Here is a 56,064-nt window from a genome sequence, read left to right as displayed (position 1 = left end):
GACGCCCCGTCCGTGGCGGCCCAGGCGACCCTCGGCCGGCACTTCCCCGGCGGTGCCGGAAACCCGGCCGTCGTCATCACCGACGCCGCGTCGGCCGCCGGAGTGCGGTCGGCCGCCGAGACGGTCCGCGGGGTCGACTCCGCCGACGTCGTCACCGTCTCAGGGCGTCCCGGGACGGGTGAGGCGCTCGTCGCCGACGGACGGGTCAGGATCGACGTGACCCTCGCCGACGCCGCGGACTCGGACGCCGCCAAGGACACCGTCGCCCGCCTGCGGACGGCACTGCACAAGGTTCCGGACGCGGACGTCATGGTCGGCGGGTACACCGCCCAGCAGTACGACACCCAGCGCACCGCCGAGCGCGACCGCAACCTCATCGTGCCGGTCGTCCTCGCGATCATCCTCGTGATCCTCGTCGGACTGCTCCGCTCGCTCCTGCTGCCCGTGCTCCTCGTCGCCACCGTCGCGCTCAACTTCGCGGCCACCCTCGGCGTTTCGGCCCTGGTGTTCGAGAACGTCTTCGGCTTCAGCGGCACCGACTCCTCCGTCCCCCTCTACGGATTCGTCTTCCTCGTGGCGCTGGGCGTCGACTACAACATCTTCCTGATGTCCCGGGTGCGCGAGGAGGCGCTCGGGCACGGCACCCGGGAAGGCGTGCGCCGCGGGCTCGTCGCGACCGGCGGGGTGATCACCTCGGCGGGTGTCGTTCTCGCCGCGACCTTCGCCGCCCTCGGCGTCATCCCGCTGGCCTTCCTGGCGCAGATCGCGTTCATCGTGGCCTTCGGCGTACTGCTGGACACCCTGGTGGTGCGCTCACTGCTGGTCCCCGCGCTCGTGCGCGACATCGGCCGCACCGCCTGGTGGCCGGGCGCCCTCAGCCGCCGGTAGGCCCCTCGAACGGGGAAGCGGCTCAGGGCCCCGTCCGCCGGGGCGCAGGGAAGTGGCGTGGGCGTCTGTGCGAGACCCACGCCACTCGCGCTTCGGCGGCGGGCACGCGGGGGCAGGGCCCCTCAGCCCGGGAAGCGGCCCGTGGAACGCAGCTGCCAGCGGCGTTCGGCGTAGGCGAGGTCGTCGCGCCACAGCCGGCCGGCCGCGGTGCGCATCAGCGGACGCATGAGCGGTGCGGCCCGGCGGGCGAGGGCGAAGCCCCGCCGGCCCGAGGTCGCCACCACGGCCTCGACGACGGCCGTGCGCGGACGGCCCCGCTCGTCGCAGCCCAGGGGAGTGGCGTGGGTCTCCACCACGGTGCCCACGCCCTCCCCTTCGGTGATGCGCATGACGACCGTGCGCGGCTCGGGCGCGGTGAACACCGCCCGGACCGGGACCACCAGCCGCCCCGCGACCTTGAACGAGACATCGACGGTGAAACGGTCGTCGGACGCGTCCGGCGAGCCGACCACGGTCAGATCGACGAACGAGTACGGGTGGAACCACGCCCCGTGCCAGGGATCGAGGCGGTTGGCCACCACGTCCTCGGGCTCGCAGGTCCCGAAGCCCGTGTAGACGGCCGTCAGCCCTGCCGCGGCGGCCGGGCGCTCCGGTACGACGGGTGCGTCCAGGGCCGGTTCCCCGCCGGCCTCGTCCAGCCGTACCCAGACCAGGACCCCGTCGTCGAAGGCCGGCAGCGGCTGCCAGCCCGCGAACGGCTCCCCGTCCAGGGCCAGTCCGTGCCAGTGGCACACGAGGGTGCCGCAGCGGACGGGGCTGTCGGCCAGCGGCGCCCCGAGGTGCGGGCAGATGCCGGGACCGGCGAGGGGCCGGCCGTCGCGGCCGCGCCAGACGACGACCTCCCGGCCGGCCACGTCCAGCGCCAGCGGCCGGTCGCGGCGCAGCGCCTCGGAGGCGCCGACGACGTACCAGTTCCCCGACGGCCGGGCCTGTGCCTGTTTCAGGGCTCGCGCGATCACCGCGGGCCTGGCCTCCCGCCAGGTGGGCTCCTGCCGGTGCCAGGGGACGGGGCGGTGGCGCAGGGACAGAGGAACGCGCCGGTCGCGGCGCCGGGGGTTCACGCGGCCTCCTCGGAGACGTGCCGGTCAGGACGCGATGACGGTGAGTCGTCCGCGGTCCGCGGCCGGTAGCGGTGACGCAGCCGCGCGGCGACCACCCGGGCGAGCCCGTCCGCCGCCACCACGGCACGGTCGGCACGCGGCACCACCGCACGGCGGTGCAGCGCCGAGTAGCCGTCCCGGGCGACGGCGTCGAGGATGCCTCCGTAGAGCACGAACGCCGTACGGATGCAGGGCCGGGCGACCGGATCGAGCATCGCGATGCCCGGCTGGGCCTGCTGGTAGACGCCGCGTGTCAGCGCCTCGAACGCGCGCAGCGCGGCGGTGACCCGCCGGTCGTGGCGGCCCGTGTCCCGGCACCAGCGCAGCAGCGGGCGGTCGACGCCGTGCGCGGCGAGCAGATCGGCGGGCAGGTACACCCGGCCGCGGTCGAGGTCCTCGCCCGTGTCCCGCAGGAAGTTGGTGAGCTGGAAGGCCACACCGAGGGACGCCGCGTACGGGGCGGCCTCCTCGCGGGGCACGACCGTGCCGAGGACCGGGAGCATCTGGAGCCCGATCACCGCGGCCGAGCCGTGCATGTAGCCGCGCAGGTCGGCGTAGGTGGGGTAGTCGGTCACCTCCAGATCCGACCTCATCGCGGTCATGAAGTCGTGGAAATGCGTGTGGTCGATGGCGTAGCGGCGTGCCGTGTCGGCGAGGGCGAGCACCACGGGTTCGTCGGTGACGCCGCCCCGCAGTCCCTCGTCCAGCCGCTGCTGGAGCGCGCTCAGTTCCGTGGCCCGCCGGCCGTTGTCGAGGCAGGGGTCGAGGGAGTCGACGATGTCGTCGGCCCACCGTGCGAACCCGTACAGCGCGTGCACGGCCGGCCGGCGGTCGGCGGGCAGCAGCCGAGTGGCCAGGAAGTAGGTCCTGCCGTGCGCGCGATTGAGGGCACGGCAGCGCAGGTACGCCGACCGCAGCACCGGGTCGGTGATGCCCGCCGCGTCGAGTTCACGCTCGGTCATACGGCCTTCTCCTTCGCTGGGGCCTCGGCGGTGGCGGTCGCGCCGGCGCGCGACGGGCGGCGCCGGGTGCCGCCGGTGACGCGGGCCGCCGCGAGCTTCCCGGAGACCAGCGCGGTCGGCACTCCGACACCGGGCGTGGTGCCGCAGCCGGCGAGTACGGCGTTCTCGGTGCTCCGGACCAGGTTGCGCGGCCGGAACGGCCCGGTCTGCGCGAGGGTGTGCGCCGCCGAGAACGGCGTTCCCGCCGCGTGGCCCTGGCCGTGCCAGTCGGCCGGGGTGACGAGGAACTCCTCCTCGACGGAGGCCTCGAAACCGTCGAGTCCGCGTGCCTCCAACTCGCGCAGCAGTCCGTCCCGGTAGCGCGGTCCGAGGTCCTGCCAGGCGGAACTGCCGGGCCCGATCTCGGTGTTGGGGCAGGGGGCGAGGACGTAGTGCAGATGGCGGCCCGGCGGGGCGAGCGAGGGGTCGGTGGTCGTGGGGCGGGTGATGAGGAGGGAGGGATCGCTCATCAGCCGTCCGTCGCGGGTGAGTTCGTCGAACGTCGTCCGCCAGGCGGCGCCGAACGAGATGGTGTGGTGGGCGAGTTGCGGCCAGGTCCGGGACGTGCCTGCGTGCAGGACGACCGCCGACGGCGAGTGCCGCAGCCGTACCGGGCGGCGCGGCCTGCGGCCGAGGAGTCCGTAGGTGACGGGCAGGTCGGGAGTGAGCACGACCGCGTCGCAGGGGATGCGCTCCTGCGCGGTGACCACGGCGGTGATCCGTTCGCCCGACCGCTCCAGCCGTGTCACCTCCTGCCCGAACCGCAGGGTGGCTCCCGCGTCGGCCGCCGCGTCCGCCATGGCCCGTGGCAGGGCGTGCACGCCGCCGCGCGGGAAGTGCACACCGGCGACCGTGTCCATGTAGGCGATCACCGCGTATGCGGCCAGGGCCCGCGACGGCGGTACCCCGGCGTAGAGCGCCTGGAAGGAGAACACACGCTGCAGCCGTTCGTCCCGCAGGAACCGGCCGATGCGGCGGTCGAGCCGGCCGAAGCCGCCGAGCGCCACCAGACGGGCGAGATCGCCGGTCAGCAGATCCAGGGGCGAGTCGAAGTTGGCGTCGATGAAGTGCCGCATCTGCACCCGGTACAGCCGCTCCAGCCACTCCCGCAGCCGCAGGTAGCCCGCCGCCTCACGGGCTCCGGCGAACCGCTCCACCTCCGCGGCCATACGGTCGCCGTCGGTGTGCACGTCCAGGGCGCTCCCGTCGGCGAAACAGGCCCGGTAGGCCGGGTGCAGCGGCAGCAGCTCGACCCGCCGGTACAGACTGTCGCCGACGGCGGAGAAGGCCTCGTCGGCGAGGTCGGGCATGGTCAGCACCGTGGGCCCGGTGTCGATCCGGTAGCCGCCGCGCTCGATCCGGCCGGCCCGGCCGCCCGGCAGCGCGTCGCGCTCGACGACGGTCACCCGCCGTCCGGCACCGAGCAGATGCAGGGCCGCGGACAGGCCGGCGAGCCCCGCACCGACGACCACGACATGGTCGGTGCGGCCGGGCAGGACGCGGCTCATCGCCGGACCTCCGGCACACCCGGGGCAGCCATGTGAGGGCTGACGGACGCCACATCGGCGGACCGAGCGGAACCCGCCGTGCCCAGCAGCGCGCGCAGTCGCCCCGCCGCGTCCGTGGCGGGCAGGGCACGGTCGAAATGCCGCAGCCCCTGCGCGGTCAGCCGGTCGATCTTGGACTCGACCGCGGCCCGGGCCCCCGTATGCACGAGAACGTCCCGTACGTCGTCCAGGCCCGCCGCGGTCAGACCGTCATCGCCCAGGGCCCCCTCCAGCACGGCCAGGGAGCGACGGTCGCGGGCCGCTTCGGCGCGTGCCACGGCGACGGCGACGAGGTAGGTCGGCTTGCCCTCGCGGATGTCCCCGCCGACGGCCTTGCCGGTGCGACGCGGGTCGCCGAAGACGTCGTTCAGGTCGTCGCGCAGTTGGAACGCCATCCCCGCGCAGCGCCCGGCCGAGCACAGCGCCTCCAAGGTGACGGCGTCCGCGCCCGCCACGGCCGCCCCCAGCGCCAGAGGCCGCTCGACCGAGTACAGCGCGCTCTTGAGACAGGCGGAGCGCAGTGCGCGGGGCAGCGAGCGAGCGGCGGTGATCTGGCCCGCCAGTTCGAGGTACTGGCCCGCCACCATCTCCATGCGCATGTCGCTCCACAGCCGGCGCACCACCGTCGCCGTCCACGGACCGAGCACGGTCTCGGCCACCGCGTCGTCCGCCCAGGCCAGCGCCAGGTCCCCGGCGAGCACCGCGGCCGCCTCCCCGAACCGGGCGACACGCTCGGGCGAGGCGGATCCCGCGTAGCGGCCGCCCAGCTCGGTGTGCAGCGACGGACGGCCGCGCCGCATCGCCGAGCCGTCCATCACGTCGTCGTGGACCAGGGCGCAGGTCTGGAGCAGCTCCAGTGCCGCCCCGATCCGCAGCGCCGCGTCGGCCGAATGCTCCTCGTTACCGCCGCAGGCCCGCATCGACCACCACACCAGTTGCGAGCGGGTGCGCTTGCCGCCCTCCTGCGTGAAGCGCCCGACCCGCTCGGCCAGTTCCCGTGCGAACAGCCTGTCCGTGGCGCCCGCCCGGGCCAGCCGGTCGGCGAGTATCCCGTCGAGCACCCGGCCGACCGCGGCGGGCACGTCCGCGTCCACGGACGTCACGTCGAAGGCGGGTGCGGCCGCGCCGACGTCCCCGCAGGTCCCGTCGGTGTCCTTCGGAGCCGGCCGCCCGCGCCGGGAGGACCCCGACAGAGGGACCAGGCGCGGAACAGGCGGCCCCGCGGCCGCACTGTGGTCCTTCGCCTGAATGGCGCGCATCCCGGTTCCTCTCGTCGTGGGGTGGATCGCTCGTCGTGGTGATGCATTCGACGGATACGGCTCGGACGGATGCGGCGAATGGCGGGTGCGGCGAATGGCGGGTGCCTGGTGAACGGGCCCCGCCGCGCCCGGACGGCTGTGCGAGCAGGTAGACCCCGCCCGCCCCACCCCTCGCAAGCTGCATCCGCCGACGCCCCCCGACGGGAACACCACCCAGCGCGCGCACTGACACGCGGAACCCTGCGCGTACAGACACGGGTACCCCTGCGCGTACAGACTCGCGGAACCGGAAGGAGCGGACGTGATCGAGGCGGACGTGGCAGTCGTCGGGGCGGGTGCCGCCGGGCTGTCCCTGGCCCACCGCCTGAGCGGGCACGTCACGGGCACCCGGACGCCGACCGTGGTCCTGGTGAACGCCCCCGCGGGCCCGCTGCGACCGCCGCCCCGCACCTGGTGCTTCTGGGAGCCAGGGAGCGGCCCCTTCGACGCCGCGGTGCGCAAGGACTGGCGGCGCCTTCGCGTACGTCCCCCGGCCGGCCCGCCGATCGAGGACGGCATCGCCCCGCTGCGGTACAAGATGATCCGCTCCGACGACTTCGAGACACTGATCGGCCACGACCTCGAGCGCAGCCCCAACGTGCGGCGCGTGGAGGCGATCGTGCGGTCGGTGGACGAGACACCCGGCGGGGCCCGCGTGCGGATGTTCCTGCCCGACGGCCGCAGGGCGACCCTGGACGCGCGCTGGGTGTTCGACTCGCGGCCCCTCGGCAGCCTCCCCGCCGCCCGGACCACGCTGCTCCAGCACTTCCACGGCTGGTTCGTGCGCACCTCGCGCCCCGTCTTCGACGTCGCGACCGCCGACCTGATGGACTTCCGTACCCCCCAGCCCGCCGACGGGCTGTCCTTCGGCTACGTCCTGCCCACCGGCAGGCACGAAGCCCTCGTGGAGTACACGGAGTTCTCACCACGCCTGCGCACGGCGAACAGCTACGACGAGGCGGTGCGCCACTACGTCGACGACGTACTGCGCCTCGGCGACACCGAGATCGTCGCCACCGAGACCGGCGTGATCCCGATGACCGACGCCCCCATACCGCGCCGGGTCGGCGCCTCCGTCTTCAGGATCGGTGCCGCGGGCGGCGCCACCCGACCCTCCACCGGCTACACGTTCGCCGGTCTTCAGCGCCAGACCCGGGCGGTCGCAGCCGCCCTGCGGCAGGGCCGTACGCCGGTGCCGCCGGCCGCCCACTCCGCGCGCGCCCGTGCCATGGACGCCGTACTGCTGCGCGCCCTGGACAGCGGCCGGGTCGACGGACCCGCCCTGTTCTCCCGCCTGTTCGCCCGTGTCCCCATGCGGCGGCTGCTGTGCTTCCTCGACGGGCGCACCAGCCTGCTCGAGGACCTGTCGATCGGCCTGCACACTCCCGTCGGCCCGATGCTGCGCAGCGCCGCCGAGCTGCCCGGCCTGCCCCGCCGCCCCTTCGACTGACCCGCCCGCCCGCTACGCCCACCTTGGAGATCGAATGACGCTGCTGCGCGACGAGGACCTCGCCGCCGCTTTCGACCACGCGTCCCGCAGCTACGACACGCTGGTCGCGGCCAACCCCGGCTACCACTCCCATCTGCGGCGCTCGGCGCGCCGCCTGGGGCTGCCCGGACACGGGGAGGGACTGCGGCTGCTGGACCTCGGCTGCGGCACCGGCGCCTCGACGGCCGCCCTGCGCTCCGTCTACCCGGCGGCCGCGATCACCGCCGTCGACGCCTCCGCCGGCATGCTCGCCCGGGCCGCGGCGAAACCCTGGGCGCGGGAGGTGAACTTCGTGCACGCGCCCGCCGAACGGCTCACGGAGGCGGGCGTGACAGGACCGTTCGACGCGGTCTTCGCCGCCTACCTCTTCCGCAACGTCTCCGACCCCCACACCGTCCTCGCCGCGGTGCGCGACCTGCTGCGCCCGGGCGGACGGCTCGGGGTGCACGAGTACACCCTGAGCGGCCGCCGCACCGACCGGGCGGTGTGGACGCTGGTGTGCCGGGGCATCGTCCAGCCCGCCGCCACACTCCTCGGCGACGGCCCGCTGTACCGGCATCTGTGGCGCAGCGTCGTCGAGTTCGACACGGCCGACCGGTTCCGTGACCGCATCGGCGCCGCAGGGTTCGACCAGGTGCGCGCACTGCCCCTGCCGGGCTGGCAGACCGGCATCACGCACACCTTCGTCGCCCGCAGGCAGGAGAACCGCCGATGACCGCCCGCGAGTGGCAGGAGAACCGCCGATGACCGCCCGCGTCCAGCGGCAGGAGGCGCGCCGGTGAGCGCCCCCGCCCGCCGGGGCCGGGACCGGCGCGCCCGCACACTTCCGGCGCACCCGGGCGCTCCTTACGCGGACGGCCGGCCCACCGTCGCCGTGGTCGGCGGCGGTATCGCCGGGCTGGCCGCTGCCACCGCGCTGGCCGAACGCGGCGTGTCCGTGACCCTGTACGAGCGCGAGCCGTACGTCGGGGGCCGGGTGGGCGGCTGGCCCACGCGGCTGCGGGACGGCAGCACGGTGACGATGAGCCGCGGCTTCCACGCCTTCTTCCGCCAGTACTACAACCTGCGGGGCCTGCTGCGCCGCACCGATCCCGCTCTGGCCCGGCTGACCGCGCTGCCCGACTACCCGCTGCTGCACGCCGACGGTCTGCGCGACAGCTTCCGGCACGTCCCGCGCACCCCGCCCTGGAGCGCCGTCGGCTTCGTCGCGCTCAGCCGTTCCTTCCGGCTGCGCGACCTGCCGGCCATGGACCCGGTCGCGGCCCTTCCTCTGCTCGACGTCCGCGTACCCGAGGTGTACGAGCGTCTCGACGGCGTCAGCGCGTACGACTTCCTCGACCTGGTCGGCTTCCCCGGGCGAGCCCGTCATCTCGCGTTCGAGGTGTTCTCCCGGAGTTTCTTCGCCGACCCGAGGGAGCTGTCGGCGGCGGAGATGGCGCTGATGTTCCACATCTACTTCCTCGGTTCGGCCGAGGGCCTGCTCTTCGACGTGCCCCGCTCACCGTTCCCGGACGCGCTGTGGGAACCGCTGGTGGGATATCTGCGGCGGCACGACGCCGACGTCCGCACCGGGACGGCCGTCGAGCACATGGCTCCCGCGCGGGGCGGCGGCTTCCAGGTGGCCTGCGACCGTGACGAGCGGTGGTACGACGCCGTCGTCCTGGCCCTCGACACCGCCGGGCTGCGCGACCTGGTGGCCCGCTCGGAGGGCATCGGGGACACACCGTGGCGCGAGCGGGTGGCCCGTCTGGGCACCGCTCCGTCCTTCCTGGTCACCCGGCTGTGGCTGGACCGGCCCGTCGCCCCGGACCGGCCGGGCTTTCTCGGCACCAGCGGGTTCGGCGGCCTCGACAACATCAGCGTGCTGGACCGCTGGGAGGACGAGTCGGCCCGCTGGGCGGCACGCACCGGCGGATCCGTCGTGGAGCTCCACGCGTACGCCGTACCTTCCGCGGCATCCCGTGACGTCGAGGAGAAACGCCTCGTCGAGCAGCTGCGGCACGTCTACCCGGAGACCCGTGCCGCCACGGTCGTCGACGTGCGCCACGAATGGCGCGAGGACTGCCCGATGTTCCCGGTGGGCGGCCACGCCGACCGCCCCGCCACCCGCACCTCGCACCCCGGCCTCGTCGTGGCGGGCGACCTGGTGCGCACCGATCTGCCCGTGGCGCTGATGGAACGCGCGGCGACGACCGGATTCCTGGCCGCCAACGCCCTGCTGGAGCGATGGGGGGTGCGCGGCCAGACCCTGTGGACCGTGCCGGACCGCGGACGCAACGCCCTGCTGCGACGGCTCGCGGCACGGGCGGAACGCTGAGCGGAACCCTGGACCGGAACGGGTGCAACCGTTTCGCAGGTATGGGGAGAAACAAGGGCGAAAGGCACACGTGATCCGCACCGCCGCGGATCCCCCGAGCGTGGGAGAGGACAGGCCCATGAGGCTCAGCGAGGAACTTCCCGTCGACCACCGGCTCGCCCAGGTGTACCGCTACGGCGCCGGCCTGTGCGGAGTCGTCCTGCTGGTGTTCGGCTGCCTCGGCTTCGCCGACCGGCTCAGCCCCTTCAGCACGGACGGCACACAGGTGGCGGGCATGACGACCAACGGGCTGCTCAGCCTCGTCTCGGTCGTCGTCGGCCTGGTGCTGATCGCGGGCGCCGTGGTCGGCGGCAACTTCGCGTCGACGCTCAACATGACCGTCGGGACGCTGTTCATGATCAGCGGCTTCTTCCACCTCTTCGCCCTGGACCGCTCCGCCAACATCCTGGACTTCGGCATGACCAACGTCATGTTCAGCTTCCTCATGGGCCTGCTCATCGCCTGCTTCGGCATGTACGGCCGGGTGTCGAGCAAGCTGCCCCACGACAACCCCTACTGGCGCCGCCGCCACCCCCGCGAAGCCGCCCGGGAGTCCCTCGCCGCGCGTCGCCGGGCCCGCCAGGCCGACTTGGCGCCGGGCGCCTCGACACCGGCGATCACCTCCGCGCGGGACTGAGCGCGCGGAACCAGCGCTCCGCGCCCGCCCGGCCGGCGGCACCGGACCACCGGCCGTTCAGCGGGCGCGGACCGCTTCGCCCATGGTGGCGAGCAGCCGTGCCGCCGCGAAGTCCGGCCCGCGCCTGGCGAGTTCGCGCGTCCACCGCCCCATGCGGGGGCGGCCGGCGACGAGCAGAGCGTCCAGCGCCGCCGGTACGTCGAGAGGCGACAGGGTGTTGGGGTCCCGTACGAGCGCCACGCCGGCGCGTTCGCCGTCGTACGCGACGGCGAACTGGTCGCTGGAGAACGGAAGGATCAGCGCGGGGACCCCGAAGCGCAGACACTCGGTGAAGGAGTTGGCGCCGCCGTGATGGACCATCGCGTCCACATGCGGGAGCAGGGACTGCTGCGGCACGGACGGCGCGACGACGACACGGTCACCCGCGAGGTCCGCCAGGGCAGCCGTCCGCTGCCCCGCCGCCACGACGACGCCCGTGCTGTCGGTGCCCTCGAGCACCCCGGACACGACGGTCCGCAGCACGTCGTCGCGAGCCGAGAGAAACGTGCCGAGGGCCACCAGCACGACCCGGCGGGCCCGGTTCCTCAGCCGCCGAAGCAGCTGCGACCAGTCGTCTTCCAAGGGCTGCGCCGGACCTACCATGTGTCCCGCGTGGACATGGTCCGGACCCGTGGGCGGCCCGGGCAGCCACGGCAGGCGCGGGTACGCGTACAGGACCGTGTGCGGCGACGTCAGCGCGAACGCCCGCCCCGGACCGGGCGTGTTCGGTGCCCTGCCCCGTGCGAAAGCGTCGAACCGCGCGGTGAAGGCGCGGTCGTTCTCCCGCGCCACGCCGAGGAGTTGGGCGAGTCGCCCCGCGTCCGGCCGCAGGGCGCCGGGCCAGTCGTACGGGACACCGAACCAGCTGTCCGGACCCGCGAGGACATAGGTCGGATGCCCCGGGCAGAACGTCGCGTACCGCAGCCCCAGGCAGTGCAGGGCCAACGTGGCCGCGTAACTGAGCTGGTCGACGACGTACCAGTCGGGGCGCAACCGTTCGTCCAGGGACCGCAGATCCTCGAACACGGTGTCCGGGTCGGCCAGCATGTCCGCCCGGCGATGGCGGGCCTGCGTGATCAGGGTGGGGATCGCGCCGAGCCGGGTGGCCTCGAGGAACTCCGTCAGCCGGGCCGCCTCCGCGGCCTCCTGCCGGGTGCCTTCGGCCACCCCGGTGTTCTGGTTGCGGCTCACGCTCAGCGGTACGAAACGGACACCGGCCCGGTTGGCGAGGGGCTCGAACGCCTCCGTGCACGCGAAGTGCACGTCCGCCCCACGGTCCCGCAGCGCGGCCGCCAGTACGGACAGGGGCCCGGCGTGGGAGAGGAACGGAGGGCTGATGATCACAACGCGTGGCACAACCCCCCTTCGCCACGGCGACCCTCCTCGGATGCGGTGGGTCCGGCCCGGTGCGCCGTCGACACACCCTGGCGGACACGGCTGCATCCGGTCGACGCCTCCCCGGCGAAGACACAGTGTCGTCCGCTCCTGCACGAACGCGTCGTTCGAGCCCGCACGAAGGTGTCGTCCGTTCCCGCACGAAGGAGACCATGTGTCCGCCTCTTCAGCGCCCTCGTGGGACACCGTGCCGACGACGCCGTCCCACGCGGATCCGGACCCGCTCGTCGCCGCGCGGCACTCCTTCTTCCGGTACCGGCACACGGACACTCCGGGCGCCGCACGGCACCACCGTCCCACCGGCGACCTGGCGATGCTGCTGGAGGCCGAGTACGGAATCGGGCCCCGCGCGGTGCAGCCCGACGCGGAACCCGGGCTCGGACGGGAGGACAGGGCCGTCGCCTCACTGCGCCGGGCCTGCCGCCTCGCCGTACTGCTCACCCCCGAAGCGCTCCTCGCGCACGCGGGCGGCGGGAGCAGGCTCGGCGCGGTCCTGACCGAGATGTGGCCCGGCACCGTACGCCGTCACGGCGCGCGCTACGCCGAGGAGACCCTGCGCCGAGCGCTCCTGCACGGCGCTCCCGACGCCGCACGCACCGCGTTCCTGCTGGACTGCGCCCAGGCGACGGATCTCAGTCCGCTGTCCGCGGCCGAGGCGGCGGGACTCGCGGCACGAACCGGCCGGACCGCCCGCCACGCCCTCTGGCGCTACCTGCACCAACTCCCCGACGGCGCAGTCCTGCTCCCCGCCCTCGACACCGCGTCGGACCCGTACGAACGACTGCTCCTCGCCCCTCCCGACACCCTCACCGAGGAGTACTGGCCCGCGACCGGGATCCTCGTCGCGCAGACCATGCTCCAGGGCGACCTGGACACGCCGGGACAAGGGCCGAGCGGAGGGCTGTCCGTGCTGCTGGGCGGACTCGGCGACCGGCTCGCCCGCGTCGACGGCATCGCCGGCGTGGTGACCGTGGTGACCGCGGGCCCCGGCGACCTGGCGCGCGACCCCCGACTCCTGCGGCAGCGCGCCCCCGGTCACTGGGTGCTGCGCCTGCCGGTCGACACCCCCGGGACACCGCGGCAGCACGCGCGGCCCGGGCATCACCCCGCGCTCACCTGGTGGGCCGTCCGCCTGCTGCGATCCCTGCCGCGAAGCCCCGACGTCCTGCATGTGCGGTACGCGGACGACGACAGCCTGGCCCTCGCGCACGCCGCCGCCCGCACGGGAGCGCGGCTGCTCTTCACCGCGGCCCCCGATCCCCACCGCACCCTCGTCGGGAAGCACGCCGACGCCCACGACCCCCAGCGTGCCGAGTCGCTGCGCGCCGACCTCCACCACGTCTTCTGCGCCGACCGTCTGGTGGCCCGCGCCGACACCGTGATCGGCATCCCCGGACACCCCGGCAGCCGGGATCTGCTACGCCATTTCCCGGTGCTGGCCGACCGTTACGGCCCCACGGGACCCGCTGCCCCACCCGAGGGAATCGCCCCCTACGTGCCGGCGGCCGACGAACCGTCACTGCGGCAGCGGATGCTCGACGACCTCTTCGCCGACGGCGGCCGCCCCGACGCTCTCGCCCCCGCCGACCGCGCCCTGCCGCTGCTGCTGTGCGTCGGCCGGCTCCACCCCGTCAAACAGCAGGATCTGCTCGTACGCACCTGGCTCGCCACAGGCCTGTGGCGGCTGACCACACTGGTCGTGGTGGGCGGCAGCAGCGGACTTTCCACGGCGCCCGAGCGGCAGATGCGCGACGCGCTCGACTCGCTGCTGGCCGGACAGGACGCGGCGGCGCGCCGCCTGGCGATGCTGTCCGCGCTGCCCAACGACGAGGTGCGTCGCCTCGAGCGAGCCCTGGCCGACCCCCAGGACGGAGTTCCCGCCTGGTACGTGTGCCCGAGCGCCAAGGAGGAGTTCGGGATCGCCGTACTGGAAGCGATGGAGGCGGGACTGCCGGCGGCGGGCCCGCTGCGCGGGGGAGTCACGCACTACCTGCGCGACGGAGTGAACGGCATCCTGCTGGACACCTCGACCGCGTCCGGCCTCGCACGCGGTCTGCACCGGCTCGCGTCCCTCCCGGAGCACCGGCGCACACGCCTCGCTCGAGCCGGGCAGCAGACGGTGGCAACCCGGTACTCGGTGACGGACATGGCAAAGGCGCTGGCGGGGGAGTACGCGGCAACTGTGGTGGGGCCGGATTCCGCCGCAATGTGACGCGTCCGGCCCTCAGTTCACGCGGACCGCGGTGCGTAGCCCTCGGCCGGGAGAGGTGCGTCGTCGCCGAGCCGGCTCGCGGCGAGCAGGATGCGGACCGCCTCGCCCAGACCGCGCGGTCGCAGCAGTCCTGGATCCCAGTGCCGGCCCCAGCCCGGGCCGCACAACAGCACGTGACTGCGGGTTCGGGCGCCGTGGATACCCCAGCGGATGGACATGAGGTGACGGCAGAGCGGAAGGTCGGCGGTGCCGCGGGACTGTGACCACAGGGCCACGGCGGCGGGAGCGGTCCGCCGTACGGTCGCCTCCAGGGACTCGACCGGTACCGAACCGCCGAGCATCAGCACGCGCTGGCCTCGTTCCGCGAGCGCGGCGGTGAGCGCCTCCAGCGGGAGGGTGTGCTGTTCGCTCGGCAGGCATGCCAGGAGAACCGGACGCCCGTCCCCGGTTCTGTTCAGCGCGACGCCGCGGGCGTAGGCGGACCGCAGGGCGGCGGACACCTGCCAGGACAGCAGGTGCTCCACCTCCACGTACCGGTCCTCGGAGGACTCCCATTTGCGGCCTACGGACCGCAGGGTCGGGGTGAGCACCTCCTCCCAGGCGGTGACCAGGCCGTACGACTCGATGGCCGCCGTGATCTGTTCGTGCACGGCCTCGGCGTCCATGCGAACTGCCGCCCGGGCCAGTCCTCTGCATCGGCGCCGCCAGTCCGTGAGGGGCGGGACGTCCGCCGAGGGCGGGTCGGGGCCCGGCGACGGTGTGGGCGGCTCCGGGAGCGGGCCGGGCGAGGCGGCGGCCGGTCGGGGCGCGGCGGTGCGGAACTCCGCCGCCCAGGTCTTCGCGGCGCGGGCCGCCTCGGCCGGGGGCAGCCCCTGCGCTGTCAGCCGGCACATCTCCTGCACCATCGCGACGTCCTCGGCCGTCCAGCGCCGGTGATGCCCTTCGACCCTCGCGGCAGGCCCCAGCCCGTAGCGGCGGTCCCATGAACGCAGAGTGGTGGGGGAGATGCCGAGCTTGCGCGCGAGAGCACCGGTCGTGACGCCCGCCCCCGCGCGGCCTTCCTCGTCCACATCCATGCTTCCTCCACCACCGCGACGGACCTGCCCGGCCTCGGGCCACGAGTGGTGTTCCCGATTCACGCGCCGCAGGGATGCGCCCGGCAGCAGCCGTGATCGCGCGGGCCCGGAGTCACCGATGGCGCTCTACGCTGGCCCTATGACGGATGCGGGGGACTTCCGGGTCGGTGACGTGCTGTCGGTCGCCTGCCCGTTCACACCGACCCGCGTCGAGCGGGGTCTGACGGGGGACCACGTGGCGGTGCGATGGCCCTGGTGGACCGTCGACACCGACGGTGACCTCGTGCACTGGAACGGCGTCGTGGCCCTCGGCGTGGACAACCGCGAGGGTGAGCTGTTCCGGACCGACCCGCCGCCCGAGCGGCTGAAGGCGGGCGACAGCTGCCGGGTCGGCATACCGCCGACCGTGGTCCATGTGACGGACGTCGGCCGTCACGATCCTCCGCTGGAGACGGGCTGGCTGCCGCGCCCCCGGCTGACCGTGATCGTGCTGCCCCGAGGCATGTCCGTTCGCGGGCTTCCGGACGTGGGCCATGTCGACGACACGGGATGCACCCTCCACCCGGGTGACGGGACGCCCTTCACCTTCGAACCGCTGATGCGGCCCTACGCGTTTCTCCGGCCGGGCGACGAGGTCGCCGACGCCTCTGCCCGGGCGTGGCGATTCGACGGTCCCTGGACCTGGACCGCGTTCGACGGGGAACCGGCCGCGCCGGGCCCCGAGTGGCCGCTCACCCTGCTGACCCGCGCGGGGACGCCATGCTCCGCCGAGGATGCGGAGGTGGTGGCCGCGAGCACGGCGACCGGTTCGCATCAGGAGACCGTCCGAGCCTGGATGTCACTCACCCAGGTCTCACCATCTCGAAGAGAGGATCGTAGGGCTCGCCCTCCGGTGTGAAGACGAGGACGAAGTCCTTCCCCACATCCAGCGCCACGTCCCGCAGCCGCGCCAAGGCTTCTCCTTCGGTGGGAAGGGCGAGGCCGAGGGCCGCGGCGGCACGCTCTCGTCGGGCGACGAGGTCCGGCATGTCCTCCATGTACTCCGCCGCGAGCTCGCGGCTTTCCTCCGCGGTGAACGTCTGACAGTCACGCCACCACGGGACGACCAGCAAGAGCCGCAGAAGTTCGGGCAGACCCACAGCGATGAGTGCCGCACACCCCTCGGAGTCCGCGAACAGAACGGGCCGTTCCTCGCCACCCTCGCCGCAGAAGAAGAAGGTGCCCCCGGCCCCGTCACCGGCGAATCCCTCCAGCGCGGCGCCCGAGGCCAGATGGACCTCCTCGCCGTGATCGCCGCGGTCCAGGTCGAAATCGCCCGGCCAGGCGAGGAAGCGCGCGGTCTCCTCATCGGCACGGACGGCGGTGATCAACGACTTCATGCGAGGGACCCTACGGCCCGCCGGTGAGCTCAGCCCTCCCCGCCCCCCGGCCGGTAGCTGCCGAAGCTCCACTCGCGGCCCTCCGGGTCGAGGACACGGGCACGGCGGGTGCCCCATTCGGTGTCGGCGGGCGGGATGACGCCCTGGCCGCCGGCCCGCAGCGCACGTTCGTAGAGCTCGTCCACGGCCGCGGTCGCCAGATAGACCCCGGCTCCCGTCGAGATGCCCTTCAGAGGCGGCACGGTGTAGGCGTCGTCCGAACTGGCGACCATCAGCACCGCGTCCCCGAGCCGGAGTTCGGCATGGGCGACATGACCGTCCTCGCGCTCCTGTCGCGCCGTCGTGACGAACCCCAGGGCCTGGAGCCAGGCGATGGCGCCGGGGGCGTCCACATAGCTCAGATACGCGTGGAGGGAGGTCTCGGGCGGTTCCATCGTGCTCTCCTTGCAGAGGGTGTGCTCAGGCAGGGGGATCCATCACCCGGCGCAGCGAGTGCAGTGCCCTGCGGATGTGACTCTTCACCGTGCCCAGGGGCAGACCCGTCTGCTCGGCGATCTGCACCTGTGTCATATCGCCGTAGATGGCCATGCCCAGCAGGCGGCGCTGGACCGAGGTCAGTCGCTCAAACTTCTGGAGGACCAGTACCCGGTTGACGGCGGCCTCGCTCTCGTCGACGCCCCAGTTGCGGACCGCCTCCTCCCGCTGGGCCGCGGACGCGTTCTCGATGTCCGTGCGCCGCGCCCGGGCCGCGTGCGCGTCCGCGATCGAGTGCCGGGCGATGCCGACGAGCCAGCCGCCCAGCGCCCCGCGCTCCGGCCGGTACCCCGCGCGGCCGCGCCACGCGGCCAGGAACACCTGCTGGGTGACATCCTCGGCGTCGTGGGTGTCGCCCAGGGACCGCCGGGCGAGCGTGTACACGAGGGCGCCCCACTGCTGGTAGGCCTGGGCGAGCGCCTGGTCCTCGCCCGCACGGAACCGCCGGGCGAGCTCGGCGTCCTCGTACTCCTCGCGGGGCGTACCGGTCTCGCTCGCAGGCGTGTGTCCGGCGTCGGCCCCCAGATGCAGGACTGGCCAAGCAGTAGCCATCATCAGCTCCCGGGTCGTCGAACAGCGTCTAGACGACCGTCCTCCAAAACGATGCGGTGCGGCAATTCGCATCGTTCATGCATCGATATGGCCGGATGCCGTTCTCGTAGCGCGCCAGGAACTGCATCCTCGACCGGCGTAGCAGCGGAACATGCAGTGCGCTCGCTCGCCGGGAGCGAGCGCGCCGAAGGGAAACCGGTCAAGCCTGGCCTTCTCCGCTCCCACGTCCCCGCACTCCGCCCGGCACACGTGGAGGTGGAGCATGGCCGAGCACCTGGACGCGCAGCAGCTGAACGACCTCGCGCTCCGCTCCGATGCCCGCCCCACGCAGCGGCAGGGCGACCACCTCGAGCGGTGCGCAGAGTGCCGCGGCGAGCTGGAACAGCTGCAGCGAGTCGTGCGTACGGCGCGAGCCGTGACGACGGAGGACCTTCTTGTCGCCCCGCCCGAGCGCGTATGGCACTCGATTCAGGCGGAACTGGGGCCGGGACCCGACTCGACGACGGCACTCCGACCGCGTACGTGAGCCAGGCTCGTCCTGACCGTCGTAGAGCCCCCCGCTGTACGACGACGGCGGAGGGCGTGATCAGGGCCGCCATCAGCGAAGCAACAAATTCCGACGTGTTTTCACAACATCTTTGAACAATAGGACGCGCCTTCTCGTACCTTCCCGCGAACGCAGGCGCCGCGTTCGTCAGCACAGGAAGCAGAGGTCCGGGCACGCCCCACCACGGGCAGTGATCCCGGCCTCCCCGACCGAGTGAGGCATCCGCATGTCCAGGGCACTTCCGAAGTACAACAAGCGCCGGATCACTGTCATAGGCGGTGCGGCAGCGGTCGTGCTGTCCGGCGCGGTCATCGCCGGGTCGGCGCTCGCCGGGCAGAACCCCGGCAAGAAGGCCGCCGACACCGGCGCGTCCCAGGGGACCATCACCTGCCCCGAGGTCGGGTCGAGACTCCCGGCCGTCCCCGCATCGGCTCAGGCGGAGGTGACCAGGAACCTCCAACTGCTGGACACCCAGGTCCGGGAGGCCAATCAGCGCCTGATCGACACGGTCGGCCAGGGTGGTCCGAACTTCGTGCAGAACGCCATCCTCGGCCCGCTCGAGAGCAAGCGTGTCGCCACCCTGAACCGCATCGAGACCGCGATCGGCCGCGCCGCCGCCAAGCCGGAAGGCCTGGAACGGCTGGCTCCCTGCGCGCTCGGCGCCGGCGGCGCCGCCGGGGGAGGGGCCGTGGAGGCCCCGGGCGACGCGGCGGGCGACGAGGACGAGGCGGGCCAGCAGCCCGGTGGCGGCCAGGATGCCGGGGAGGACCAACAGGCCGGGGGCGGTCAGGAGGCTGGCGCCGCGGGCACCATCACCTGCCCCGAGGTCGAATCGAGTCTCCCCGCGATCCCCGCCTCCGCCCAGGCGGAGGTGACGCGCAACCTCCAACTGCTGGACACCCAGGTCCGGGAGGCCAACCAGCGCCTGATCGACACGGTCGGCCAGGGTGGTCCGAACTTCGTGCAGAACGCCATCCTCGGCCCGCTCGAGGACAAGCGTGTCGCCACCCTGAACCGCATCGAGACCGCGATCGGCCGCGCCGCCGCGAAGCCCGAGGGCCTGGAGAAGCTGGCCCCCTGCGCACTCAACTCCTGACCCGGGCCTCCGGTACGGCACGAGTCGTACCGGAGGCACAACGGACCTCCGCACTCCAGCCGGGGTGCGGCTCGGTCACCGGGTCAGACGGAAGCCCGCGCCACGAACTCGGCCTTCACATGCACCGTCTTGTGGACCTCGCGGCCGTTGAGGCGCTCGGTCAGCAGGCGGGCGGCCGCCCGGCCGACCTCGGCCGCCGGGTACCGGATGGTGGTCAGCTTGGGGCGGACCAGAGAGGCGAAGGACGCGTCGTCGTGACCGATCAGGGCCACGTCGCCGGGGATGTCGATCCCGAGGTCGTGTGCCTTGTCCATCGCGCCGACGGCGATCACGTCGTTGCCGCAGAAGACCGCGTCGGGACGGTAGCGGCGGCTCATCAGCTCACCGAAGCCGGCCGCTCCAGCCTCCCGGGTGTGCTCACCCCTGACCACCAGCTCGTGCGGCAGTGACATGCCGAACTGCAGGGCGAGGGCGCGGAGGTGCTCGAGCCGGGGATCTCCGCCCGTGGCGTCACGGGGACCCGCGATCATGGCGATACGCCGTCGCTGTGCCGCGGCCACCTGCTCCAGCGCACGCCGGGTGGCCGCCCGCGCATCGGGTGTTACCAGGTCGATCGGGCCGAAGGACACGTCGGCGCTGACGACGACGGGCAGTCCGGCGTCCGCGAGCGGCTGGAAGTCCCGGGGCTTGAGGCGGAACGGGGTGATCACGACACCGGCGAAGCGCTGCTCGACGGCCTCGGCCAGCAGAGCCCGCTCCTCGTCCCGGCGCGCGCGGGTGCTGCACACGACGACATGCAGCCCGAGGCCCCGCAGTTCCTCCTGGAGGGCTCCCGCGAGCTGGGCGAAGAAGGGGTTGGCGATGTCCGGCACGATCAGCGCCACCAGGCTGGACCGGCCGGTGCGCAGACTGCGCGCGGTGGCGTTGACGGTGAAGGACAGTTCCTCGATCGCGGCCTCCACCGCCGCCCGTGTGTCGGGGGCCACCGGCCGCTTGCCCGAGAGCACATAGGAGACCGTTGCGGAGGACACCCCGGCCTTCCGCGCAACATCGGCCATGGTGACCCGCTCTCGCACTGCTCACGCTCCCTTCGACGGCCACCCTACTTCAGGTTCCTACGGTCCCGTAGGCACGGAGAACGGCAGGCCCACGGCACCGTGCGAGGGTGTCCGGCACCGGCATCTAGCCCGCCCCTCCCGGGAGTACGGCCGAAGCGGAAGGCTCGCCGACAGGTGCGCCCGCGCCGGGCTCGACGCGGCGCAGCCGGATCAGCGCGCTCGCGCAGTCCCCCGGCGGCAACGCGGGCAGCGGCAGGCCGAAGCCGGTCAGCGTGGCCCCGGACCGCTCCAGGCCGGTGTCCTCGTCGCGGTACCGCGCCTCGGGCGGCAGCCCGCGCAGCCGCAGCGGAGGCGGCTCGAGCCCGAAGCCCGTGCTGGGCCGCCACACCAGTACGACCACACGGTCCCCGTCCTCGGCGACGTACTGCACCGCGGTCAGCGGCCCCTCCTCCGGCGCGAGAAGACGGAACTGCCGGCCGTGCTGCACGACGGGCCGGATGTCCTTGTAGACGCGGATCAGCTCGGCGGCCTCCGAGCGCTCGGAGGCGGTCCAGCGCGTCAGGTCACCGCCGAGCCCGAGCACCCCGGCCATGGCGCTGTGGAAGCGGAAGCGCAGGGGAACGGCGCGGCCGGTCAGCGGATTGGGACTGTCGGTCACCCAGGCCGACATCACACAGGCCGGGTACACCTGGCTGAAGCCGTGCTGGATGGTGAGCCGGTCCACCGCGTCGGTGTTGTCGGAAGTCCACACCTGGTCGGTACGGCGCAGTATGCCGGGGTCGACGCGACCGCCGCCGCCCGCGCACGCCTCGATGCGCAACTGCGGGAAGGACGACCGCAGTTGGTCCAGTACGTGGTAGAGCCCACGGGCGTGTTCCACATGGACGCGTCTGGCGTCCGGCCCAGGCCCCCGCGTTCCGGCTTCGGTGAACGACCGGTTGAAGTCCCACTTGAGGAAGTCGGCCGAGGACTCGTCCACGAGCCGGCGCAGGGTCTCGAGGGCCCACGTGGTGACCTCCGGCCGCGAGAAGTCGAGGACGAGCTGGTTCCGCAGTTCCGTGGCGGTGCGGTCCGGTGCGTGCAGGACCCAGTCGGGGTGCCGGCGGTACAGGTCGCTGTCGGCGTTGACCATCTCGGGTTCCACCCAGAGACCGAACGCCATGCCCAGGCTGCGGACTTCGTCGGCGAGGGGGCGCAGCCCCCGGGGGAAGCGGCCGGGGTGCGGTGTCCAGTCGCCGAGTCCCGACCGGTCGTCCTCTCGGCCGCCGAACCAGCCGTCGTCGAGGACGAAGAGTTCCGCGCCGAGCTCGGCGGCATGACGCGCGAGAGCGATCTGGTTGTCCTCGCTCACCTGGAAGGAGGTCGCCTCCCAGGAGTTGTACAGCACGGGCCGCAGCTCACGCGGGTGCGGGAGGACGTGCTCGCGCAGGTGACGGTGGAAGGCTCGGCCGGCGCCTCCGAAGCCGTGGGCGGTGTGCAGCCCCAGGCTGATCGCCGTGCGGTGCGACTGGCCCGGGGCTAGGCGCAGTTCGGTGCCCTCGTGGCCCTCGCCGACGGCGACCGAGACCTGGCCCGCGGCGGTGCGCTGTGCGGTGATGCGCCAACTGCCGCTCGCGGCGAGCGCGACGGTCCAGACGTCGCCGTGTTCCTCGCCCGCGTCGCCGGGGTCCAGTGACACCCAGGGGTTGGCGTGGTGGGACGTGTGGCCGCGACGGCTGCCCAGCACCGTCTCGCCGACGGCCAGCCTCGAGCGTTCGAGCCGGCCCTCCGCGGACCAGCCGCCGTGCACCGCGCCGAGCCGCCAGCCCGTCCGCCGGGGCATCGGCCAGTGGGCGCAGGCGTGGCGGAGCAGCAGGATGTCACCGTCGTCGCGGGTGCCGGTGTGCGTGAACTCCGCCCACCGCTCGATCATGTCGCCGCCCGCGGGGACACGGTAGTGCAGGTGCCAGGACAGCGGCCGGACGCGGTCGTGCAGGCGGATCACCAGGTGGTCGTCCGCGAGGAGGGCCATGTCCTGGACGGTTGCCTCGACGGGGCTGGAGCCGTCGGCGAAGCGGACCTCCAGGGCGGGTACCCCGAAGCGGGCACCGCCGTCGTGCGGGTACTCCTCGACTCCGTCCCAGCGTCCGGCGAAGCTGTTGTCGTGTTCGGCCCACACCGACAGCAGGGCGGCGTCGGCGAGGGGAAGAGGGGCTCCCCAGTGGACGTGCCGGACCGTGCCCTGCGCCCGGTCCACTCTGAGGACATAGGCGCTGTCGGCGGTGCGCAGCAGCACGGTTCCGCTCGCCTCGTCCATCTGCACGGGGAGTGAGGCTGTGAGGGGCGATGGGGCCGAAGCGGTCGGCGGGGTCGTCACGTGGACGCTCCTTGAGGGCTGTGCCGGGTGCCGGGGCGCGGGTCCGCCGGGGTGGACGCGAGTTCCTCACGGATCACCACCACACCTCCGGGCGGCACAGCGGCCTGTCCGTCGGTGACGTGGGCGCCGACGAGAGCGAGACCGGTGACGGGGAGGCGGATCGCTTCCTCGGTGTGGTTGATCAGGAAGAGGTAGTCGTGCGGTTCTCCGCTACGCCGGACCGCTTCCAGACCGGGCGGAGCGTCGACGACCGGGGTCGCCCCGGCCTCCGCGCACAGGGTGCGGAGCAGTTTGCCCAGCGTGTTCATCGGCAGGCGGCAGGCCGCGTACCAGGCGGTGCCGCGGCCGTAGGTGTGCCGGGTGACGGCGGGGCCGCCCCGGGCCGGGCCGCCGTCGGGCGTGTCCGAGAAGCGGAACTCGGGCGTGCAGCCGCGGGGTTCGACGCGCTCCGCCCAGTGCCGGGCGTACGACCCGTCCTCGAGCCGGGCGGCCTCACCGGAGCGCAGGGGCAGGTACTCGTCCACTACGAGGCCGAGTACGTCGCGCAGCGCGCCCGGATAACCGCCCAGGTGCACCCGGTCGTACTCGTCGACGACTCCGCTGAAGCAGCCCACCGCGAGATGACCGCCCTGGTCGACGTACCGGGTGAGGTTCTCGGCGTCACCGTCGGACAGCAGGTAGAGGCTGGGCGCGAGGACGGCCCGGTAGCCGGAGAGGTCGGCGCCGGGCGGGACGAGGTCGCAGGTGATGTTCAGACGCCACAGCGCCTCGTACCAGTCCCGGACGGCGTCCAGGTAGGACAGGGTGTCCGACGGCCGGGCCGCCAGTTCCAGGGCCCACCAGCTGTGCCAGTCGAACAGGATCGCCACGTCACCGCGCACCCGAGTGCCGGTCACCTCGCGCAGGGCGGCCAGTTCGGTTCCCAGTGCCTTGACCTCCTTCCAGACGCGGCCGTCGGTGCCCGCGTGCGGGAGCATCGCGGAGTGCCACTTCTCCGCTCCGGCGCGGGACTGCCGCCACTGGAAGAACATCAGGCCGTCCGCGCCGCGGGCGAGGTGGGTCAGGCTGTTGCGCCGTGTCTCGCCCGGCCGTTTGGCGACGTTGACGCCCTGCCAGTTGACGGCGGACGTCGAGTGTTCCATGAGGAGCCAGGGGCGGCCCGCGGCCATGCCGCGGGCGAGGTCGGCGTTGAGCGCCAGGTCGATGTGCGCGTCCGGGTCGGCCGCCGGGAGATAGTGGTCCACGGAGACGACATCGCAGGTGGCCGCGAAGGCGTATCCGTCGATCTTCTTCTCCAGCGTGCCCATCACATTGGTGGTGAGAGGCACCTGAGGGGCGAGCCGGCGCAGGATGGCGGACTCCTCGGCATGCCGGGCGAGCAGCGCGTCGGAGGAGAAGCGGCGGTAGTCGAGCTCCTGGCCGGGGTTGCGGAACGCGGTGGTGTCGCGCGGCGGGTCGATCTCCTCCCAGTCGCCGTAGCGCTGGCTCCAGAAGTCCGTTCCCCAGGCCTCGTTGAGCGCCTCCAGGGTCTTGTAGCGCTCCTGGAGCCAGGTACGGAAGGCGGCGGCACTGGTGTCGCAGTAACACAGGGCGTTGTGGTTGCCCCACTCGTTGTGGACGTGCCACATGGCCAGCGCGGGGTGGCTGGCGTAGCGGGCCGCCAGTGCGGTGACCAGGTCGTCGGCGGCCTGCGCGTAGGCCGGACTGCTGGGGCAGAAGACCTGACGGCTGCCGTGCGCCAGTCGGCTGCCCGAGGCGGTGACGGGCCGGGCGTCGGGGTGCTGCCGGGTGAACCAGGGGGGAGGGGCGGCGGTGGGAGTGGCGAGGTCGACGGCGATGCCGTGCTCGTGCAGCAGGCCGAGGACCTCGTCCAGCAGCCGCCAGTCGTACGCGCCGGGCCGCGGCTGGATGCGGGACCAGGAGAACACACCGACGGTCACCAGGTTGACGCCCGCTTCGCGCATGAGGCGCATGTCCTCGTGCCAGACCTCCCGCGGCCACTGCTCCGGGTTGTAGTCGCCGCCGTAGGCGATCCCGCCCAGTCGTCGGGTCACGTCGGCGAGGGAGGGGTTCACGATTTCACGGCTCCAGCGGCGAGTCCGGCGCGCCAGTAGCGCTGCAGAAGGAGGAAGGTCAGCACGATGGGCACGACGGATATCAGTGCGCCCACGATGGTGAGGGTCTGTAGTTCGGGAAGGCGGCTGGTCTGTGACTGCCAGGTGAACAGGCCGAGGGTGACCGGGTAGAGACGGTCGTCCTGCAGCATCACCAGCGGCAGCAGGAAGTTGTTCCAGATGACGACGAACTGGAACAGGAACACGGTCACCAGGGCGGGCGACATCAGGCGCAGCGCGATGCTGCGGAAGATGAGGAACTCACCGGCCCCGTCCATGCGGGCGGCCTCCATCACCTCGTCGGGCACGGACGCGGCGGCGAAGATGCGGGAGAGATAGACGCCGAACGGGCTGACGACGCTGGGCAGGAACACCGACCAGAAGGTGTTGGTGGCGTCGGCCTCCGCGAAGAGAAGGAACAGCGGCAGCGCCAGCGCGGTGGCGGGGACGAGGACACCGCCGAGGACGACGGAGAACACCGCCTCGCGCCCGCGGAAGGAGTACTTGGCCAGGGCGTATCCGGCGGCGGCGGCCAGGAGTGTGGCGACGGCCGCTCCCGCACCCGCGTAGAGGAGGCTGTTGAGCAGCCACCGGGTGAAGACGCCGTCCTGGTGGCTGAACAGAGCGGACAGATTGTCGCCGAAGTGCCAGTCGGCCGGCAGGAAGCCGGGTGTGGTGACGAGGTCGCTCTGGCTCTTGGTCGAGGAGACGAGCAGCCAGTAGACCGGCAGCAGCATGTAGACGGCGACGACGATCAGGAACGCCGTCGCGGCCACGGCCGGCACGGGCGAGTTCCGCCGGCGGGGCGGTCGGCTGAGCGTGGCGTGGGCACCTTCGGTGCGGGTGAGCAGACTCATCCCTGCCTCCTGGAAGTGAACCGCAGGAATGCGAACGACAGCGTGAACGTCACCACGGCGAGGATGACCGACAGTGCCGCCGCCTCGCTGTAACTGTCGCCGGAGGCGAGCGAGTAGGCGGCGAGGTTGGGCGTGTAGGTGCTGGTCACACTCGTGGAGATCGCGCGGAAGACCTGCGGCTCGGTGAACAGCTGGAAGGTGCCGATGATGGAGAACACCGCGGTGAGGGTCAGCGCGGGGCGGATGATGGGGATCTTGATGCGCGTGGCGATGGTCCAGCCGCCGGCCCCGTCCACCCTGGCCGCCTCGGCGATGTCGGTCGGTACGGCCTGGAGCGCGGCGTAGAGGATGAGCATGTTGTAGCCGGTGTACGTCCAGGTCACGACGTTGCCGATGGACCACAGGATCGCGTCGGGACCGAGCAGGTCGACCTCGGCGCCCAGCGACCTGAGCATGTCCACGACGGGCGACAGCCGGGGATCGTAGAGGAAGGCCCACATCAGCGCGGCGACGACGCCCGGGATGCCGTACGGGACGAAGTAGACCAGGCGGAAGAAGCGCTTGGCACGGGCGACCGCCGAGTCGAGCAGCAGGGCGAGCACCAGGGCGAGGGCCAGCATGACGGGGATCTGGACGAGGGCGAAGGCGAGGACGCGCAGCACGCTCTCGGTGAAGTAGGGCTCCTTGAGAACCTGGGCGTACTGGCTCGGTCCGGCGAAGACCGACTCGGTGCGGCCGAAGGTGCCGCCGGTCCGCTCGGTCCTGTGCAGGCTCTGCCAGAACGCGTAGCCGACCGGCACGAGGGTGAACAGGAAGAACGGAATCAGGAACGGCGTGAGGAAGGCGTAGGGGGCGAGGGTACGGCGCCGACGTCTGGGCGCCGCGGCCGGCACGGTGGTGGGAGTCACGGGAAGCCTTTGCGTTCGCACTCCCTGCCGCGTCGCGGCAGGGAGTGGCGGGAGGGGACCGGTCAGCCGCCGGTCACGTCGAGTGCCTGCTTGCGCAGGGAGTCGGCGCTCTGGCTGCCGGTGTCCTTCAGGACGTCACCGAGGGTGCTCTTGCCGGCGATGACGCCCGCCGTGCCGTCGCTGAGGTAGCGGTAGGTGTCCGTCATGGTCGGGCCCCAGGTGAAGTCGGTGTCCACATTCGCGGAGGCCTCGGCGAAGACATCGAAGATCTTCTGCTTGCCGTAGAAGTCGACGGGCTGCTTCAGCGCGGGCAGTTGGAGGCCCGCCTCCGCGGCCGGGTAGAGGCCGCCTTCGCGGTTGAGAATCTCCAGCGCCGTGGGGTCCGTGTTGAGCCAGAGCGCGAACTTCGACGCCTCCGCCGGGTGTTCGGTGTCGCCCAGCACCGCGGTCGTGGACCCGCCCCAGTTGCCCGCCTGGCTGTCCCCGGCCTTCCACTGCGGCATCGGGGCGACCGCCCACTTGCCGCTGGTCGACTTGGCGTTGTCGCGGATGGTGCCGTAGCCCCACGCGGCGCTGATCCAGGTGACGACCTCGCCCGAGTTCCAGGCCTTGTACAGCGCGGGGGAGAAGCCCTGGAGGTCGGTGGCGACGAGCTTGTCGTCGATCATCTTCTGCCAGTAGTCGGCGACTTCGCGGCTCTCGGCGCGGTCGACGGTGACCTTCCACGCGTCGCCCTCGCGCTCGAACATGGTGGCCTTGTTCTGCCACAGCAGTCCGGTGAACCAGTTGGGGTCCGTCTGGGAGAAGTGGGTGATGTACCTGCCGGCCTTCTTCAGCGTGCGGGCCTGCTCGGCGTACTCCTCCCACGTGGTGGGCGCCTTCAGGCCGAGCTTGTCGTACACGTCCTTGCGGTAGAACAGCGCCATGGGGCCGGTGTCCTGGGGAACCGCCCAGACGCCGTCCTTGCCGTCGGCCCCGAACTGCACCTGCGACCAGGTCCAGTCGACGAACTTGTCGCCCGCGGCGCCCACCCCGGGGCAGGCCGATATGTCCTTCAGTCCCTCCTTGAGCCGGAAGCTGGCCAGGGAGTCGTACTCGATCTGGCCGAGGTCCGGGGCCTTTCCGGCCTTGAGGGCGTTGGAGAGGTTCTGGTAGGTGCCCGCGTTGCCCGAGGGCGTCGTCTTGAGCTTGACCTGGATGTCCGGGTTCTGCTTGTTCCACACGTCGACAGCGTTCTGCATGCCCGGCACCCAGGACCAGTAGTCCAGCGCGACCTTGCCCGAGGCGGGCTCGCAGGACGCACCGGCCGCGCCGCTGTCTCCTGCGTCGCCGCCACCCGCACCGCACGCGGTCACCGCGGTGAGGGCCAGGGCCACTCCGCCGTAGACGCAGCGTCTGGCCAGCGAAGTGTGATCACGCATCGCCATGAGGTTCCTCCTTGCGAAATGGGGCCCGCTCCGACGAAGCGGTGCGCAAACCTGACTGCAAAATCACACAGAAGTCAACAGCTTCCTCGACACTCGCCGAAGTCAGAACCCCTTCGTGATCACCGCGTGACATTACTCAGCGTGAGAGAACCTCTTCTGACCTGCGAATTCATCGGCCGCGGCAGCAAGGTGTGAGAGCTCACCTCCCCTTGCGGAATCGATTACGCTACGGTTCCAGCCGAGCCCGATCACGAGGGAGGTCGACGACGCGCACGAGTCCGCCGCGAAGCCGCCGTCCGGCCTCGCGCGAAGCGCGGTTCACCGTCCTGAGCAGCGGTCTTTTGCCGACGGCGTGCTCAGCCCCGGAGGGGCACAAGGGCTTGCGCGGGCGGCCCGGCCGGTGCGCCCGCGCCGCAAGGCTCACACGGAGGCGCGCATACCGAGAACCAGGCCCACCACGACCGCCGCGACGAGGACGGCGAGAGCCATGTGCAGCGTCGTGGCCGGCCGAGACGGCGCGGAGTGACGGTGAGCGGCTTCCCGTACGACTGCCGGCCGGGGCACCGGTGTGGCTCGCTCGGCGTACGCCAGACAGGAGTAGCCGACCAGGGCCGGTACCAGGGCGACCCGGGGAGCCGTGTACAGCGTGCGCAGTTCGAACAGAGCATGCTCACACCGCACACAGGCGGCGAGATGGGCGTCGAATTCCGAGCTCAGGGCCGCAGGTGGCGAGCTGCGTGCCCGCGCGTCCAGGATGCGCAGGTAACCCCTGCACTCCGGCCCGTCGCAACTGGTGCGGTAGGTGTCCAGATAGTCGCGGAGCAGAGTGGTGAGCGCGTGATCGCGGTGGTACGCCAACTCGGCGGCCTCGACACCGGCGCAGATCGCCGCGAGCTCCCTCCCGCCTGGTTCGATCTCGGTGTACCAGAGGATCTCCTGCTCGTGCTGGGGCAGCCGCCAGAAGGCGTGCGTGAGCTGGTTGGGTACGAATTCGTGCCGTATCTCATGTTCACCGGCTTCGAGGAGCCAGTGGACGAACTCCGGTTCCAGGCGCTGCCGGCGGTCGTCGTCGGCCCACTCGACCGCGTGCCGTCGCATCAGGAGCAGGAGGCTGTGCCGCACCGCTCTCGGCCGGACGCGGCCCGCCGCGGCGACCCGGACGGCGGTCGACAGTGTCTGGTGACAGAGCTGAGCCGCGAAGCGCTCCTCCGGTACGCACAGCCGGGCGTACTCGAGGAGCGTCGGCAGATGACGGGCGCGGAGCACCTGCAAGGCCTCGAAGGCGGCCGAGCCGCGTAACGAGAGTCCGGCCACCAGATCGGCGTCGGAGGTGGTGGACATCGCGTGCGTCCAAGGGTGTGTCTCATGGTGCTGGGGCATGTGCACTCCCGCGATGGCTGAGGGCGCCTGGCTATGAGACATCGCCAGGAGGATCACGAGGGACCGTGCTGGGATGCCGGGACACTATGGCATCAAGTCAGCCATCGCAGACCCTTGTTGACGCCACCTTGCTCCCCTGGCCCCATGGCGGGAACGGGTGGGGTCGGCCGTGCGGGATCGCAGTTCGACCGGGGTGCCGTGGAGGGGGAGTCGTTCGCTGCGTGAGAGTGGCGGACCGCGCCGACCAGGCTCTGGCCAGGGTGGAGGTGGCTGACGCGAGAGAGGACCGGGCGCCCGCCCGCGGATGCGTCGCCGACGTTCGGCCTTGCCCGAGGCGTTGCTCGATGGCTGGTTCCGGCTCGGTTCAGCCGTGGATCGGTCCCGGAATTCCCCTGAGAGCGGAATCGATTACGTGTGAAGCGCGGCTCTTGGTAATCCACGATGGTGTTGCCTTCGACCCAGTTCAGTGCGCTGTCGGTGCGGTGGCTGTCGCGTCACCGGCCTCCGAGGGATTTCGGACCCTGATATCGCCTTAATCTCTCATTGACTTGGTACGAGTTGCCCGGTAAGGGTTCGAAGGATGCTGTCGGCGCCGAGGGGCGGGGTGTCACCCTGGCCTGCGATGCCGGTCATCCGGGCTGCGGTGCTGGTCAGCGAAGTGCGTCGCAAGATGAGACTGATATGGTCGACGGTATGAGACGGACCTCGTTCGACGGCTGGCCCTGCTCCATCGCCCGTACCGTGGACATCCTCGGTGACGGCTGGACACTGCTCGTGCTGCGCGAGGTCTTCTACGGCGAGTCCCGCTTCGACGGCTTCATCGACTCACTCGGCATCGCCCGGAACACGCTCACCGACCGCCTTCGGCGTCTGGAAGCGATGGGCATGCTCGAGCGGTCCGTCTACCAGACCGAACCCGTCCGTCATGAGTACCTGCTGACGGGCAAGGGCCGCGACTTCTTCGGTGTGCTGAGCGCGATCAACGCGTGGGGTGACCGATGGCTGGCCGGCGACGAGGGCGTTCCGGTGAAGGTGCGGCACACCACGTGCGGCCATGACACCCAGGCGCGGGTCGTGTGTTCCTCCTGCGGTGAGCCGCTTCGTCACGAGGACGTGGCCGTGCGTACCGGCCCCGGTTACCCGGAGCGTCTCCTCGACAACCCGGTTGTGCGGGCGCGGTTCGCCGACGATTCGGCGGCTTCCTGAGGGGTGGGGGACGGGTCGTGGTGCGTGACCCGTAGGCCCCGGGCCAGGCCTGCCGTTGCGTCCCTGAGGACTGTCCGAGTGACCTGACCTCGGCGCTTCGTCGCCGCACATACCGGTCATCGTCGTGGCTCAGGGCGGCCTGCGGGCGATCGGGCGAGGGGCGGTCATCGCGTCGACTGCCGTGCCCCACATGACGTACACCACGTTAGTTTCATCATGAGACTCACTTGTCCTCGCTTGGATGCCCCCACTAATGTCCCCTGAGTCTCATCATGAAACTAAGGAGGCGAGATGAACTCTCCGTCTGCATCTCCGTCTGCATCTCCGTCTGCGTCCACGTCCGCGGACGCGCCCGCCGTCACCGTCGAACGGGACGGGCATGTGCTGCTGATGGGCCTGAACCGTCCGGCCAAGCGCAACGCGTTCACCCGGCAGATGATCAGTGAGCTGGCGTCCGCCTACGGCCTGCTGGAGTCGGACGACGAGCTGTGGTGCGGGGTGCTGTTCGCCCACGGCGACCACTTCACCGGCGGGCTGGACATGCTCGATGTCGGCGCCGAGCTCGCTTCGGGTGACTTCGCCGCACCCGAGGGAGGACGTGACCCGTGGCGGCTGGACGGCACCTGGTCCAAGCCCGTAGTCGCCGCCGCGCAGGGCTGGGTGATGACCCTGGGCATCGAACTCCTGCTGGCCGCGGACATCCGTGTGGCCGCCCAGGACGCACGCTTCAGCCAGTTCGAGATCCGCCGTGGCATCTACCCCTTCGGAGGAGCCACCTTCCGTTTCCCCCGCGAAAGCGGCTGGGGCGACGCCATGCGCTGGATCCTGACCGGCGAGGAGTTCGACGCCGCGGAGGCGCACCGCATCGGCCTGGTCCAGGAGGTGCTTCCCGACGGCGCGTCAGCGCTCCACCGGGCCAAGGAGATCGCGCGCGCCATCAGTGAGCGGTCCGCGCCCCTCGGTGTACGCACCGCGCTCGCCTCCGCACACCGGGCGCGGGAGGAGGGCGACGCCGCGGCCATCGCCCACCTGCGTCCCGACATCGCCCGGCTCATCGCCACCGCCGACGGCACCGAGGGAGTGACGTCGTTCGTCGAACGCCGCCCCGCCGTCTTCACCGGCCGCTGATCCGCCCGCCCCCACCACACCTTCCCGGGAGACCCGCTGTGACCACCGTAGAGACGACCCCAGCCCTGTTCGGGCTGCCGCCCGAGATCGCCGAGGCACGCCAGTGGGCCCACGGTTTCGCCGAGAAGTACGTGCGCCCCGTGGCCGCGGAGTACGACGAGCGCGAGGAGATGCCCTGGGACGTGATCGAGGAAGCCGCGAAGGTCGGGCTGTACACCCCTGACTTCGCGCTGCAGATGGCGGCCGACCCGACCGGGCTTCTCCAACCGGTGGTCGCCGAGGAGATCTTCTGGGGCGACGGCGGCATGGGGCAGGCGGTGCTGGGCACCTTCCTGCCGGTCGCGGCCCTCTTCGGCGCCGCGACCAAGGAGCAGATCGCCACCTGGCTGCCCGAGTTCTTCGGCACCCCAGGAGACCTCGCGGTGGGCGCACTGTGTGCCAGTGAGCCCGACGCGGGCAGCGACGCCGCGGCCATCCGCACCCAGGCGCGCTACGACGAAGCCGCGGGCGAGTGGGTCCTCAAGGGCACCAAGACCTGGGCCACCAACGGCGGTATCGCCCGCGTCCACGTGGTCAACGCGGTCGCCGACCCCGAACTCGGCGCCCGGGGCCACGCCCTGTTCCTCATCCCGCCCGGCACCCGAGGGCTCAGCCAGGGCCAGAAGTTCTCCAAGCACGGGCTGCGCGCCTCCCACACCGCCGAGGTCGTCCTCGACGAGGTACGCATTCCCGCGGACCTGGTCCTCGGCGGCAAGGAGGCCCTGGACGAGCGCCTGGCCACCGCCCGGCAGGGCCTGCGTGTCCGGGTGCCCGCGGCCATGTCCACCTTCGAGCTGACCCGGCCGGGCATCGGCGCGATGGCCGTCGGGGTGGCCCGCGCCGCCTTCGAGTACGCCCTGGAGTACGCGGGCGTCCGCGAGCAGTTCGGCCGGCCCATCATCGACAACCAGGCCGTCGCGTTCACCCTGGCCGACCTCGCGATGGAGATCGACGCGGCCCGCCTCCTCGTCTGGAGCGCCAGCCACATGCTCGCCCGTGGCAAGCCGTTCACCCGCGCGGAGGGCAGCATGGCCAAGCTCAAGGCGAGCGAGGTCGCCGTCCGCTCCACCGAGCGCGCCCTCCAGATCCTCGGCGGCAACGGCTACACCCGTGACTACCCGGTCGAGCGCTGGGCCCGCGACGCCAAGATCTTCACCATCTACGAGGGCACCAGCGAGATCCAGCGCCTGGCCATCAGCCGCGCACTCTCCGGGCGCCGCATCCGCTGAGCGAGGGCGCCGCCCTGCTGTGTACCCGGCGCGGCCGGGCTGTACGAGGCGTGGCCGGGCTGTACGCGGCGCCGCCGAGTAGGTGCCCGCCGCCCCGCTTGCGCGAAACACCCTGCGCCCAGCGCCACTTCAGCCGGACAGCTGTTCGCTTCGCTGTCCGGCCACGTCCCACCTCTATCTCTCCGGAGCATCCCATGAGCACCCCCACACCCCTGCTGGCAGGCAAGGTCGCCGTCGTCACCGGCGGTGGCCGAGGCATCGGCAAGATGATCACCCAAGGGCTTCTCGAAGCCGGCGCCAAGGTGTTCATCTCCAGCCGCAAGGAAGCCGACCTGGAGTCAGCCGTCGAGGACCTGAGCTCTCTCGGTGACATCCACGCGGTTCCGGCCGACCTCGCGACGGCCGAGGGCGTGCGGACTCTGGCCTCGTACGTCCGTGAACGCGAGAGCGGTGTGCACGCCCTGTTCAACAACGCCGGCGCCAACTGGGGCGCTCCTCTCGAGGAGTTCCCCGAGTCGGCGTGGGACAGGGTGCTGTCCGTGAACGTCAAGGGGGTCTTCGCCCTCACCCAGGCCCTGCTGCCGCTGCTGAAGTCGGCCTCGACGCCCGATGATCCGGCCAGGGTCGTCAACACCGGCAGCATCGACGGCCTGCGCGCTCCCGCTCCCGGCTTCGACAACTTCTCCTACAGCGCCAGCAAGGCCGCCGTACACATGCTCACCCAGCAGCTGGCGGGAACCCTCGCTCCCGACGTGCTCGTCAACGCCATCGCCCCCGGCCTGTTCGAGTCGAGGATGACGGCCGGGATACTCGGCCTGGGCGCGGACACCGTCGCCGGACAGATCCCCCTGCGGCGCATCGGACGCCCCGCGGACATGGCGGGCATCGCCGTCTTCCTGATGAGCCCCGCCAGCAGCTACATCACCGGGGCCGTGATCCCTGTCGACGGGGGAGTCAACGCCACTCGGTGAGTCCACGGGGCCGTCGTGGCCTCGTCGAGCGGTGTGCTCACCCGGCCCGTGAGCACACTCCTCGACCCGTGCCCGCCGCCCGCAGGCCTCGGGAGGGCCCTTCAGATCGCCTTCCGCGCGCAGGTCTGGGGCGGCCCGGGTCAGACCGCCGGCCGCCCGCAGACCCGGGACAGCCGGCGTCAGACCGCCGGGTCCACGGACATCTTGACGTCGAGGGCCGCGTCGAGCCCGACCGCCGGGGCGATACCCAGCCGCGCCCTGCACGACGTGATCCGGTCGACCGCCCAGGACCGGACGGCGTCCCGGTCGTCGACCAGGTCCAGCAACTCCCGCGTGCTCTGCTGCGCGTCGCTCATCCACTGCGCGACCGGTTCCTCGTCGAGGACCGTGGTGAGGCGATCCCGGGCGACGGAGACGTCACCGACGAGTGCCGCGGCGACCCCCGCGTCCCAGGCCTCCCAGGTCCAACCTCGGTCGACTCGCTGAGATGTGAGGTCCCGGGCCGTCGCCGCCAGGTCCGGGAACCGGCGCCGGAACATCTGCGTCTTGACAACCGCTCGTTCCGCGAGATCGTCCGCCACCGACGCGAACTGCGCCTCGTTGCGGAAGTCCTTACTGGCTACCGGCAGCGACTGGACATTGAAGGCGAAGTGTCCCATGTCCTGCCACAGCCACGTCACGCCGACCTGGAGACCGCTTCCCTGTCCGGATTTCGGGGGCGAGAAGTCGACCACGCCGAGCCACCAGCCCTGATCGTCCAGCCATGTCCGGGACCGGCCTTGACGACGCAGGCCCAACGGGCGGAGCCGCGCCCCGGCGGCAGTGCCGATCAGTCGCGAAGCGGAAGAAGTGGATGCCATCCGGCTATTCTTCCCCAGGCCGCGCCGGCCCGACGCGCGGGGTCCCAGGGCAAGTCACCTGTCACGCAACGCACTTGCACCCGCCGGACTCGGGTCACCGCACTCGCCGACCGAGACAAGCGGGGACAGGACAGGCACGGTGACGGCCGTGAGACGACTCGGGGCTTCGAATCCGCAATCACCGAACGCCGGCCAAGGGCCCTGTCATACACGGCAATACCACGTCGCGACTGCCATCCTGAGGGGTCGGACAGCCCGGGCCGCCCCCGCCCGGGCCGGAACCTGGCGTGAGGACAAGGCCGAGCGGAGGCCCGCATGCTGACCAGCCACAGAGTCGATGGCGACACCCTGCACGTGACCCTGCGCCACAGCCTCGACATCGCCACCCGCGCGGCGGCCGCCCTGGAGATCGAGGCCCTCGTGCACGCCCACCGGCCGCGCCAGGTCGTCGTCCAGGTTCCCGCCGGGGATCCGACTCCCGCCACACTCAGTACAGTTCTGCGCGCCCACCGCATGTGTGCCGGTCTGGGCGTCCCGCTGACGCTGGCCGACGCGGGCACCGCCATGCAGCGCTTGTTCGCCGCGAACACGATGTGAAGGCCACCGCGCCGCGTCCGCTTCCTGCCGAGGCAGCGGCCGTTCCTCCCTGCCTCTGAAGGCGGCGGCAGCCCTGTCACCGCACTGCGATACGATCCGCTGGTTCTCGTACTCGGGGAGGAAGCATGAACGCGGGCCGCAGCGCTGAAGGAGCCCACGGAAGTGCGGAAACCTCGGGCGATGTCGTGGACGAGCGGGCCGCGGTCCAGTTGGTCTACCGGCCGCAACCTGGCGACACCCTGGTCGGTCTGAAGGTCCGCGAGCGGATCAAGCGGACCGGACTGATCCTGCGAGTCGCGTTCCTCACCCTATGGGTGGGGCAGTGGTTGCTCTCCTCCGTCGGCCGCGGAAGCGTCGACGCCGTGTCGACGGTTCTGTTCCTCTTGGTCGTCCTGATCGTGTGGGGATACCCCCGTCTCCAGGCCGCCCATGTCCAGCGGACGGTCGGATGGCAGGGCGAGTACCGCGCCACGATCTCCTCGGCAGGGATCACCTGCCGTACCGACCACAGCACGTTGGTCCAGGAGTGGCCGGTCTTCCGGGGCTACCGGGAAACGACGGGCCATTTCGTTCTGCTCAGCCGTGACCCCAACATCATGTGCCTCGACGTCCTGCCGAAGCGGGGTGCGCACGATGCCGACGGCATCGACCGGCTGCGGGCCGTCCTGGACGAACACATCGCTCGCGTGTGAAGCATCTACCACTTGATGGCGGCCCCGAACGGTGCGGCCGCCTTTCAGCCGACGTCGGCGAGGAGTTCCTCGCGCAGACGGGCGAAGCAGCTGCTGAGCAGCCGCGACACGTGCATCTGGGAGACACCCAGCCGCTCGGCGATGGAGCTCTGTGTCATGCCCTGGAAGAACCGCAGGTAGAGCAGGGTGCGTTCGCGGTCCGGGAGGGCGTCCAGGTAGGGCTTCACCGCCACCCGGTCCACGATCTGGTCGTAGCCCGGGTCGGGTCCGCCGACCGCGTCGCCGAGGGTGTAGCCGTCGGTGCCGGGCAGTTCGGCGTCCAGTGACAGGGCCGAGAAGCAGTCCAGGGCTTCCAGGCCGGTGCGGACCTCGTCGTCGGTGAGGCCGGTGTGCCGGACGATCTCTTCCACGGTCGGCACACCGCCCGGTGTGGTGGCGGTGAGTTCCTTGACGGCCCGGCGGACCTTGTTGCGCAGTTCCTGGGCGCGGCGGGGGACGTGGAGGGTCCACAGGTGGTCGCGGAAGTGTCGCTTGAGCTCGCCGGTGATGGTCGGGATCGCGTAGACCTCGAAGGCGCGGCCGCGGTCGGGGTCGTAGTGGTCGACGGCCTTGAGGAGGCCGAGCGCGGCGACCTGGTGGAGGTCCTCCAGGTTCTCGCCGCGGTTGCGGAAGCGGATGGCGATGCGTTCTGCCATCGGCAGCCAGGCGCTGACCAGCTCGTTTCGCAGTTCCTGGCGTTCGGGCCCGTCGGGCAGTTGGTGCAGCCGGTCGAAGGCCGCGGCGGTGTCGGGGGCGTCGTCATGGGGGTGGCGCTTCGTGGTGACGGTGGTGCGCACGGGAGTGCGCCTCCCTGGTCGGGTGGTGCCGTACGGGGGCCACCGTGGGAGGCAACGGGCGTCGGCTCGCAAAGGTGCCGGGGGCCGACGCGCGGAGTCCCGCGGTCATGCCTCCGGTCCGAAGCACGTGGTCCGGATGCCCTGGCGGGAATGGGTGAAACATATTTCATGAAAAGTTGTACGGTCGGCAACGGCCGGTCGCACTGCGTACGGCGCGGCCTTCCCGACGACGCCGTCCGTCCCACGGACCTGGATGTCACCCGAGACGGGCGGGGCCGGGTGTCTCCGGGGCGACCGTGTCACCGCGTTTCCGGTGTGACGTATTGGGCGGTACGTGTGAAACACCGGCCATGCGCTCTTACCTTCCGTTCTGCAGTGCTTAGGGTGGGTGCGAACTGGAACACCGCCGTGCCCAGTCCCGTACGCCGTCCCGGAAACCCGGGGCGCGAGCAGGGGGCGGCTGCCGGCGGGTGAGCGGGAAGAAGGTGCGTGACGTGCGGATGCGGCGGCTGCGAGCTCTTGCCGTACTGCCGTTGCTGGCGTCCTTTCTCTCCTCGTGCGGTGGCGACGAGGGGTCCGGCCCGCGCAGCATCGACTGGTACAACTTCCCCGACGACTCGGGCGCGTTGCAGAAGGCTGCGGACCGGTGCAGCAAGGCGTCCGGAGGCCGCTACGAGATCGTCTACCACAAGCTCCCACGCGCCGCCGACGGCCAGCGGCAGCAACTCGTCCGCAGGCTGGCCGCCAAGGACGACTCGCTGGACATCCTGGGCCTGGACGTCACCTGGGCGCCGGAGTTCGCCGAGGCCCGCTGGATCCGTGAGTGGACGGGCCGGATGAAGCAGCAGGCCACCGAGGGCACCCTGCGCGTTCCGCTGCAGACCTCGACCTGGAAGGACAGGCTGTACGCCGTCCCGTACAACACCAACACCCAACTCCTCTGGTATCGCGAGGACTTGGTGCCCGAGCCGCCCAAGACCTGGGCCGAGATGCTGGAAATGGCCGCCCGCCTCGCCAAGGAGGGCAAGCCCCACTACGTGGAGGTCCAGGGCGCCCAGTACGAAGGGCTGACGGTCTGGTTCAACACCCTCGTCAGCAGCGCGGGCGGCAGCATCCTTAACGCGAGCGCGACCGAGCCCTCGCTCGGCCCGCCCGCCGTGCGCGCCGCCTCCGTCATGCGCGACCTCGCCCGCTCCCCGGCCGGTGACCCGTCGCTGTCGAACCAGATGGAGGACCAGAACCGCCTGGCCATGGAGTCGGGTTCGGCGGCCTTCGAGCTCAACTACCCGTTCGTCTATCCGTCGATGAAGGCGAACAACCCGGAGCTCTTCAAGAGCTTCCGCTGGGCCCCCTACCCTCGGGTCGACGCCGACCGGCCTTCGCGGCCGACGATCGGAGGCATCGACCTCGCGGTGAGCGCCTATTCGCGCAACCCCGATCTCGCCTTCGAGGCGGCCCTGTGTCTGCGCAACCGGGAGAACCAGCTCACGGCCGCCCTGGAGGGCGGACTCCCGCCGACACTGCGGGCGTTGTACGACGACGACGCGCTCGTGAAGGAGTACCCCTTCGCCGGTGAGGTGCTCGCCGCTCTGGAGTCGGCGAGTGTGCGCCCGCAGACACCGGCGTACCAGAACGTGTCGATCGTGGTCTCCCACACCCTCTCGCCGCCGTCCGGGATCGATCCGGAGAGCGCGGTCGACACCATGAGCGACCAGATCAGCGATGCCCTGCAATCCAAGGGTGTGATCCCGTGAACCGCCCCCGCCCTGTCCCTTCGCCGGCCGGCTTCTCCGGCCGCGGCGCCCTCACCGGAGTGGTGCCGGATGAGTGAGCAGACTCGGTCCGGCGCGAGCCGGCCGCCCGCCGAGGAACAGACGGACCGTGAACGGGCGGCGGCCCTGTCGGCCGGAGCCCGCCAGGAGCGGCGGCTCGGCTGGATGCTGTGCGCGCCCGCCGTCGTCGTCATGGTCGCCGTGACCGCCTACCCCATCTGCTACGCCGTCTATCTGTCACTGCAGCGCTACGACCTGCGGTTTCCGGGGCAGGCGAAGTTCATCGGGCTGAGCAACTACGGGGCCGTGCTGTCGTCCCCGTACTGGTGGGACGCGTTCTGGGTGACCGTGTTCATCACCGCGGTCTCCGTGACCGTCGAACTCGTCCTCGGTATGGCACTCGCCCTGGTGATGCACCGGACGATCTTCGCGCGCGGTCTCGTCCGCACCTCCGTGCTGATTCCGTACGGCATCGTCACCGTGGTCGCCGCGTTCTCCTGGCAGTACGCCTGGACCCCTCAACTCGGCTACCTGGCAGCCCTGTTGCCCGAAGGCAGCGCCCCGCTGACCGAGCACTGGTCGGCGCTGTGGCTGATCATCCTCGCCGAGGTGTGGAAGACGACGCCCTTCATGGCGCTGCTGCTGCTCGCCGGTCTCGCACTGGTCCCCGAGGAGACCCTGCGGGCCGCCATGGTCGACGGGGCCACCCCCTGGCAGCGGTTCACCAAGGTCATGCTGCCCCTGATGAAGCCGGCCATCCTGGTGGCCCTCCTGTTCCGCACGCTCGACGCGTTCCGGATCTTCGACAACATCTACATCCTCACCGCGGGGGCGCACGACACCGGCTCCGTGTCGATCCTCGGCTACGACAACCTGTTCACCGCGCTGAACCTGGGTATCGGCTCGACCGTCTCGGTGCTGATCTTCATCTGCGTCGCGATCATCGCCTTCACCTTCGTCAGACTGTTCGGCGCGGCCGCTCCCGGCGCGGAGGTGAAACGCTGATGGCCACAGTCGGCAAGACCCACGCCGCCCGATGGACCGTGGTGAACATCGTGGTGGTGCTGTACGCCCTGTTCCCGGTGTGGTGGATCGCCGCGCTGTCGTTCAAGGATCCCAGCACCCTCACCGACGGCAATTACATCCCGACGGACTGGACCTGGGAGAACTACCAGGGCATCTTCCGCACCAGCGAGTTCACCCGCGCGCTGATCAACTCGATCGGCATCGCCCTGATCGCCACGGTCATCGCCGTCGTGCTGGGGACCATGGCGGCGTACGCGGTGGCCAGACTGAGGTTCCCCGGCAAACGGCTCCTCATCGGCATGTCCCTGTTGATCGCGATGTTCCCGCCGATCTCGCTGGTGTCCCCGCTGTTCAACATCGAGCGGATCCTGGGCATCTTCGACACCTGGATCGGCCTGATCATCCCGTACATGACGTTCTCGCTGCCGCTGGCCATCTACACCCTGTCGGCGTTCTTCCGGGAGATCCCCTGGGACCTGGAGAAGGCCGCGAAGGTCGACGGGGCCACTCCTGCGCAGGCGTTCCGACTGGTCATCGTGCCGCTGGCGGCGCCCGGCGTGTTCACCACGGCCATCCTCGTGTTCATCTTCTGCTGGAACGACTTCCTGTTCGCGATCTCGCTGACCTCCACGGAGGCGGCACGCACCGTGCCGGCCGCCATCGCGTTCTTCACCGGCAGTTCGCAGTTCGAGCAGCCCACGGGATCGATCGCCGCCGCGGCGATGGTGATCACCATCCCGATCATCGTTTTCGTTCTGTTCTTCCAGCGGCGGATCGTCGCCGGACTGACCTCCGGAGCGGTCAAGGGGTGACCGTCACCCGGCCGGCGCACCCGCCACCCGTCCGGCACACCGTCCCCGCAGCCCGCACCTGGAAGCCATGAAGGCAAGGAGGCACCACCCATGGCCGAGATCGTCCTCGAGGGCGTCACCAAGCGTTTTCCCGACGGGTCGCTCGCTGTCGAGGGCGTGGACCTCTCCATCGCCGACGGCGAGTTCGTCATCCTCGTCGGCCCGTCCGGATGCGGAAAGTCCACCACCCTCAATATGATCGCGGGCCTGGAGGACATCACCTCGGGCACCCTGCGCATCGGCGACCGGGTCGTGAACGATCTGTCCCCCAAGGACCGTGACGTGGCCATGGTGTTCCAGAGCTACGCCCTCTACCCGCATCTGACCGTCCGCGAGAACATGGGCTTCCCGCTGCGGCTGGCCAAGGTGGACAAGGCGACGATCAACAACAAGGTCGAGGAAGCCGCCCGCGTCCTGGACCTGACCGACTTCCTCGACCGCAGGCCGGCCGCCCTGTCCGGCGGGCAGCGCCAGCGTGTGGCCATGGGGCGGGCCATCGTCCGCGACCCCAAGGTCTTCCTGATGGACGAGCCGCTGTCCAACCTCGACGCCAAGCTGCGCGTCCAGATGCGCACCCAGATCTCCCGGCTGCAACGCCGCCTGGGCACCACGACGGTGTACGTCACGCACGACCAGACCGAGGCCATGACACTCGGCGACCGGGTCGTGGTCATGCGGCTCGGCGTGGTCCAGCAGATCGGCACGCCCGCCCAGCTGTACGACCAGCCGCGCAACCTGTTCGTCGCGGGCTTCATCGGCTCCCCGGCGATGAACTTCCTCAACGCCACTATGGAGGGGGACGTGCTGCGCTCGGCCCTCGGCGACCTGCCGCTCGACGGCGCCACCCGTCAAGCGCTCGAACGGCAGAACGCGCCCCGCGAGGTCATCGTCGGACTCCGCCCCGAGGCGTTCGAGGACGCGGCCCTGGCCCACGACGGGCAGGGACCCGCCGTCACCGTCACGGTCGAGGTGCTGGAGTCCCTGGGCTCGGACGTGTACGTGTACTTCACCGAGGAGGGCGGTCCGGCACGCACCGCCGAGCTCGACGAACTCGCCACCGACTCGGGCCGCAGCGACACCGGTGCGGGTGCCGCCCAGCAGGTGGTGGCCCGCCTCGATCCCGCCACCCGTGCCCGCGAGGGCCAGAGCCTGGAACTGCGGATCGACATGGGCAAGGCGCACGTGTTCGACCCGTCGACCGGCACCAACCTGACGCATCCGGAACAGCAGGACCGCTGAAACGCCTCAGCCGCCGAACCCGGCGCCCACCTGGGCGCCGGCCGTCGACACCGTCGGCGCCCCTCGAACCCGAAGCCGACAGAGCCTAGGACGGAACGGACGCGCCGAGGGCCGGATCGCCGTCGCCCGGTTCCGCCGGCGCCTCGGTGAGCTGCTCGCGCACGTAGTTCCACACCACCGCGATCAGGGCCGCGACGGGGACGGCGAGCAGGCTGCCCACGATGCCGGCCAGGTTGCCGCCCAGGGTCACCGCCAGCAGGATCACCGCGGCGTGCAGGCCGAGCCCGCGGCTCTGGATCATGGGCTGGAACACGTTCCCCTCGAGCTGCTGCACCACCAGGATGATGGCCAGCACGAGCAGCGCGTCGGTCAGGCCGTTGGAGACCAGCGCGATGAGCACCGCGACGAAGCCGGCGAACATCGCGCCCACGATCGGCACGAACGCGGTGACGAACGTCAGCACCGCCAGCGGCAGCACCAGGGGCACGTCCAGGACCCACAGACCGAGGCCGATGAGCACGGCGTCGATCAGCCCGACCGCGGCCTGGCACCGCACGAACGAGCCCAGGGTGTCCCAGACTCGCGCGGTCACCGTGGGGATGTCGGTGGCGAGCCGGCCGGGCAGCTGGCGGGCGAGCCAGGGCAGGAACCGCGGCCCGTCCTTGAGGAAGAAGAACATCAGGAAGAGTGCCAGCAGGGCGGTGACCACGCCGTTGACGACAGTGCTCACCCCCGTCGCGACCGCGCTGACCGCGCTGCCGAGCCCGTCCTGGGCACGGTCGACCGCGCTGTCGAAGGCCTGGTCGATCTGGGCGTCCTCGATGTTCAGCGGCGGCCCGGCGGCCCACTCCCGCAGTTTCTGGACACCCTCGACCACACCGTCGGTGAGCTCGCCGGACTGCGAAGCCATCGGAATGGCGATCAGCGCCACAACCCCGGCGGCGACGAGCAGGGACACGACGGTCACCAGCGACGCGGCCAGGGCCGGTTTCCACCCCCGAGAGCGCAGGAAACGCGTCGGAGGCCAGGTCAGCGTGGTGAGCAGCAGACCGAGGACGAGCGGCCACACCACCGACCACATCCGGTCGAGCAGCCAGAGAGCCACCGCGAGCATCACGAGTATCAACAGCAACTCGGCACAGACCCGGGCCGACGTGCGCAACGCGGCATGGGTTTTCGTGGAACTCAACCTCGTGGACATGAGGTTCACCCTATGGCGTGCGCGGGCTTCCGCTGCCTGCGCGGTCGCCGCGGCTCCAGGGCGGCGGCTGCCGAAGGTACTGCGGCACTGTGCGCCACCGCCACCGGCCTCAATCTTGTCGAGCAATGCTCAACAAGCTATCGTCGGCGACCATGACCGTGAAGACCGCGTCGGCACGTGTGCGGCTGAAGCCGGAGGAGCGCCGGACGCAGCTGATCAACATCGGGCTGCGCCTGCTCACCACCCGCCCCATCCATGACATGTCCATCGACGAGGTGGCCGCCGAGGCAGGTATCTCCCGTGGCCTGCTCTTTCACTACTTCCCGACCAAGCGGGACTACTACGTCGCCGTGGTCGAGGCGGGCGGGCGACGGCTGCTGACGCATGCCAAGGCGCCGGACGAGGGAACGCCCACGGAGCGGGTGCGCGGGATCGTCGACGGGTTCGTGTCCTTCGTGCAGCGCCGCAAGGGCAACTACGTGGCCGTGGTGCGGGCGGCGGCGGGCGGTGACGAACGCGTGCTGGAGGTCTTCGAGAACAACCGGGGGACCCTCACGGACCGCGTGCTGGAAGCCGCCGGGGTCCCGGACCCCACCCCGCTGCACCGACTCGCCGTGCGCGGCTGGCTGGCCATGGCGGAGGAGATGGCCATCAGCGCCACCGGCGAGGTGATTGCCAAGGACGACCTGGTCGACCTGCTCGTCAGCAGTCTGGAGCGGGTCGTGGAGCAGTTCGCCGTCGGCCGCCGCTGACATCGACCGGGCCGGCGCGCCCGGTCCGTACACATGCCTCGACTACTGAGCGATGCTCGACAGGAAGGGACGGCACATGGACTTCGGACACTCGCCCAGGGCACGCGAATACATCGAGCGCGTCAGCGCCTTCATGACGTCGGAGGTCGAGCCGCGTGAGGCGGAGTACCTGACCGCCCTCCGGGCGCAGGAGGACCCCTGGGCGTCCATCCCCTCGGTGATCGACGAGCTGAAGGCCAAGGCGAGGGCGGCCGGCCTGTGGAACCTGTTCCTCCCCGACACCACCTACGGCGCCGGTCTCACCAACACGGAGTACGCGCCGCTGGCCGAACTCATGGGCCGCTCGCTCATCGCACCCGAGATCTTCAACTGCAACGCGCCCGACACCGGCAACGCGGAGGTCCTGCTGCACTACGGCAGCGACGATCAGCGCCGCCGCTGGATGGAGCCGCTGCTGCGCGGTGAGATCCGTTCGTCGTTCTGTATGACGGAGCCGGAGGTGGCGTCCTCGGACGCGGCCAACATGGCCGCCACCGCCGTCGTCGACGGCGACGCGGTCGTCCTCGACGGCCGTAAATGGTGGAGCACCGGGATCGGGCACCCGGACTGCCGGTTCGTCGTCTTCATGGGACTGACCGACCCCGAGGCCCCTCGCCACGCACGCCACTCCATGGTGCTGGTGCCGCTCGACACCCCGGGCGTCCGGGTCGAGCGGATGCTGCCGGTCTACGGCTACCTCGACGAGCCCTACGGCCACGGGGAGGTGTCGTTCCGCGAGGTCCGCCTCCCGCTGGACGCGGTGATCGCCGGGCCGGGCCGTGGCTTCGAGATCGCCCAGGGCAGGCTCGGGCCCGGCCGTATCCACCACTGCATGCGGCTGATCGGTCTGGCCGAGCACGCCCTGGAACTGGCATGCCGACGTGCGGTGTCGCGTACGGCCTTCGGGAAGCCGCTCGCCGATCTGGGAGGCAACCGCGAGCGCATCGCGAAGGCGAGGATCGCGATCGATCAGGCGCGCCTTCAGGTGCTGCACGCCGCCTGGCTGCTGGACACCGCCGGTGCCGCCGGCGCCATCAGTGAGCTGTCCCAGGTCAAGGCGGCCGTCCCGGCGATGGCCTGTGAGGTGATCGACATGGCGATCCAGCTGCACGGCGGCGCGGGTCTGTCCGACGACTTCCCGCTCGCCGGAGCCATGGCCGCCGCCCGTGCGCTGCGCCTGGCCGACGGCCCCGACGAGGTGCACCTCGGCGTCGTGGCCCGGGCCGAACTCGGCCGCCACCGCACCCGGGAGACGGCGGGATGAGCCGGCGTGTCCCGATCGCCGGCGGGGCCACCGGGCCGGGCCCGGCTCCTGCCGACCGGTACGCGGCCACGGGAGACCGGGTCCTGGTCGCGGACCGCAGCGAAACAGCCCGACTGCCCGGCGACGAGGTCTCGTTCGTCCGCCTGGACGTGCGCGTGCACAACGACCGGCAGCGGGTTCTGCGACCGGTGACGGAGGTGACCCGATGAGCGACACGAACCAGGGCGCGGTGCGCGCCGAGGACGCCTTCGACGTCGAGCGGGTGCACGCCTGGCTGACGAGGCAGTTGGACGGACTGGACGGTCCCGCCCCTGAGATCGTCCAGTTCACCGGGGGTGCCTCGAACCTCACCTATCTGCTGCGCTACGAGTCCCTCGGCAGGGAACTGATCCTGCGCCGCCCGCCGGCCGGCAAGAAGGCGTCCTCCGCCCATGACATGGCCCGCGAGTACCGCGTGCAGCAGGCGCTGAAGCCCGCCTTTCCCTACGTTCCGACCGTGCGGGCCCTGTGCCAGGACCCGTCGGTCATCGGCGGTGACTTCTATGTGATGGACAAGGTCCCGGGACTCATTCTCCGGGGCCGGCTCCCGGCGGGCATGACCCTGCCACCGGCGCGGGCCCGTGCTCTGTCGGAGGCCTTCGTCGACACCCTCACCGATCTGCACGGCGTCGACCCCGCCGCCGCGGGACTCGCCGATCTCGGCAAGGGAGCCGGCTACGTCCGGCGCCAGGTCGAGGGCTGGACCCGCCGCTACGCCCAGGCGCGGACCTGGAACACACCCAGCTTCCGCCGCGTCACGTCCTGGCTCGCCGACCGTCAGCCCGACGACATCGCCATCGGTGTCATCCACAACGACTGGCGCCTGGACAACCTGGTCCTCGACGAGACGGACCTGACCGTCACCGGCGTCCTGGACTGGGAGATGGCCACCGTCGGCGATCCGCTGATGGACCTCGGCAGTGCGCTGGCGTACTGGGTGCAGGCCGACGACGACCGCATGGCCCGCTCCACACGCCGTCAGCCCAGCCATCTCCCCGGCATGCTCACCCGCGCCGAGATCGTCGAACGGTACTGCGACCGGACGGGGCTGCCCGCCCACGACTGGCCCTTCTACGAGACCTTCGGCCTGTTCCGGCTCGCCGTGATCGCCCAGCAGATCTACTACCGCTACCACCACGGGCAGACCCGCAACCCGGCCTTCCGCCACCTCTGGCTGGCCGTCAACTACCTCGACCACCGCTGCCGTTCGGTCATCCGCCGCAGCGCCGGAAGCTGAGAGCAAGGACAGGACCGCCACCATGCCCCTCATCTGTCTCGTCCGCCACGGCCAGGCATCCGCCGACGCGCAGGACTACGACGTCCTCTCCGAGCTCGGGCACGCCCAGGCCACAGCCGTCGGCCACGAGCTCGCCCGCCGGGGCCTGCGCGATCCGCATGTCGTCTCGGGCACGCTCACCCGTCAGCGGGACACGGCCCGCCTGCTCGCGGACGCGGCCGGATTCGGACGGCCGCAGCAGGAGGACGCGCGCTGGAACGAGTACGACCATCTCGCGCTGATCGACCGCTACGCGCCGCCCCGGGTTTCCGCATCGGTGCAGGACCTCATCGACCATGCGCTGACGGCCTGGATGAACGATTCGGGTACGGCCGACGCTCAGACGTGGAGCGCCTTCGCGGGCGGCGCGGCCGCCGCGCTGGCCGAGCTGCCCGGCGTACTGGACCGAGGGCGTGACGCCGTCGTCGTCACCTCGGGCGGTGTGCTCGCCGCGCTGTGCGGCACGCAGCTGTCGCTGCCCTGCGAAGGGGTCGTCGCGCTCAACCGGGTGGCCGTCAACGCCGCCGTCACCACGTTCGTCGCGGGGGCGTCGGGGACCTCGCTTCTGACGTTCAACGAGCACGCCCACTTCGCCGGCGACCGGCGGCACATGCTCACCTACCGCTGAACCGGACGGCCGCCCGCACGTCCCGCGCCGCCTAGGACAGCGCGGGCGACACGCTGAACAGAGCGTGCACGGAGGTGTGTACCTGGGCGTCGACGACCTCGGGGGTGGAGCTGTCCAGCTTGCCGTCGAGGTGCAGGAACGCCAGGCCGTGGACGAGGGCCCAGACGGTGGTCGACAGCGCGCTCACGTCACCCGCGCCCGGGAACGCGGCGCGGACGATGCCCTGCACGTACTCGGTGATCACGGCCGTCGCGGCGACCCGCTCCTCACTGGCCGGGTCACAGGGCTCGGCGAACATGGCCCGGAACATCGCCGGGTGGTCGAGCGCGAACCGCACGTAGGCGGCGGCGACCGCGGCCAGGTCGTCGGGGGTCGACGGTGCGGGGTGGGCCGCCGCCAGCTGCCCGGCGAGCTCGCGGTAACCCTCGGCGGCCACCGCGGAGACGAGTGCGTCGCGGTCCTCGTAGTGCCGGTACGGGGCCGTCGCCGACACACCGGCCCGGCGGGCGACGGCACGCATGGACAGCGCGGCACTGCCGTCCTCCTCCAGCAGCTCCCGCGCGGCCCGCAGACAGGCGGCGCGCAGATCGCCGTGATGGTACGTACGGACTTGCGACACAGGCCACACTCCCCTATGTATACGCTGCCTACATCACACCTCTAATGTGGGCGGTGTATACATCGTAAGTGATGGAAAGGGAAGAGGGAACCGGCATGCCCGGCGACCCGTTCGCCCCCCTGCTCCATCGCTCCGAGCGGCGCAACCAGCGGAAGGCCCGCGCTCCTACCGTGCCTGCCTCTCCGGCGAATGCGGCACCGCGGGCCGGTGAACCCGCCCCCGTGGCGCCGCTGTCGGCACGCAGCACGAAGAGGGCGAGCCCGTCGTGCGGACGGGTCGCCCTCTCTTCGTGGTGCGACCGGGTACGGATCACGGCCGTACGGCGGTCGCCGTCAGCGCATCCCGACCGCCTTCATGACCTTCAGCGCGCCGCTCAGGAGGCCGGCCCAGGCGTCGGGGGAGATGCGGGCCGGCGGGTAGAAGCCCTGGAGGCGCTGGTGGGCGACGGTCTGCGGCTCCGTGTACTTGAGGATGCCTTCGGCGCCGTGGCGGCGGCCGAGGCCCGAGTCGCCCATGCCGCCCATCGGCGCGTCGACGCTTCCCCACGCGGCGGCGAAGGCCTCGTTGACATTCACCGTGCCCGCGTGCACCCGGGCCGCCACGGCCCGGCCCCGCGCCCCGTTGCGGGTCCAGACGCTGCCGTTGAGGCCGTACGGCGTGGCGTTGGCCAGGGCGATCGCCTCGTCGACGTCACGGAAGGCGTAGACGGAGACGACGGGCCCGAAGGTCTCGTGGTCGTGCAGCGTCATGTCGGGGGTGACGTCGGTGAGGACGGTCGGCTCGTAGAACAGCGGTCCGAGGTCCGGCCGTGCCCGGCCGCCGGCGAGGACGGTGGCGCCCTTGGCGACGGCGTCGTCGACGTGTTCGGTGACGGTCTTCAGCTGGGAGGGCGTGGTGAGGCTGCCGACGTCGACGCCGAAGTCGTACGCGGCGCCGATCCTGAGCGCCTTGGCTCGGGCGACGAACGCGGCGACGAACCTGTCGCGGACGGACTCGGCGACGTACAGGCGCTCGATGGAGACGCAGAGCTGGCCCGCGGAGGGGAAGCAGGCGTTGACGGCACCTTCGGCGGCCTTGTCGATGTCGGCGTCGTCGAGGACGATCATGGCGTTCTTGCCGCCGAGTTCGAGCGAGGCGCCGATGAGGCGCCGCCCGGCGTCGCTCGCGATCTGGCGTCCGGTGGCGGTGGAGCCGGTGAACATCATGTAGTCGGCGTTGTCCATGAGAGCGCCGCCGATGGAGCTGCCACGGCCGACGACCATCTGCCACACATCGGCCGGGAGGCCCGCCTCGTACATCAGGTCCATGGACCACAGCGCGGTCAGCGCGGTCTGTGTGTCGGGCTTCTGGACGACGGCGTTGCCCGCCATCAGTGCCGCGATGGCGTCGCTGGCGGCCATGCTGAGCGGGTAGTTCCACGGCGAGACGACGGTCACCACGCCCTTCGGGTGGCGCAGTTCCGTGGTGTGGGTGAGCAGCGGGATCGCCCCGCGGCGGCGCTTGGGCTCGAGGTACTTGGCGGCGTTGCGGGCGTAGTAGCGCGAGACGATGCCGATGTCGACGACCTCGAGGAAGGCGTCGCGGCGGGTCTTGCCGTTCTCCGCCTGCATCAGGTCCAGCGCCTCCTCCTGACGGGCCAGGACGAGATCGTGGTAGCGCAGCAGGATCCTCTTGCGCTCGGCGATCGGGGTGGCCGCCCAGGCCTTCTGCGCGGTCCGCGCCCGGGCGAACGCGGCCTCGACGTCGTCGGGGGCGGAGACGGGGAAGTCGGCCAGGGGGACACCCGTGTACGGGGCCCTGGTGGTGACCCGCGCGGCGTCCGGCGCGGCCGAGACCTGCGAGGTCAGCCGCTCGAGCAGGGCCGGGGTGATGGAGGCGGGCAGGCCCGGGCCGCGGGTGGCAGCGGGGCGGATGGCGTGGTCGGCGACCATGGCAAGGGCTCCTTGCTACTTGTTCCTCGCTACTTGTCCCGGCTCGGGACCGAGGTGGGGACGGGCATGTGCAGGGCGACCTGGCCCCGGGTCATCACGTCGAACTGGACGGTCCGCCTCGGCCTGAGGGAGCGCAGGTCGTCCGCCATGCGGCCCTCACCCACCTCCAGGGTGACGCCACGGGTCGCGCGCGTCGCACCGGCGCTGAGCACATTGGTCTGGCTCAGCGTGGAGTGCCACGCCCCGTCGATAGTCGTGTACGAGGTGAGCGAGCTGACGCGCTCGCCGGTGCGGTGCGTGGCCTGCTTCGGCGTGTCGGCCAGCAGGGAGAGGTCGGTGCCGCCGGCGTCGTTGGCCACGCGCGCGGTCGTCCGGAGGTCGTCGATGCCGACGTCGAGGCCGGTGACCCACTTGGGGAAGCCGTAGCCGTCGTGGCCGCGGACCTGGGCGATCTCCGTGCTCACCGGCAGGGACAGCACATAGGAGTCGAGGTGCTCGTTCTTGAGCCCGGCGACGAGGTCGAAGAACCCGAGCTTCCCGTGCCGCGCGGGCCTGACGGCGATACCGACCGCGGCCTCGGTGTAGAAGTCGATGTCGCACACGTCGTAGCGGAAGAACATGACCGAGACCAGTCCGAGGCCGGGTGCGATCTCGAGCGGCGAGAGCTCCCGGGGAAGCCGGGCGCGGATCGCGCGGGACGGCGCGAGCATCGTGAGCCGGGCGGTGGAGACGCTGTAGTAGAAGTTCGGGGTCAGCGTCGGGCCGATGGCGGAGTCGACCCGGATCTTGGGCAGTTGCCGGAAGAAGTCCACGCCGCTGACGCGCGGGTCGCGGGCGATCGCGTCGAGGTCGGGGTCCATGCGGTACGTGTCGTAGAGGCCGCCCTTGGGGACCGTGACCGCGCGGCCGCCCAGATCGACCTTGACGGAGTCCTTGTGCGTCGGAGGCATGGAGGGGCCCTCACTTTCATGTAGGCGGTGTATATATGACTGTAGGGTCGAATGTAAGCACCGTCAACACTGAGGTGTGCGGATGCCCTGGACAGGCTTCGGGCGCGGCGGACGTCCGGGCCCACCGCGACGCGAACGCCGTCGGCCGGCCCGGACCGCTGTGGTGGTGCCGGGATCCCGTGGGGTGTCAGCCGCGGGGAGTCGTGCTCAGGCCCGTGCAGCGCGCCGCCGTCTCCGGCAGCCGGGGGGGCACCCGCCTCCAGGGGCGGTGTGAGGACCGTGTCGTGTGACCGCTCACGATGCGGTCCGACGCCGAGCACTCCCCGGGGGAACTCGTGGAGCGCTGTCGCGCCAGGCCGTGGGTGCCCGGTGAGCGCCGCCGGCGCGGCGGTCGGCGTTCGTTGAGGGCCGGGCGCCGCTTGATGTGACGGCGACTCGGCGCCGTGGTTACCAGGAGTCCGTGCCGGGTGGTCTGCGGGGCCGGATCAGCCCGGCTGCAAGGTGGCGGCCGCGGCGCGGATGAAGGTCATGGCCCGCTCGAGGTCCCCCGGCTCCGACCGGTGCGTCAGCTCGCCGATCACGCTCGCCACCGTGGCCGCCATGATGCGCGGCGCCAGGTCGTCCGGGCGCCAGCCCTGCTCCTCGGCGATGAGCCGGGCGCCGTCCTGGACGACGTCGGTGAGCCGCTCCCGGCAGAGCCCCTTCAGATGAGGGTTGGACTCGAGCATCCGGTCGTAGGGGCCGTCGAACTTGCTCTGGGAATCGCCCTGTTCGCGCAGCCACTGCTCGACGGTGTCGATGATGCCCTGCCCCGCGGGCCGGTCGTGCAGCGCCGCGGCCAGCTCGTCGACGAACGCGTTGAAGTGCTCCATCGCGAGTTCGAGCTTGGTGGGGAAGTACAGCGTGACCGTACGCGGTGAGACCTCGGCCGCCTCGGCGATGTCGGCGATGCTCGTGGCGTCGAAGCCCCGCTCGGCGAACAACTCGTAGGCCGCGGTGAGGATCGCTTCCCTGCGCCGCGCCTTGCCGCGCTCCCTGAGGCTGTCACCGACCATGCCGAAACCTTACCACCGGCAGCTAATTTACAGTCGACTGCAAAAATGCCGTATGTTGTAAAGAGTGGTGGAGGCGTACCGCTCTGGCCCTCCACCACGCATCGGCTTCGGCTTCCCTCGATCAGGGCTCGACCGGTAAGGAATGCAACGATGGCCTCACGCCTGTACACCTGGGCGCGCTGGATGGTTCGCCACCGCCGCTGGGTGATAGCGACCTGGGTACTCCTGCTGGCCGTGGTCGGCGGCCTCGGGGCGACCCTGCACGGAAAGACCTCCACGGAGTTCACGGTCCCGGGCGTGGAGTCCCAGAAGGCGCAGGACCTTCTGGAGGAGAGGTTCCCTCCGGCCGCCGGCGGTGTTGTACGCATCGTGGTCGCCGCACCCGAGGGGAAGACGGTCACCGACCCGCCGCAGCGCGAGGCGCTCGACGGCGTCCTGCGCGAGGCGGCGAAGGTTGAGGGCGTCGTCGACGTCTCCCGGCCGACGTCGACCGGCGCCCTCTCCGCCGACGGGACCATCGCCTACTCCGACGTCCGCTTCACCGCGGAGGCCTCCGAGGTGCCGGAGGCGGCCAAGGAGGAACTGGCCGACGCGGTCGAGCCCCTGCGCGACGCCGGGATGCGGGTCGAGCTGGGCGGATCGGCCATGCTTCCGCAGACCGAGGCGGGCGGACCGGCCGAACTCGTCGGTGTCGTCATCGCCTTCCTGGTCCTCGCCGTCGCCCTCGGCTCCCTCGTCGCGGCCGGACTGCCGCTGCTGACCGCACTCCTGGGCGTCGCCGTCGGCGTGCTCGGCACGATGTTCGTCTCCGGCTTCGTGGAGATGACGGGCACCGCGACCGTGCTGGCACTGATGATCGGCCTGGCCGTCGGCATCGACTACGCGCTCTTCGTCATCTCCCGGCACCGCGAGCAGCTCGCCGACCCCGGTACCGACTGGGAGGAGTCCATCGCGCGGGCCACGGCCACGGCCGGCGGCGCGGTCGTCTTCGCCGGAGCCACCGTCGTCATCGCGCTGGCCGCACTCGCCATCACCGGCATCCCGTTCCTCACGATCATGGGGCTCGCCGGTGCCGTGACCGTACTGATCGCCGTCCTGGTCGCCATCAGCCTGCTTCCGGCCGTACTCGGCGTGTTCGGCGAGCGGATGCGCCCGCGCGGGGGCCGGAAGGACAAGCGCAAGGACAACCGCGAGGACAAGCGCGAGGACAACCGCGAGGACAAGCGCGAGGCCCGCGCCGCCGGCTCCTGGGGCCTCGCCTGGGCGCGCACGGTCACCCGCGCGCCGGCCGTCGTCCTGCTCGCCGGTGTCCTGGGCCTGCTGGCACTGGCCCTGCCCGCCCGTGACCTGCGCCTCGGCCTGCCCAGCTACGCCTCCCAGCCCGAGGCCACCACCCAGCACAAGAGCTACGACCTGCTCACCGAGGGCTTCGGGCCGGGCTTCAACGCCACCCTCATCACCGTCGTGGACACCGAGCACATCCCGCAGGAGAAGCGGGAGGCCACCGTGACACGGCTGCGCGGCGAACTGGCCGCGGACAAGGACGTCGCCGCCGTCTCGCCCCCGGTCCTCAACCCCTCCGGCGGTATCGCGGTGATGTCCGTCGTGCCGAGGTCGAGCCCCGACGCACAGGCCACCACCGACCTGGTCCACCGCATGCGCGACCTGGCACCCACGGTCACCGCCACCGGCGGATCCCTCTACGTCACCGGCCAGACGGCCATGGCCATCGACGTGGCCGGCAAACTCGGCGACGCACTGCCCCTGTTCATCGGTGTCATCGTCGTCCTGGCGCTGATCCTGCTGGCCATCGCCTTCCGGTCGGTGCTGGTTCCGCTCAAGGCGGCACTGGGCTTCCTGCTCTCGGTCGGCGCGAGCCTGGGCGCCTCGGTCTGGGTCTTCCAGCAGGGCCACCTGAACGGCCCGCTCGACGTGGCCGCCGCCGGCCCGGTCACCAGCTTCCTCCCGGTCCTGCTCACCGGAGTGCTCTTCGGACTCGCCATGGACTACGAGGTGTTCCTCGTCAGCCGCATGCGCGAGCACTACGAGCACAGCAAGGACCCGGCCGAGGCCATCGCCCAGGGTGTCGCCCGCAGCGCACGCGTCGTCGTGGCCGCCGCACTGATCATGGTCGCCGTCTTCGGCGGATTCATCTTCAACGACGACCCGATCATCAAGTCCATCGGCTTCGCGCTCGCCTTCGGCGTGTTCATCGACGCCTTCGTCGTCCGCATGACGCTCGTGCCCGCAGCCATGGCCCTGCTCGGGCGACGCGCCTGGAGCATGCCGCGATGGCTCGGCCGCCTGCTGCCGGACGTGGACATCGAAGGCGCTCGCCTTCCGGCCGCGACCCTCGCCGGTCCCACCACGGACGAGGACGCGGACACCGCTGCCGCGAAGGGCGGATCGGACGACAGGACGGCCGTCCGGGTCTGACGCCTGCGGGCGTCGCGCGGCGAGGCACCGCTCAGGCCCGCATCCGGTCCGGGCGGTGCCTCGTCCTGTGGCCCGCGTGCCTTCCCGACCGGTGGGCGGGAGCGGGAGTCGCACACGTAGGGAGATTTGGGGCCGCTGCCGGGAGGGTGAAGCGGAAGGCGCCTGCTCCGCCGCCCAGTTGGAGCCAGAGGTGCCGCGGCTGTGTGACGACGCGCAGGGCGATGTCCGCGCAGCCGGGGCAGCGCGCGGTCAGGCCCGGCTCGGGGCCGTAGACATGCAGTTGGGCGACGGCCGACGGCAGACGGGGCAGCGGCGCCAGGCGGTGGTCGGATCCAGCGAGAAGACCTCACCCAGCGGGCCGGCCAGGGCGTTGCCGTCGAGGTGCAGAGGAGAATGCTCGCTCATCGGATCTGTACTTCGTGGACAGGGGCGGTCGTCGGTGAAGCAGGAACCCCAGCGGGCGACCGCTGGAACCCCCCGCCCCTAGGCGGGGGAGGAAGTCAACCGCCTCATTCCTCCCGCTGGAACTCGGCCTCCGCCCGCCCCTCGTCGAGGTCGGCCTGGGCATGGGCGTACAGGTCGTGCACGAACGTACGGGCGGCCTCGGGCGAGATGCCCTCACCGAGCCCGAGCAGGCGGGACGTCCAGGCGTCTAGCGGATCGGTCGATTCAGTCATGAGGACTCCCCAGGGTGCACCGGCCACCGGCGCGGAAAGTGGACATCCGGGGCCGCGCCTCGTGGCCGGCGGGGGACGGTCGGCGACGGATCAGCGGGCCGTGGTGTCCGGGCCGCCCCAGATCTCCGCGACCGGCGCGGTGATGCGAAGCGCTCGCGAGAGCGGCACCACGGTTCCCTTTCTCCACCTCATGATCCGCGCCCAGGGCCCAGCCGCAACCGGGACGTGCTCGACCTGCGGGGCATGCGCCACCACACATGATTCCCCGGGACGGCGAGCCGGGAGCGGGCCTCCGCGATCCGCGGGCGGCCCGGGCCTCCCGGCGGGAGCCGCCATCGGTCCCGGGGCTCAGGGACGCGGTGTCCCGGACCCGAGGAGCTGAGGGTGCGAGCCGGGGGAGTGGGGACGGGCTGGGAGCGGGCGGCACTCGCGAAGGGGCCGCCCGGCCCGGGGAGTCAGTCGTTCACGAGGAGGATCTTGCCGACGTGGGGACGGCGACCTTCTGCGCGTAGCCGCCTCCTGTGAGCAGCGCGCAGACCGCGTCGCCCACCTGCCAGCCTGTCACGCCCTCACCGAGGGCGCTGATACGGCCGGAGACCTCCAGCCCCGGGTACGGCGATCAGCCGGGCGCCAGCGGATACAGTCCCCATCGCTGCATGACGTCCGCCCGGTTCAGGGCGCCGGCCACCACGTCGACGACCACTTCCCCCGGGGCGGGAGCCGGGTCCTCGACGTCGAGCCACCGAAGGACCTCGGGACCACCGTGTCCCGTGATCGATACAGCCTTCATGGCACTCCGTTCATACGGCCGAGTGAAGGGCTCTCCCTTTCGAGGCAAACATGGCGGCCCATGCTTGGCAGAGGCGCGGTACCGGCTGCTCAGGGGGGCGCCGGTCGGGGCCGCGGCTGCGAGGAGCCGAGATCCGGGGCAAGGGCCGGATCCGGAGGGGGGAGTGCCCGATGTGTGCAGTGATTACATCAGGAACATTACGCAGGGAAGTAAGCGGTGTCAACATCGGGTGGTGGCTGGACTGCGGCGGCCGCGGCCTACCTGCCCGAGCTGTTCAGGACCCGCCACCGCTGCACCCGCTTCGGCATGGGCTACAGCCTCGGCGGCGGCGCACCCCTCCTGCTTGCCCCGCCCCTCGCCGAGTGCTACGGCGGTATGGGAGTCGCGTGGTACCTGTCGGCACTCGGCGTCATGAGCACCCTGTGCCTGCTCCTGAAGGAGACGTGCGGCGTGACGATCGACGAAGTCGAGGCACCGTCAGAAGCGCGGCCCGCCTGAACCATCCACCAGCGCGGGGGGGGGGGGGGGGGGGGGGGGGGGGTAGGGGGGGGGGGGGGTGGGGGGGGGGGGGGGGCGGGGGGGGGGGGGGGGCAGGGGGGGGGCGGGGGGGGGGGGGGAGGGCGGTGGCCGTCGGCGCCGGCAGCGACGAACCGCC

Annotated in this window: 50 protein-coding genes and 2 pseudogenes (1 of these 52 only partly in view); 26 read left to right on the top strand and 26 right to left on the bottom strand. The window is 71.5% G+C overall.

The genetic code is table 11. The features are described 5' to 3' along the window. Positions 1–888, top strand: partial view of an MMPL family transporter gene (locus ACZ6SQ_RS14805; protein WP_469561138.1) — the end only. Its footprint begins 1,188 nt before the window's first position; 888 of the gene's 2,076 nt are visible here — the last part of the coding sequence; the start codon falls outside the window, past its left edge; the stop codon is at positions 886–888. Positions 889–1,010: 122 nt separating this feature from the next. Here the strand turns inward: ACZ6SQ_RS14805 and ACZ6SQ_RS14800 are convergent, their stop codons facing one another. Genes ACZ6SQ_RS14800 through ACZ6SQ_RS14785 form a run of 4 tightly spaced genes read right to left on the bottom strand, consistent with a single transcriptional unit; the run spans position 1,011 to position 5,855 of the window. Continuing rightward, complete coding sequence (locus ACZ6SQ_RS14800; RefSeq protein ID WP_469561135.1) at positions 1,011–2,009, bottom strand: DUF5914 domain-containing protein; 999 nt, start codon at positions 2,007–2,009, stop codon at positions 1,011–1,013. Continuing rightward, complete coding sequence (locus ACZ6SQ_RS14795) at positions 2,006–3,010, bottom strand: phytoene/squalene synthase family protein (RefSeq protein ID WP_469561132.1); 1,005 nt, start codon at positions 3,008–3,010, stop codon at positions 2,006–2,008. The genes ACZ6SQ_RS14800 and ACZ6SQ_RS14795 overlap by 4 nt, the downstream gene beginning before the upstream one ends. Next, positions 3,007–4,557: a phytoene desaturase gene (locus ACZ6SQ_RS14790; protein ID WP_469561130.1), complete on the bottom strand. Its 1,551-nt coding sequence runs from the start codon at positions 4,555–4,557 to the stop codon at positions 3,007–3,009. The genes ACZ6SQ_RS14795 and ACZ6SQ_RS14790 overlap by 4 nt, the downstream gene beginning before the upstream one ends. Continuing rightward, complete coding sequence (locus tag ACZ6SQ_RS14785; RefSeq protein WP_469561127.1) at positions 4,554–5,855, bottom strand: polyprenyl synthetase family protein; 1,302 nt, start codon at positions 5,853–5,855, stop codon at positions 4,554–4,556. Before ACZ6SQ_RS14785 ends, ACZ6SQ_RS14790 begins: the two co-directional genes overlap by 4 nt. A gap of 301 nt (positions 5,856–6,156) precedes the next feature. Here ACZ6SQ_RS14785 and ACZ6SQ_RS14780 point away from each other — a divergent pair, with 301 nt between their 5' ends. The 4 genes from ACZ6SQ_RS14780 to ACZ6SQ_RS14765 all read left to right on the top strand — a co-directional run bounded on the left by ACZ6SQ_RS14780 (position 6,157) and on the right by ACZ6SQ_RS14765 (position 10,376). Beyond that, a complete protein-coding gene (locus ACZ6SQ_RS14780) occupies positions 6,157–7,344 on the top strand; it encodes a lycopene cyclase family protein (RefSeq protein ID WP_469561124.1) in 1,188 nt (395 codons plus the stop codon). Positions 7,345–7,378: 34 nt separating this feature from the next. After that, entirely contained in the window at positions 7,379–8,098 is a 720-nt protein-coding gene (locus ACZ6SQ_RS14775) for a class I SAM-dependent methyltransferase (RefSeq protein WP_389325266.1), read from the top strand. A 63-nt stretch (positions 8,099–8,161) separates the two neighbouring features. Further along, on the top strand, positions 8,162–9,700 hold the full coding sequence (locus ACZ6SQ_RS14770) for an FAD-dependent oxidoreductase (RefSeq protein WP_469561121.1): 1,539 nt from the start codon (positions 8,162–8,164) through the stop codon (positions 9,698–9,700). Between the two features lie 118 nt (positions 9,701–9,818). Beyond that, the gene (locus tag ACZ6SQ_RS14765) at positions 9,819–10,376 is read left to right on the top strand and encodes a DUF4383 domain-containing protein (protein WP_469561119.1); all 558 of its coding nucleotides are present in this window, start codon (positions 9,819–9,821) and stop codon (positions 10,374–10,376) included. A 57-nt stretch (positions 10,377–10,433) separates the two neighbouring features. On the opposite strand, the gene ACZ6SQ_RS14760 is transcribed toward ACZ6SQ_RS14765, so the two are convergent. Continuing rightward, on the bottom strand, positions 10,434–11,771 hold the full coding sequence (locus ACZ6SQ_RS14760) for a glycosyltransferase (RefSeq protein WP_469561116.1): 1,338 nt from the start codon (positions 11,769–11,771) through the stop codon (positions 10,434–10,436). Between the two features lie 193 nt (positions 11,772–11,964). On the opposite strand from ACZ6SQ_RS14760, the gene ACZ6SQ_RS14755 reads away from it, so the two are divergent. After that, positions 11,965–14,022: a glycosyltransferase family 4 protein gene (locus tag ACZ6SQ_RS14755; RefSeq protein ID WP_469561113.1), complete on the top strand. Its 2,058-nt coding sequence runs from the start codon at positions 11,965–11,967 to the stop codon at positions 14,020–14,022. 17 nt (positions 14,023–14,039) lie between these two features. Here ACZ6SQ_RS14755 and ACZ6SQ_RS14750 read toward each other — a convergent pair whose 3' ends face one another. Next, complete coding sequence (locus tag ACZ6SQ_RS14750; protein ID WP_469561110.1) at positions 14,040–15,098, bottom strand: MerR family transcriptional regulator; 1,059 nt, start codon at positions 15,096–15,098, stop codon at positions 14,040–14,042. A 139-nt stretch (positions 15,099–15,237) separates the two neighbouring features. On the opposite strand from ACZ6SQ_RS14750, the gene ACZ6SQ_RS14745 reads away from it, so the two are divergent. Next, the gene (locus ACZ6SQ_RS14745; protein ID WP_469561107.1) at positions 15,238–15,996 is read left to right on the top strand and encodes a hypothetical protein; all 759 of its coding nucleotides are present in this window, start codon (positions 15,238–15,240) and stop codon (positions 15,994–15,996) included. Here the strand turns inward: ACZ6SQ_RS14745 and ACZ6SQ_RS14740 are convergent. Genes ACZ6SQ_RS14740 through ACZ6SQ_RS14730 form a run of 3 tightly spaced genes read right to left on the bottom strand, consistent with a single transcriptional unit; the run spans position 15,941 to position 17,566 of the window. Next, positions 15,941–16,477, bottom strand: a complete 537-nt coding sequence (locus ACZ6SQ_RS14740) for a hypothetical protein (RefSeq protein ID WP_469561104.1) — start codon at positions 16,475–16,477, stop codon at positions 15,941–15,943. The two genes, ACZ6SQ_RS14745 and ACZ6SQ_RS14740, sit on opposite strands and share 56 nt — an antisense overlap. A gap of 29 nt (positions 16,478–16,506) precedes the next feature. Then, positions 16,507–16,911: a VOC family protein gene (locus tag ACZ6SQ_RS14735; protein ID WP_469561101.1), complete on the bottom strand. Its 405-nt coding sequence runs from the start codon at positions 16,909–16,911 to the stop codon at positions 16,507–16,509. 25 nt (positions 16,912–16,936) lie between these two features. Further along, positions 16,937–17,566 (bottom strand): RNA polymerase sigma factor, encoded by a 630-nt coding sequence (locus ACZ6SQ_RS14730; RefSeq protein ID WP_469561098.1) that lies wholly within the window; start codon positions 17,564–17,566, stop codon positions 16,937–16,939. Positions 17,567–17,825: 259 nt separating this feature from the next. On the opposite strand from ACZ6SQ_RS14730, the gene ACZ6SQ_RS14725 reads away from it, so the two are divergent. After that, on the top strand, positions 17,826–18,089 hold the full coding sequence (locus ACZ6SQ_RS14725; protein ID WP_469561095.1) for a hypothetical protein: 264 nt from the start codon (positions 17,826–17,828) through the stop codon (positions 18,087–18,089). 247 nt (positions 18,090–18,336) lie between these two features. Then, the gene (locus tag ACZ6SQ_RS14720) at positions 18,337–19,206 is read left to right on the top strand and encodes a hypothetical protein (protein WP_469561092.1); all 870 of its coding nucleotides are present in this window, start codon (positions 18,337–18,339) and stop codon (positions 19,204–19,206) included. A gap of 83 nt (positions 19,207–19,289) precedes the next feature. Here ACZ6SQ_RS14720 and ACZ6SQ_RS14715 read toward each other — a convergent pair whose 3' ends face one another. The 7 genes from ACZ6SQ_RS14715 to ACZ6SQ_RS14685 all read right to left on the bottom strand — a co-directional run bounded on the left by ACZ6SQ_RS14715 (position 19,290) and on the right by ACZ6SQ_RS14685 (position 29,267). Beyond that, positions 19,290–20,282 carry a LacI family DNA-binding transcriptional regulator gene (locus ACZ6SQ_RS14715; protein WP_389325233.1) on the bottom strand — a complete coding sequence of 331 codons (993 nt, stop codon included), beginning with the start codon at positions 20,280–20,282 and terminating at the stop codon, positions 19,290–19,292. A 106-nt stretch (positions 20,283–20,388) separates the two neighbouring features. Next, a complete protein-coding gene (locus ACZ6SQ_RS14710; RefSeq protein ID WP_469561658.1) occupies positions 20,389–22,560 on the bottom strand; it encodes an alpha-galactosidase in 2,172 nt (723 codons plus the stop codon). A 56-nt stretch (positions 22,561–22,616) separates the two neighbouring features. Beyond that, complete coding sequence (locus ACZ6SQ_RS14705) at positions 22,617–24,698, bottom strand: beta-galactosidase (RefSeq protein WP_469561655.1); 2,082 nt, start codon at positions 24,696–24,698, stop codon at positions 22,617–22,619. Then, positions 24,692–25,591 (bottom strand): carbohydrate ABC transporter permease, encoded by a 900-nt coding sequence (locus ACZ6SQ_RS14700; protein ID WP_469561089.1) that lies wholly within the window; start codon positions 25,589–25,591, stop codon positions 24,692–24,694. Before ACZ6SQ_RS14700 ends, ACZ6SQ_RS14705 begins: the two co-directional genes overlap by 7 nt. After that, positions 25,588–26,499, bottom strand: a complete 912-nt coding sequence (locus ACZ6SQ_RS14695) for a carbohydrate ABC transporter permease (RefSeq protein ID WP_469561087.1) — start codon at positions 26,497–26,499, stop codon at positions 25,588–25,590. The genes ACZ6SQ_RS14700 and ACZ6SQ_RS14695 overlap by 4 nt, the downstream gene beginning before the upstream one ends. A 62-nt stretch (positions 26,500–26,561) precedes the next feature. Then, positions 26,562–27,926, bottom strand: coding sequence for an ABC transporter substrate-binding protein (locus tag ACZ6SQ_RS14690; RefSeq protein ID WP_469561085.1), 1,365 nt, complete (start codon positions 27,924–27,926; stop codon positions 26,562–26,564). A gap of 420 nt (positions 27,927–28,346) precedes the next feature. Then, positions 28,347–29,267 (bottom strand): hypothetical protein, encoded by a 921-nt coding sequence (locus tag ACZ6SQ_RS14685; protein WP_469561083.1) that lies wholly within the window; start codon positions 29,265–29,267, stop codon positions 28,347–28,349. A 732-nt stretch (positions 29,268–29,999) separates the two neighbouring features. Here ACZ6SQ_RS14685 and ACZ6SQ_RS14680 point away from each other — a divergent pair. The 4 genes from ACZ6SQ_RS14680 (at position 30,000) to ACZ6SQ_RS14665 (ending at position 33,879) form a co-directional block, all read left to right on the top strand. Beyond that, positions 30,000–30,512, top strand: coding sequence for a winged helix-turn-helix transcriptional regulator (locus tag ACZ6SQ_RS14680; RefSeq protein WP_469561080.1), 513 nt, complete (start codon positions 30,000–30,002; stop codon positions 30,510–30,512). A gap of 291 nt (positions 30,513–30,803) precedes the next feature. Further along, positions 30,804–31,640 carry a crotonase/enoyl-CoA hydratase family protein gene (locus ACZ6SQ_RS14675; protein WP_469561076.1) on the top strand — a complete coding sequence of 279 codons (837 nt, stop codon included), beginning with the start codon at positions 30,804–30,806 and terminating at the stop codon, positions 31,638–31,640. A gap of 38 nt (positions 31,641–31,678) precedes the next feature. Then, positions 31,679–32,908, top strand: a complete 1,230-nt coding sequence (locus ACZ6SQ_RS14670) for an acyl-CoA dehydrogenase family protein (RefSeq protein WP_469561074.1) — start codon at positions 31,679–31,681, stop codon at positions 32,906–32,908. 194 nt (positions 32,909–33,102) lie between these two features. Further along, a complete protein-coding gene (locus ACZ6SQ_RS14665; protein ID WP_469561073.1) occupies positions 33,103–33,879 on the top strand; it encodes an SDR family oxidoreductase in 777 nt (258 codons plus the stop codon). Positions 33,880–34,058: 179 nt separating this feature from the next. Here the strand turns inward: ACZ6SQ_RS14665 and ACZ6SQ_RS14660 are convergent, their stop codons facing one another. Beyond that, on the bottom strand, positions 34,059–34,739 hold the full coding sequence (locus ACZ6SQ_RS14660; RefSeq protein WP_469561070.1) for a hypothetical protein: 681 nt from the start codon (positions 34,737–34,739) through the stop codon (positions 34,059–34,061). Positions 34,740–35,054: 315 nt separating this feature from the next. Between ACZ6SQ_RS14660 and ACZ6SQ_RS14655 the strand changes: the two genes are divergently transcribed. Both ACZ6SQ_RS14655 and ACZ6SQ_RS14650 read left to right on the top strand, forming a co-directional pair. Beyond that, the gene (locus ACZ6SQ_RS14655; protein WP_469561066.1) at positions 35,055–35,336 is read left to right on the top strand and encodes a hypothetical protein; all 282 of its coding nucleotides are present in this window, start codon (positions 35,055–35,057) and stop codon (positions 35,334–35,336) included. Positions 35,337–35,461: 125 nt separating this feature from the next. Continuing rightward, positions 35,462–36,028 carry a YcxB family protein gene (locus ACZ6SQ_RS14650; protein WP_469561063.1) on the top strand — a complete coding sequence of 189 codons (567 nt, stop codon included), beginning with the start codon at positions 35,462–35,464 and terminating at the stop codon, positions 36,026–36,028. A 44-nt stretch (positions 36,029–36,072) separates the two neighbouring features. Here the strand turns inward: ACZ6SQ_RS14650 and ACZ6SQ_RS14645 are convergent, their stop codons facing one another. Then, positions 36,073–36,864, bottom strand: coding sequence for a SigB/SigF/SigG family RNA polymerase sigma factor (locus ACZ6SQ_RS14645; RefSeq protein ID WP_469561061.1), 792 nt, complete (start codon positions 36,862–36,864; stop codon positions 36,073–36,075). Positions 36,865–37,334: 470 nt separating this feature from the next. On the opposite strand from ACZ6SQ_RS14645, the gene ACZ6SQ_RS14640 reads away from it, so the two are divergent. The 4 genes from ACZ6SQ_RS14640 (at position 37,335) to ACZ6SQ_RS14625 (ending at position 41,752) form a co-directional block, all read left to right on the top strand. After that, positions 37,335–38,618, top strand: a complete 1,284-nt coding sequence (locus ACZ6SQ_RS14640; RefSeq protein WP_469561058.1) for an ABC transporter substrate-binding protein — start codon at positions 37,335–37,337, stop codon at positions 38,616–38,618. Between the two features lie 183 nt (positions 38,619–38,801). Further along, on the top strand, positions 38,802–39,641 hold the full coding sequence (locus ACZ6SQ_RS14635; RefSeq protein WP_469561652.1) for a carbohydrate ABC transporter permease: 840 nt from the start codon (positions 38,802–38,804) through the stop codon (positions 39,639–39,641). Beyond that, positions 39,641–40,474, top strand: a complete 834-nt coding sequence (locus ACZ6SQ_RS14630) for a carbohydrate ABC transporter permease (protein ID WP_469561055.1) — start codon at positions 39,641–39,643, stop codon at positions 40,472–40,474. The genes ACZ6SQ_RS14635 and ACZ6SQ_RS14630 overlap by 1 nt, the downstream gene beginning before the upstream one ends. 90 nt (positions 40,475–40,564) lie before the next feature. Continuing rightward, positions 40,565–41,752, top strand: coding sequence for an ABC transporter ATP-binding protein (locus tag ACZ6SQ_RS14625; protein ID WP_469561052.1), 1,188 nt, complete (start codon positions 40,565–40,567; stop codon positions 41,750–41,752). An 85-nt stretch (positions 41,753–41,837) separates the two neighbouring features. Here ACZ6SQ_RS14625 and ACZ6SQ_RS14620 read toward each other — a convergent pair whose 3' ends face one another. Next, on the bottom strand, positions 41,838–42,953 hold the full coding sequence (locus ACZ6SQ_RS14620) for an AI-2E family transporter (RefSeq protein ID WP_469561049.1): 1,116 nt from the start codon (positions 42,951–42,953) through the stop codon (positions 41,838–41,840). Positions 42,954–43,105: 152 nt separating this feature from the next. Between ACZ6SQ_RS14620 and ACZ6SQ_RS14615 the strand changes: the two genes are divergently transcribed. The 5 genes from ACZ6SQ_RS14615 (at position 43,106) to ACZ6SQ_RS14595 (ending at position 46,951) form a co-directional block, all read left to right on the top strand. After that, a complete protein-coding gene (locus ACZ6SQ_RS14615) occupies positions 43,106–43,705 on the top strand; it encodes a TetR/AcrR family transcriptional regulator (RefSeq protein ID WP_469561045.1) in 600 nt (199 codons plus the stop codon). 76 nt (positions 43,706–43,781) lie between these two features. Next, complete coding sequence (locus tag ACZ6SQ_RS14610) at positions 43,782–45,008, top strand: acyl-CoA dehydrogenase family protein (protein WP_469561042.1); 1,227 nt, start codon at positions 43,782–43,784, stop codon at positions 45,006–45,008. Next, positions 45,005–45,217, top strand: coding sequence for a hypothetical protein (locus tag ACZ6SQ_RS14605; protein ID WP_469561039.1), 213 nt, complete (start codon positions 45,005–45,007; stop codon positions 45,215–45,217). The genes ACZ6SQ_RS14610 and ACZ6SQ_RS14605 overlap by 4 nt, the downstream gene beginning before the upstream one ends. After that, on the top strand, positions 45,214–46,284 hold the full coding sequence (locus ACZ6SQ_RS14600) for a phosphotransferase family protein (RefSeq protein WP_469561036.1): 1,071 nt from the start codon (positions 45,214–45,216) through the stop codon (positions 46,282–46,284). The genes ACZ6SQ_RS14605 and ACZ6SQ_RS14600 overlap by 4 nt, the downstream gene beginning before the upstream one ends. Before the next feature lie 22 nt (positions 46,285–46,306). After that, positions 46,307–46,951, top strand: a complete 645-nt coding sequence (locus ACZ6SQ_RS14595) for a histidine phosphatase family protein (RefSeq protein ID WP_469561033.1) — start codon at positions 46,307–46,309, stop codon at positions 46,949–46,951. Between the two features lie 31 nt (positions 46,952–46,982). Here the strand turns inward: ACZ6SQ_RS14595 and ACZ6SQ_RS14590 are convergent, their stop codons facing one another. The 4 genes from ACZ6SQ_RS14590 to ACZ6SQ_RS14575 all read right to left on the bottom strand — a co-directional run bounded on the left by ACZ6SQ_RS14590 (position 46,983) and on the right by ACZ6SQ_RS14575 (position 51,506). Continuing rightward, complete coding sequence (locus ACZ6SQ_RS14590; protein WP_469561029.1) at positions 46,983–47,570, bottom strand: TetR/AcrR family transcriptional regulator; 588 nt, start codon at positions 47,568–47,570, stop codon at positions 46,983–46,985. A 332-nt stretch (positions 47,571–47,902) separates the two neighbouring features. Further along, positions 47,903–49,501 carry a succinic semialdehyde dehydrogenase gene (locus ACZ6SQ_RS14585; RefSeq protein WP_469561027.1) on the bottom strand — a complete coding sequence of 533 codons (1,599 nt, stop codon included), beginning with the start codon at positions 49,499–49,501 and terminating at the stop codon, positions 47,903–47,905. 29 nt (positions 49,502–49,530) lie between these two features. After that, positions 49,531–50,451 carry an acetoacetate decarboxylase family protein gene (locus tag ACZ6SQ_RS14580; RefSeq protein ID WP_469561024.1) on the bottom strand — a complete coding sequence of 307 codons (921 nt, stop codon included), beginning with the start codon at positions 50,449–50,451 and terminating at the stop codon, positions 49,531–49,533. 485 nt (positions 50,452–50,936) lie between these two features. Next, positions 50,937–51,506 carry a TetR/AcrR family transcriptional regulator gene (locus ACZ6SQ_RS14575; RefSeq protein WP_469561022.1) on the bottom strand — a complete coding sequence of 190 codons (570 nt, stop codon included), beginning with the start codon at positions 51,504–51,506 and terminating at the stop codon, positions 50,937–50,939. Between the two features lie 150 nt (positions 51,507–51,656). On the opposite strand from ACZ6SQ_RS14575, the gene ACZ6SQ_RS14570 reads away from it, so the two are divergent. Beyond that, on the top strand, positions 51,657–53,942 hold the full coding sequence (locus ACZ6SQ_RS14570; protein ID WP_469561018.1) for an MMPL family transporter: 2,286 nt from the start codon (positions 51,657–51,659) through the stop codon (positions 53,940–53,942). 148 nt (positions 53,943–54,090) lie between these two features. On the opposite strand, the pseudogene ACZ6SQ_RS14565 reads toward ACZ6SQ_RS14570, so the two are convergent. The 3 genes and pseudogenes from ACZ6SQ_RS14565 to ACZ6SQ_RS14555 all read right to left on the bottom strand — a co-directional run. After that, a pseudogene (locus ACZ6SQ_RS14565) lies at positions 54,091–54,347 on the bottom strand (DUF6510 family protein); the annotation flags it as partial. 104 nt (positions 54,348–54,451) lie between these two features. Beyond that, positions 54,452–54,619 (bottom strand): hypothetical protein, encoded by a 168-nt coding sequence (locus ACZ6SQ_RS14560; protein WP_469561015.1) that lies wholly within the window; start codon positions 54,617–54,619, stop codon positions 54,452–54,454. Between the two features lie 487 nt (positions 54,620–55,106). Next, a pseudogene (locus tag ACZ6SQ_RS14555) lies at positions 55,107–55,409 on the bottom strand (alcohol dehydrogenase catalytic domain-containing protein); the annotation flags it as partial. A 216-nt stretch (positions 55,410–55,625) separates the two neighbouring features. Here ACZ6SQ_RS14555 and ACZ6SQ_RS14550 point away from each other — a divergent pair. Continuing rightward, on the top strand, positions 55,626–55,907 hold the full coding sequence (locus ACZ6SQ_RS14550; RefSeq protein ID WP_469561012.1) for a hypothetical protein: 282 nt from the start codon (positions 55,626–55,628) through the stop codon (positions 55,905–55,907). Positions 55,908–56,064: the final 157 nt, after the last annotated feature.

The sequence above is a fragment of the Streptomyces sp. NPDC048600 genome (assembly GCF_055587025.1).
The sequence above is the reverse complement of the archived record's forward strand: the minus strand, read 5'-3'. Positions and strand labels throughout refer to the sequence as shown.

Bases quoted from the DNA above. Each gene is read 5' to 3' on its own strand.
- ACZ6SQ_RS14795 (WP_469561132.1), bottom strand. From the start codon at position 3,010: ATGACCGAGCGTGAACTCGACGCGGCGGGCATCACCGACCCGGTGCTG.
- ACZ6SQ_RS14790 (WP_469561130.1), bottom strand. From the start codon at position 4,557: ATGAGCCGCGTCCTGCCCGGCCGCACCGACCATGTCGTGGTCGTCGGT.
- ACZ6SQ_RS14785 (WP_469561127.1), bottom strand. From the start codon at position 5,855: ATGCGCGCCATTCAGGCGAAGGACCACAGTGCGGCCGCGGGGCCGCCT.
- ACZ6SQ_RS14775 (WP_389325266.1), top strand. From the start codon at position 7,379: ATGACGCTGCTGCGCGACGAGGACCTCGCCGCCGCTTTCGACCACGCG.
- ACZ6SQ_RS14765 (WP_469561119.1), top strand. From the start codon at position 9,819: ATGAGGCTCAGCGAGGAACTTCCCGTCGACCACCGGCTCGCCCAGGTG.
- ACZ6SQ_RS14750 (WP_469561110.1), bottom strand. From the start codon at position 15,098: ATGGATGTGGACGAGGAAGGCCGCGCGGGGGCGGGCGTCACGACCGGT.
- ACZ6SQ_RS14745 (WP_469561107.1), top strand. From the start codon at position 15,238: ATGACGGATGCGGGGGACTTCCGGGTCGGTGACGTGCTGTCGGTCGCC.
- ACZ6SQ_RS14740 (WP_469561104.1), bottom strand. From the start codon at position 16,477: ATGAAGTCGTTGATCACCGCCGTCCGTGCCGATGAGGAGACCGCGCGC.
- ACZ6SQ_RS14735 (WP_469561101.1), bottom strand. From the start codon at position 16,911: ATGGAACCGCCCGAGACCTCCCTCCACGCGTATCTGAGCTATGTGGAC.
- ACZ6SQ_RS14730 (WP_469561098.1), bottom strand. From the start codon at position 17,566: ATGATGGCTACTGCTTGGCCAGTCCTGCATCTGGGGGCCGACGCCGGA.
- ACZ6SQ_RS14725 (WP_469561095.1), top strand. From the start codon at position 17,826: ATGGCCGAGCACCTGGACGCGCAGCAGCTGAACGACCTCGCGCTCCGC.
- ACZ6SQ_RS14720 (WP_469561092.1), top strand. From the start codon at position 18,337: ATGTCCAGGGCACTTCCGAAGTACAACAAGCGCCGGATCACTGTCATA.
- ACZ6SQ_RS14710 (WP_469561658.1), bottom strand. From the start codon at position 22,560: ATGGACGAGGCGAGCGGAACCGTGCTGCTGCGCACCGCCGACAGCGCC.
- ACZ6SQ_RS14700 (WP_469561089.1), bottom strand. From the start codon at position 25,591: ATGAGTCTGCTCACCCGCACCGAAGGTGCCCACGCCACGCTCAGCCGA.
- ACZ6SQ_RS14690 (WP_469561085.1), bottom strand. From the start codon at position 27,926: ATGGCGATGCGTGATCACACTTCGCTGGCCAGACGCTGCGTCTACGGC.
- ACZ6SQ_RS14685 (WP_469561083.1), bottom strand. From the start codon at position 29,267: ATGTCCACCACCTCCGACGCCGATCTGGTGGCCGGACTCTCGTTACGC.
- ACZ6SQ_RS14680 (WP_469561080.1), top strand. From the start codon at position 30,000: ATGAGACGGACCTCGTTCGACGGCTGGCCCTGCTCCATCGCCCGTACC.
- ACZ6SQ_RS14675 (WP_469561076.1), top strand. From the start codon at position 30,804: ATGAACTCTCCGTCTGCATCTCCGTCTGCATCTCCGTCTGCGTCCACG.
- ACZ6SQ_RS14665 (WP_469561073.1), top strand. From the start codon at position 33,103: ATGAGCACCCCCACACCCCTGCTGGCAGGCAAGGTCGCCGTCGTCACC.
- ACZ6SQ_RS14660 (WP_469561070.1), bottom strand. From the start codon at position 34,739: ATGGCATCCACTTCTTCCGCTTCGCGACTGATCGGCACTGCCGCCGGG.
- ACZ6SQ_RS14655 (WP_469561066.1), top strand. From the start codon at position 35,055: ATGCTGACCAGCCACAGAGTCGATGGCGACACCCTGCACGTGACCCTG.
- ACZ6SQ_RS14650 (WP_469561063.1), top strand. From the start codon at position 35,462: ATGAACGCGGGCCGCAGCGCTGAAGGAGCCCACGGAAGTGCGGAAACC.
- ACZ6SQ_RS14635 (WP_469561652.1), top strand. From the start codon at position 38,802: ATGCTGTGCGCGCCCGCCGTCGTCGTCATGGTCGCCGTGACCGCCTAC.
- ACZ6SQ_RS14630 (WP_469561055.1), top strand. From the start codon at position 39,641: ATGGCCACAGTCGGCAAGACCCACGCCGCCCGATGGACCGTGGTGAAC.
- ACZ6SQ_RS14625 (WP_469561052.1), top strand. From the start codon at position 40,565: ATGGCCGAGATCGTCCTCGAGGGCGTCACCAAGCGTTTTCCCGACGGG.
- ACZ6SQ_RS14620 (WP_469561049.1), bottom strand. From the start codon at position 42,953: ATGTCCACGAGGTTGAGTTCCACGAAAACCCATGCCGCGTTGCGCACG.
- ACZ6SQ_RS14615 (WP_469561045.1), top strand. From the start codon at position 43,106: ATGACCGTGAAGACCGCGTCGGCACGTGTGCGGCTGAAGCCGGAGGAG.
- ACZ6SQ_RS14610 (WP_469561042.1), top strand. From the start codon at position 43,782: ATGGACTTCGGACACTCGCCCAGGGCACGCGAATACATCGAGCGCGTC.
- ACZ6SQ_RS14605 (WP_469561039.1), top strand. From the start codon at position 45,005: ATGAGCCGGCGTGTCCCGATCGCCGGCGGGGCCACCGGGCCGGGCCCG.
- ACZ6SQ_RS14600 (WP_469561036.1), top strand. From the start codon at position 45,214: ATGAGCGACACGAACCAGGGCGCGGTGCGCGCCGAGGACGCCTTCGAC.
- ACZ6SQ_RS14595 (WP_469561033.1), top strand. From the start codon at position 46,307: ATGCCCCTCATCTGTCTCGTCCGCCACGGCCAGGCATCCGCCGACGCG.
- ACZ6SQ_RS14585 (WP_469561027.1), bottom strand. From the start codon at position 49,501: ATGGTCGCCGACCACGCCATCCGCCCCGCTGCCACCCGCGGCCCGGGC.
- ACZ6SQ_RS14580 (WP_469561024.1), bottom strand. From the start codon at position 50,451: ATGCCTCCGACGCACAAGGACTCCGTCAAGGTCGATCTGGGCGGCCGC.
- ACZ6SQ_RS14575 (WP_469561022.1), bottom strand. From the start codon at position 51,506: ATGGTCGGTGACAGCCTCAGGGAGCGCGGCAAGGCGCGGCGCAGGGAA.
- ACZ6SQ_RS14570 (WP_469561018.1), top strand. From the start codon at position 51,657: ATGGCCTCACGCCTGTACACCTGGGCGCGCTGGATGGTTCGCCACCGC.
- ACZ6SQ_RS14560 (WP_469561015.1), bottom strand. From the start codon at position 54,619: ATGACTGAATCGACCGATCCGCTAGACGCCTGGACGTCCCGCCTGCTC.